This window comes from Rhodococcus sp. D-6 (assembly GCF_040256695.1).
GTDB lineage: Bacteria > Actinomycetota > Actinomycetes > Mycobacteriales > Mycobacteriaceae > Rhodococcus > Rhodococcus pyridinivorans.
This window is the reverse complement of sequence record NZ_CP132970.1, coordinates 1,319,442-1,376,557: the sequence shown is the minus strand read 5'-3', so window position 1 is coordinate 1,376,557 and position 57,116 is coordinate 1,319,442. Positions and strand designations below refer to the sequence as shown.

General features: G+C 68.9%; 56 protein-coding genes and 1 pseudogene (2 of these 57 cut by a window edge). 16 read left to right on the top strand and 41 right to left on the bottom strand.

Annotated features, from left to right (window positions below):
• The 15 genes from metK to RBB84_RS06485 form a co-directional block, all read right to left on the bottom strand.
• Window positions 1-901 carry the 5' portion of a methionine adenosyltransferase gene (metK, locus tag RBB84_RS06555; RefSeq protein WP_016691682.1) on the bottom strand. 314 nt of this gene lie to the left of the window's left edge, so 901 of the gene's 1,215 nt are visible here — the first part of the coding sequence; the start codon lies at window positions 899-901; its stop codon lies beyond the left edge, outside the window.
• A 134-nt stretch (window positions 902-1,035) separates the two neighbouring features.
• Window positions 1,036-2,319, bottom strand: coding sequence for a bifunctional phosphopantothenoylcysteine decarboxylase/phosphopantothenate--cysteine ligase CoaBC (gene coaBC, locus RBB84_RS06550; RefSeq protein WP_041803329.1), 1,284 nt, complete (start codon window positions 2,317-2,319; stop codon window positions 1,036-1,038).
• On the bottom strand, window positions 2,316-2,618 hold the full coding sequence (gene rpoZ / locus RBB84_RS06545; protein WP_006551452.1) for a DNA-directed RNA polymerase subunit omega: 303 nt from the start codon (window positions 2,616-2,618) through the stop codon (window positions 2,316-2,318). Before rpoZ ends, coaBC begins: the two co-directional genes overlap by 4 nt.
• 76 nt (window positions 2,619-2,694) lie before the next feature.
• Window positions 2,695-3,246: a guanylate kinase gene (gene gmk, locus RBB84_RS06540; protein ID WP_041803328.1), complete on the bottom strand. Its 552-nt coding sequence runs from the start codon at window positions 3,244-3,246 to the stop codon at window positions 2,695-2,697.
• Between the two features lie 64 nt (window positions 3,247-3,310).
• A complete protein-coding gene (gene mihF / locus RBB84_RS06535) occupies window positions 3,311-3,631 on the bottom strand; it encodes an integration host factor, actinobacterial type (protein WP_006551450.1) in 321 nt (106 codons plus the stop codon).
• 429 nt (window positions 3,632-4,060) lie between these two features.
• Entirely contained in the window at window positions 4,061-4,903 is an 843-nt protein-coding gene (gene pyrF / locus RBB84_RS06530; protein WP_064256308.1) for an orotidine-5'-phosphate decarboxylase, read from the bottom strand.
• Window positions 4,900-8,244 (bottom strand): carbamoyl-phosphate synthase large subunit, encoded by a 3,345-nt coding sequence (carB, locus tag RBB84_RS06525; protein WP_064256309.1) that lies wholly within the window; start codon window positions 8,242-8,244, stop codon window positions 4,900-4,902. The genes pyrF and carB overlap by 4 nt, the downstream gene beginning before the upstream one ends.
• Window positions 8,244-9,428: a glutamine-hydrolyzing carbamoyl-phosphate synthase small subunit gene (gene carA / locus RBB84_RS06520; RefSeq protein WP_064256310.1), complete on the bottom strand. Its 1,185-nt coding sequence runs from the start codon at window positions 9,426-9,428 to the stop codon at window positions 8,244-8,246. The genes carB and carA overlap by 1 nt, the downstream gene beginning before the upstream one ends.
• Before the next feature lie 117 nt (window positions 9,429-9,545).
• On the bottom strand, window positions 9,546-10,037 hold the full coding sequence (locus RBB84_RS06515) for a hypothetical protein (protein WP_006551446.1): 492 nt from the start codon (window positions 10,035-10,037) through the stop codon (window positions 9,546-9,548).
• Window positions 10,038-10,045: 8 nt separating this feature from the next.
• Window positions 10,046-11,359: a dihydroorotase gene (locus RBB84_RS06510; protein ID WP_006551445.1), complete on the bottom strand. Its 1,314-nt coding sequence runs from the start codon at window positions 11,357-11,359 to the stop codon at window positions 10,046-10,048.
• A 44-nt stretch (window positions 11,360-11,403) separates the two neighbouring features.
• The gene (locus tag RBB84_RS06505; RefSeq protein WP_006551444.1) at window positions 11,404-12,345 is read right to left on the bottom strand and encodes an aspartate carbamoyltransferase catalytic subunit; all 942 of its coding nucleotides are present in this window, start codon (window positions 12,343-12,345) and stop codon (window positions 11,404-11,406) included.
• Window positions 12,342-12,959: a bifunctional pyr operon transcriptional regulator/uracil phosphoribosyltransferase PyrR gene (pyrR, locus tag RBB84_RS06500; protein ID WP_024100783.1), complete on the bottom strand. Its 618-nt coding sequence runs from the start codon at window positions 12,957-12,959 to the stop codon at window positions 12,342-12,344. The genes RBB84_RS06505 and pyrR overlap by 4 nt, the downstream gene beginning before the upstream one ends.
• 208 nt (window positions 12,960-13,167) lie before the next feature.
• Window positions 13,168-13,677: a transcription antitermination factor NusB gene (gene nusB, locus RBB84_RS06495; RefSeq protein WP_033096596.1), complete on the bottom strand. Its 510-nt coding sequence runs from the start codon at window positions 13,675-13,677 to the stop codon at window positions 13,168-13,170.
• Window positions 13,678-14,241: an elongation factor P gene (gene efp, locus RBB84_RS06490; protein ID WP_006551441.1), complete on the bottom strand. Its 564-nt coding sequence runs from the start codon at window positions 14,239-14,241 to the stop codon at window positions 13,678-13,680.
• A 34-nt stretch (window positions 14,242-14,275) separates the two neighbouring features.
• A complete protein-coding gene (locus tag RBB84_RS06485) occupies window positions 14,276-15,373 on the bottom strand; it encodes an aminopeptidase P family protein (protein WP_006551440.1) in 1,098 nt (365 codons plus the stop codon).
• A 75-nt stretch (window positions 15,374-15,448) separates the two neighbouring features.
• On the opposite strand from RBB84_RS06485, the gene RBB84_RS06480 reads away from it, so the two are divergent.
• Together RBB84_RS06480 and RBB84_RS06475 are read left to right on the top strand one after the other, a co-directional pair.
• Window positions 15,449-16,045 carry a B-4DMT family transporter gene (locus RBB84_RS06480; protein ID WP_024100782.1) on the top strand — a complete coding sequence of 199 codons (597 nt, stop codon included), beginning with the start codon at window positions 15,449-15,451 and terminating at the stop codon, window positions 16,043-16,045.
• Between the two features lie 118 nt (window positions 16,046-16,163).
• Complete coding sequence (locus tag RBB84_RS06475) at window positions 16,164-16,772, top strand: TIGR03086 family metal-binding protein (RefSeq protein WP_082921022.1); 609 nt, start codon at window positions 16,164-16,166, stop codon at window positions 16,770-16,772.
• 4 nt (window positions 16,773-16,776) lie between these two features.
• On the opposite strand, the gene aroB is transcribed toward RBB84_RS06475, so the two are convergent.
• The 4 genes from aroB to RBB84_RS06455 are packed head-to-tail and all read right to left on the bottom strand — an operon-like array spanning window position 16,777 to window position 20,307.
• Window positions 16,777-17,886, bottom strand: coding sequence for a 3-dehydroquinate synthase (gene aroB / locus RBB84_RS06470; protein ID WP_064256311.1), 1,110 nt, complete (start codon window positions 17,884-17,886; stop codon window positions 16,777-16,779).
• Complete coding sequence (locus RBB84_RS06465) at window positions 17,883-18,449, bottom strand: shikimate kinase (RefSeq protein ID WP_006551436.1); 567 nt, start codon at window positions 18,447-18,449, stop codon at window positions 17,883-17,885. The genes aroB and RBB84_RS06465 overlap by 4 nt, the downstream gene beginning before the upstream one ends.
• Before the next feature lie 4 nt (window positions 18,450-18,453).
• Entirely contained in the window at window positions 18,454-19,641 is a 1,188-nt protein-coding gene (aroC, locus tag RBB84_RS06460; protein ID WP_064256312.1) for a chorismate synthase, read from the bottom strand.
• A gap of 48 nt (window positions 19,642-19,689) precedes the next feature.
• Entirely contained in the window at window positions 19,690-20,307 is a 618-nt protein-coding gene (locus RBB84_RS06455; protein ID WP_231912016.1) for an A24 family peptidase, read from the bottom strand.
• Window positions 20,308-20,471: 164 nt separating this feature from the next.
• On the opposite strand from RBB84_RS06455, the gene RBB84_RS06450 reads away from it, so the two are divergent.
• Entirely contained in the window at window positions 20,472-20,852 is a 381-nt protein-coding gene (locus tag RBB84_RS06450) for a DUF1622 domain-containing protein (protein ID WP_019289268.1), read from the top strand.
• Here RBB84_RS06450 and RBB84_RS06445 read toward each other — a convergent pair.
• From RBB84_RS06445 to RBB84_RS06410, 8 genes and pseudogenes are all read right to left on the bottom strand, one after another.
• A complete protein-coding gene (locus tag RBB84_RS06445) occupies window positions 20,845-22,092 on the bottom strand; it encodes a DUF6596 domain-containing protein (RefSeq protein ID WP_064256336.1) in 1,248 nt (415 codons plus the stop codon). The genes RBB84_RS06450 and RBB84_RS06445 overlap by 8 nt on opposite strands.
• Before the next feature lie 13 nt (window positions 22,093-22,105).
• Window positions 22,106-22,462: a YciI family protein gene (locus RBB84_RS06440; RefSeq protein ID WP_006551431.1), complete on the bottom strand. Its 357-nt coding sequence runs from the start codon at window positions 22,460-22,462 to the stop codon at window positions 22,106-22,108.
• Window positions 22,463-22,609: 147 nt separating this feature from the next.
• A pseudogene (locus RBB84_RS06435) lies at window positions 22,610-22,867 on the bottom strand (acetyl-CoA C-acetyltransferase); the annotation flags it as partial.
• A 35-nt stretch (window positions 22,868-22,902) separates the two neighbouring features.
• Complete coding sequence (locus tag RBB84_RS06430; protein WP_064256315.1) at window positions 22,903-23,757, bottom strand: shikimate dehydrogenase; 855 nt, start codon at window positions 23,755-23,757, stop codon at window positions 22,903-22,905.
• Window positions 23,747-25,591 (bottom strand): endolytic transglycosylase MltG, encoded by a 1,845-nt coding sequence (locus RBB84_RS06425; RefSeq protein ID WP_350247291.1) that lies wholly within the window; start codon window positions 25,589-25,591, stop codon window positions 23,747-23,749. Before RBB84_RS06425 ends, RBB84_RS06430 begins: the two co-directional genes overlap by 11 nt.
• A complete protein-coding gene (gene ruvX / locus RBB84_RS06420; protein ID WP_024100772.1) occupies window positions 25,588-26,106 on the bottom strand; it encodes a Holliday junction resolvase RuvX in 519 nt (172 codons plus the stop codon). The genes RBB84_RS06425 and ruvX overlap by 4 nt, the downstream gene beginning before the upstream one ends.
• Window positions 26,107-26,108: 2 nt before the next feature.
• Complete coding sequence (gene alaS / locus RBB84_RS06415; RefSeq protein WP_064256317.1) at window positions 26,109-28,775, bottom strand: alanine--tRNA ligase; 2,667 nt, start codon at window positions 28,773-28,775, stop codon at window positions 26,109-26,111.
• Window positions 28,776-28,913: 138 nt separating this feature from the next.
• A complete protein-coding gene (locus tag RBB84_RS06410; protein WP_024100770.1) occupies window positions 28,914-30,326 on the bottom strand; it encodes a replication-associated recombination protein A in 1,413 nt (470 codons plus the stop codon).
• 95 nt (window positions 30,327-30,421) lie between these two features.
• Between RBB84_RS06410 and RBB84_RS06405 the strand changes: the two genes are divergently transcribed.
• Window positions 30,422-32,059 carry an alkaline phosphatase D family protein gene (locus RBB84_RS06405; protein WP_064256337.1) on the top strand — a complete coding sequence of 546 codons (1,638 nt, stop codon included), beginning with the start codon at window positions 30,422-30,424 and terminating at the stop codon, window positions 32,057-32,059.
• Window positions 32,060-32,090: 31 nt separating this feature from the next.
• Here RBB84_RS06405 and RBB84_RS06400 read toward each other — a convergent pair whose 3' ends face one another.
• The 3 genes from RBB84_RS06400 to aspS form a co-directional block, all read right to left on the bottom strand.
• Window positions 32,091-33,254: a hypothetical protein gene (locus tag RBB84_RS06400; protein WP_064256318.1), complete on the bottom strand. Its 1,164-nt coding sequence runs from the start codon at window positions 33,252-33,254 to the stop codon at window positions 32,091-32,093.
• A gap of 204 nt (window positions 33,255-33,458) precedes the next feature.
• Entirely contained in the window at window positions 33,459-33,728 is a 270-nt protein-coding gene (locus RBB84_RS06395; protein WP_006551422.1) for a DUF4235 domain-containing protein, read from the bottom strand.
• 180 nt (window positions 33,729-33,908) lie between these two features.
• Window positions 33,909-35,696: an aspartate--tRNA ligase gene (aspS, locus tag RBB84_RS06390; RefSeq protein WP_064256319.1), complete on the bottom strand. Its 1,788-nt coding sequence runs from the start codon at window positions 35,694-35,696 to the stop codon at window positions 33,909-33,911.
• A 139-nt stretch (window positions 35,697-35,835) separates the two neighbouring features.
• On the opposite strand from aspS, the gene RBB84_RS06385 reads away from it, so the two are divergent.
• Window positions 35,836-36,753 carry a neutral zinc metallopeptidase gene (locus RBB84_RS06385; RefSeq protein ID WP_024100766.1) on the top strand — a complete coding sequence of 306 codons (918 nt, stop codon included), beginning with the start codon at window positions 35,836-35,838 and terminating at the stop codon, window positions 36,751-36,753.
• Window positions 36,754-36,796: 43 nt separating this feature from the next.
• Here the strand turns inward: RBB84_RS06385 and RBB84_RS06380 are convergent, their stop codons facing one another.
• Entirely contained in the window at window positions 36,797-37,096 is a 300-nt protein-coding gene (locus tag RBB84_RS06380; protein WP_064256320.1) for a protease inhibitor I42 family protein, read from the bottom strand.
• Between the two features lie 112 nt (window positions 37,097-37,208).
• On the opposite strand from RBB84_RS06380, the gene RBB84_RS06375 reads away from it, so the two are divergent.
• On the top strand, window positions 37,209-37,712 hold the full coding sequence (locus tag RBB84_RS06375) for a hypothetical protein (RefSeq protein WP_006551418.1): 504 nt from the start codon (window positions 37,209-37,211) through the stop codon (window positions 37,710-37,712).
• A gap of 33 nt (window positions 37,713-37,745) precedes the next feature.
• Window positions 37,746-38,402: a hypothetical protein gene (locus RBB84_RS06370; RefSeq protein ID WP_064256321.1), complete on the top strand. Its 657-nt coding sequence runs from the start codon at window positions 37,746-37,748 to the stop codon at window positions 38,400-38,402.
• 19 nt (window positions 38,403-38,421) lie between these two features.
• On the opposite strand, the gene RBB84_RS06365 is transcribed toward RBB84_RS06370, so the two are convergent.
• A complete protein-coding gene (locus RBB84_RS06365; RefSeq protein ID WP_033096580.1) occupies window positions 38,422-39,213 on the bottom strand; it encodes an SDR family NAD(P)-dependent oxidoreductase in 792 nt (263 codons plus the stop codon).
• Window positions 39,214-39,375: 162 nt separating this feature from the next.
• On the opposite strand from RBB84_RS06365, the gene RBB84_RS06360 reads away from it, so the two are divergent.
• Window positions 39,376-41,109 (top strand): RecQ family ATP-dependent DNA helicase, encoded by a 1,734-nt coding sequence (locus RBB84_RS06360; RefSeq protein WP_064256338.1) that lies wholly within the window; start codon window positions 39,376-39,378, stop codon window positions 41,107-41,109.
• 48 nt (window positions 41,110-41,157) lie between these two features.
• On the opposite strand, the gene RBB84_RS06355 is transcribed toward RBB84_RS06360, so the two are convergent.
• Both RBB84_RS06355 and RBB84_RS06350 read right to left on the bottom strand, forming a co-directional pair.
• A complete protein-coding gene (locus tag RBB84_RS06355; protein WP_060653197.1) occupies window positions 41,158-41,592 on the bottom strand; it encodes a DUF4383 domain-containing protein in 435 nt (144 codons plus the stop codon).
• Window positions 41,593-41,860: 268 nt separating this feature from the next.
• A complete protein-coding gene (locus RBB84_RS06350) occupies window positions 41,861-41,983 on the bottom strand; it encodes a hypothetical protein (RefSeq protein WP_016933989.1) in 123 nt (40 codons plus the stop codon).
• A gap of 423 nt (window positions 41,984-42,406) precedes the next feature.
• On the opposite strand from RBB84_RS06350, the gene RBB84_RS06345 reads away from it, so the two are divergent.
• Together RBB84_RS06345 and RBB84_RS06340 are read left to right on the top strand one after the other, a co-directional pair.
• On the top strand, window positions 42,407-43,774 hold the full coding sequence (locus RBB84_RS06345) for a hemolysin family protein (protein WP_006551412.1): 1,368 nt from the start codon (window positions 42,407-42,409) through the stop codon (window positions 43,772-43,774).
• Window positions 43,767-44,780: a hemolysin family protein gene (locus RBB84_RS06340; protein ID WP_197481840.1), complete on the top strand. Its 1,014-nt coding sequence runs from the start codon at window positions 43,767-43,769 to the stop codon at window positions 44,778-44,780. The genes RBB84_RS06345 and RBB84_RS06340 overlap by 8 nt, the downstream gene beginning before the upstream one ends.
• 72 nt (window positions 44,781-44,852) lie before the next feature.
• On the opposite strand, the gene RBB84_RS06335 is transcribed toward RBB84_RS06340, so the two are convergent.
• Both RBB84_RS06335 and RBB84_RS06330 read right to left on the bottom strand, forming a co-directional pair.
• Window positions 44,853-45,632 carry a pirin-like bicupin family protein gene (locus RBB84_RS06335; RefSeq protein ID WP_006551410.1) on the bottom strand — a complete coding sequence of 260 codons (780 nt, stop codon included), beginning with the start codon at window positions 45,630-45,632 and terminating at the stop codon, window positions 44,853-44,855.
• A complete protein-coding gene (locus RBB84_RS06330) occupies window positions 45,629-46,654 on the bottom strand; it encodes a pirin family protein (protein WP_064060274.1) in 1,026 nt (341 codons plus the stop codon). The genes RBB84_RS06335 and RBB84_RS06330 overlap by 4 nt, the downstream gene beginning before the upstream one ends.
• 93 nt (window positions 46,655-46,747) lie before the next feature.
• Here RBB84_RS06330 and RBB84_RS06325 point away from each other — a divergent pair, with 93 nt between their 5' ends.
• Window positions 46,748-47,212, top strand: a complete 465-nt coding sequence (locus tag RBB84_RS06325) for a MarR family transcriptional regulator (RefSeq protein ID WP_006551408.1) — start codon at window positions 46,748-46,750, stop codon at window positions 47,210-47,212.
• A gap of 108 nt (window positions 47,213-47,320) precedes the next feature.
• Window positions 47,321-47,764: an acyl-CoA thioesterase gene (locus RBB84_RS06320; RefSeq protein ID WP_006551407.1), complete on the top strand. Its 444-nt coding sequence runs from the start codon at window positions 47,321-47,323 to the stop codon at window positions 47,762-47,764.
• A 20-nt stretch (window positions 47,765-47,784) separates the two neighbouring features.
• Here the strand turns inward: RBB84_RS06320 and RBB84_RS06315 are convergent, their stop codons facing one another.
• Window positions 47,785-48,813 carry an Rv2578c family radical SAM protein gene (locus tag RBB84_RS06315; RefSeq protein ID WP_064256323.1) on the bottom strand — a complete coding sequence of 343 codons (1,029 nt, stop codon included), beginning with the start codon at window positions 48,811-48,813 and terminating at the stop codon, window positions 47,785-47,787.
• A gap of 197 nt (window positions 48,814-49,010) precedes the next feature.
• Between RBB84_RS06315 and RBB84_RS06310 the strand changes: the two genes are divergently transcribed.
• Both RBB84_RS06310 and RBB84_RS06305 read left to right on the top strand, forming a co-directional pair.
• Window positions 49,011-49,346 (top strand): type VII secretion target, encoded by a 336-nt coding sequence (locus RBB84_RS06310; protein WP_064256324.1) that lies wholly within the window; start codon window positions 49,011-49,013, stop codon window positions 49,344-49,346.
• Window positions 49,346-50,569: a hypothetical protein gene (locus RBB84_RS06305; protein ID WP_064256339.1), complete on the top strand. Its 1,224-nt coding sequence runs from the start codon at window positions 49,346-49,348 to the stop codon at window positions 50,567-50,569. Before RBB84_RS06310 ends, RBB84_RS06305 begins: the two co-directional genes overlap by 1 nt.
• A gap of 27 nt (window positions 50,570-50,596) precedes the next feature.
• Here the strand turns inward: RBB84_RS06305 and RBB84_RS06300 are convergent, their stop codons facing one another.
• The 3 genes from RBB84_RS06300 to RBB84_RS06290 form a co-directional block, all read right to left on the bottom strand.
• Window positions 50,597-51,241 carry a hypothetical protein gene (locus tag RBB84_RS06300; protein WP_170318498.1) on the bottom strand — a complete coding sequence of 215 codons (645 nt, stop codon included), beginning with the start codon at window positions 51,239-51,241 and terminating at the stop codon, window positions 50,597-50,599.
• Entirely contained in the window at window positions 51,228-52,502 is a 1,275-nt protein-coding gene (gene hisS / locus RBB84_RS06295; protein ID WP_024100753.1) for a histidine--tRNA ligase, read from the bottom strand. Before hisS ends, RBB84_RS06300 begins: the two co-directional genes overlap by 14 nt.
• 63 nt (window positions 52,503-52,565) lie before the next feature.
• The gene (locus RBB84_RS06290) at window positions 52,566-53,249 is read right to left on the bottom strand and encodes an MBL fold metallo-hydrolase (RefSeq protein WP_197481842.1); all 684 of its coding nucleotides are present in this window, start codon (window positions 53,247-53,249) and stop codon (window positions 52,566-52,568) included.
• 149 nt (window positions 53,250-53,398) lie between these two features.
• Between RBB84_RS06290 and RBB84_RS06285 the strand changes: the two genes are divergently transcribed.
• Together RBB84_RS06285 and RBB84_RS06280 are read left to right on the top strand one after the other, a co-directional pair.
• Window positions 53,399-54,274, top strand: a complete 876-nt coding sequence (locus tag RBB84_RS06285) for a peptidylprolyl isomerase (protein ID WP_064256326.1) — start codon at window positions 53,399-53,401, stop codon at window positions 54,272-54,274.
• On the top strand, window positions 54,274-55,056 hold the full coding sequence (locus tag RBB84_RS06280; RefSeq protein ID WP_006551398.1) for a peptidylprolyl isomerase: 783 nt from the start codon (window positions 54,274-54,276) through the stop codon (window positions 55,054-55,056). The genes RBB84_RS06285 and RBB84_RS06280 overlap by 1 nt, the downstream gene beginning before the upstream one ends.
• Window positions 55,057-55,147: 91 nt before the next feature.
• Here the strand turns inward: RBB84_RS06280 and RBB84_RS06275 are convergent, their stop codons facing one another.
• On the bottom strand, window positions 55,148-57,116 hold the 3' portion of the coding sequence (locus tag RBB84_RS06275) for a RelA/SpoT family protein (RefSeq protein ID WP_024100749.1). Its footprint extends 344 nt past the window's final position; only the last 1,969 of its 2,313 coding nucleotides appear in the window; its start codon lies off the right edge, out of view; it ends in the stop codon at window positions 55,148-55,150.

Sequence of the window (57,116 nt, the reverse complement as noted above, 5' to 3'; positions counted from 1 at the left end):
CCCAGCGCATCGCGTAGGCGGCCGAACGGTCGACCTTCGACGGATCCTTGCCGGAGAACGCGCCACCACCGTGGCGGGCCATGCCGCCGTAGGTGTCGACGATGATCTTGCGGCCGGTGAGGCCGGCGTCGCCCATCGGGCCGCCGAGGACGAACGATCCGGACGGGTTGACCAGCAGACGCACATCGGCCGTGTCGAGATCGGCCAGGTTCGGGTCGGCGAGCACCGCGTCGACGACGTGGGTGCGCAGATCCGGCGTGAGCAGGTTGTTCAGATCGATGTCGGCGGCGTGCTGCGTCGAGATGACGATCGTGTCGAGACGGACGGGTTTGTCGCCGTCGTACTCGATGGTGACCTGGGTCTTGCCGTCGGGACGCAGGTACGGCAGAACCCCCGACTTGCGGACCTCGGTGAGCCGGCGCGACAGGCGATGTGCGAGAGAGATCGGCAGCGGCATGAGTTCGGGCGTATCGGAGCAGGCGTAGCCGAACATCAGGCCCTGGTCGCCGGCGCCCTGGCGGGCGACCTCGTCGTCGGTGAGCACACCGCTGCGCGCCTCGTGCGAGACGTCGACGCCGCCGGCGATCTCGGGCGACTGCGCGCCGATCGCGATGTTGACACCGCAGGAGTTGCCGTCGAAGCCCTTCGACGACGAGTCGTAGCCGATCTCGAGCACCCGATCGCGGACGATCTTGGGGATGTCGGCGTATGCCGAGGTGGTGACCTCACCGACCACGTGCACCTGGCCCGTGGTGACGAGGGTTTCCACCGCTACCCGGGCACGAGGATCCTCGGTGAGGAGCGCGTCGAGAACCGAGTCGCTGATCGCGTCACAGATCTTGTCCGGATGCCCTTCGGTCACGGACTCACTGGTGAAAAGACGACCGCCGGTCTTGCTCACGAAACTCCCTCTCGACTGTGCGCCAGGCGCTGGACGGACAAACCGTATGGAGCATGCGCTCCCCGATCGGGTCGGCAGGACCCGATCGCAGTGCCGACGCTACTGCTCCGCAGGCGTCGGCGCGAGTATTGAAATCACCCGATTCTGCTGCGTTCCGCCAGCAGAGGTCCCAGCGCGTCGAGCACGCGGCTGGCCATGAGGGCCTTCGACCCGTGGGCGAGGGCGGTTTCCGAACCGTCCGCGGACAGCAACCAGCCGTTGTTGTCGTCGACCTCGAAGGCCTTACCTTCGCCGACGGCGTTGACGACGAGAAGATCGCATCCCTTGCGGGCGAGCTTCTCGCGGGCGTAGGTGAGCACGTCTCCGTGTTCGTCGCCGGTCTCCGCTGCGAACCCGACGATGACCGTCTCGGCGGACAGGCCGCCTTCGGCACGCGCTCGGACGAGACCGGCGAGGATGTCGTCGTTCTTCGTCAGCGCGATGGAATCGGGTTCGCCCTCACCTTTCTTGATCTTGCTGGTCGCGAAGGTGAAGGGCCGGAAATCGGCAACGGCCGCGGACATGATGACCGCGTCGGCACCCGAGGCGTGCTTGGCGACGGCGTCCTGCATCTGAGCGGCCGTCTGGACGCGCACGACGTCGACCGCGGCCGGGTCGTCGAGACCCGAGACGCTGCCGGCGACGAGCGTGACGTCGGCGCCGCGCTGAGCGGCGAGACGGGCGAGCGCGTAGCCCTGCTTGCCGGACGACCGGTTGCCGAGGAAGCGCACCGGGTCGAGGGGCTCACGGGTACCGCCGGCGGACACGACGATGCGGCGACCGGCGAGGTCGCGGGGCAGCGCGTCGGCCCGCTCGAGCAGCAGCGAGGCCAGATTGAAGATCTCGTCGGGTTCGGGCATGCGCCCGGCACCGGTGTCCTTGCCCGTCAGCCGACCCGAGGCCGGTTCGACGACCACGGCACCGCGGCGACGCAGCGTCGCGACGTTGTCGACGGTCGCGGGATGCTCCCACATCTCGGTGTGCATCGCGGGCACGAACATCACGGGGCACCGCGCGGTGAGCAGGGTGGCCGTGAGGAGGTCGTCGGCGCGACCCGCGACCGCCCGCGCCATGAGGTCGGCGGTGGCCGGAGCGACGACGACGAGGTCGGCCTCCTGGCCGAGCCGGACGTGCTGCACCTGCGGCACCTCGGCGAACACACCGGTCTGCACGGGATTGCCGGAGAGCGCCTCGAAGGTGGCGCGCCCGACGAATTCGAGGGCGGACTCCGTCGGGACGACCCGCACGTGGTGTCCGCTCTCGGTGAAGGCCCGGATCAGTGCGCAGGACTTGTAGGCGGCGATGCCACCGGCGACACCGACGACGATGCGGCGGCGCTGCACGGATCCGGCCTCGCCGCTCGAAGCGGGGTTGCTCACTCGCCTTCGGTGTGCTCGAGCAGATCCGAGTGGATCTCGCGCAGGGCGATCGACAGCGGCTTCTCCTGCAGACCCGGCTCCACGAGGGGGCCGACGTACTCGAGGATGCCGTCGCCGAGTTGGTTGTAGTAGTCGTTGATCTGGCGTGCCCGCTTGGCGGCGTAGATCACCAGCGCGTACTTCGAGGAGGCGCGCTCGAGCAGCTCGTCGATAGGCGGGTTGGTGATACCCGTGGGGGTGTCGTAGACCGGAAGGGTGTTGCCCTCGAGGTCGGTCGCGGCTGCCTGGATGCTGCTCACTCGGTGTTCTCCTGAGAGGTCGCGGGATGGGAGGGCGCCGGAACCGGCAGCCGGATGCGCTCGAGGCGCGGACGGATCAGTCGGCTCCGGGTCCAACCAACAAGGATACCAATTCATCGCAGGCCCGGTCGACATCGTCGTTGACGATCACGACGTCGAACTCGTCCTGCGCGGCCAGTTCGCTGCGGGCGGTATCGAGCCTGCGAGCGACGACCTCGTCGGTTTCGGTGCCTCGGCCGGTGAGGCGCTCGACGAGCACCTCCCAACTGGGCGGGGCGAGAAAGACGAGGACCGCGTCCTGCATCGCCGCACGGACGGCCCGCGCTCCCGCGAGGTCGACCTCCACGAGCACCGGATGCCCCTCGGCGAGTGCGTCGAGCACCGGTTTGGCCGGAGTACCCGATCGCTGCAGGCCGCCATGGATGTCGGCCCATTCGAGCAGTTCACCGGCTTCGATCATCCGGTCGAACTCGGCGCGGCCGACGAAGTGGTAGTCCACCCCGTCCACCTCACCCGGTCGCGGGTCCCGGGTGGTGGCCGAGACACTGAAGTGCAGATCCGGGATCCGGCTCCGCAGAAGGCGTACGACGGTCGACTTACCCACCGCGGAGGGTCCGGCCAGTACCACCAGCCGGCCCCTCCGCGTTGCGGGTGCGCTGTCCGTCACGGGTCGTGCGTCAGCTACCACGTGCTCAGGCGTCGAAATCGAACCTGGCGAGCAGGGCCTTGCGCTGACGGTCGCCGAGGCCGCGCAGACGGCGGGTCGGGGCGATCTCCAGCTCGGTCATGATTTCCTGCGCCTTGACCTTGCCGACCTTCGGCAGGGCCTCGAGCAGCGCCGACACCTTCATCTTGCCGAGGATCTCGTCGTTCTCGGCGTCCTTGAGCACCTGCTTGAGGTCGGTGCCGCCGCGCTTGAGGCGCTCCTTGAGCTCAGCCCGGGCACGACGGGCAGCAGCCGCCTTCTCCAGAGCAGCGGCGCGCTGCTCATCGGTCAGCTGGGGAAGGGCCACGGTTCCTCCGTCTCATCGTTGGCTTTCGAGTCTTCACCGCTGTAACCAGCGGCGATAGCGACCGTACTCACGACCACCGACGAATGCGAACCCACCCCCCGGCGATCCGCTCGAAAATCCGTGCGGTAGTGCACGCCGTTCCGGCAGTGGATCCCGCACCCCCCGATCGGCGTCCAGGCATCGCCACGAACTGCCCCAACAGAGAATAACCCCAGGTCACCGGTAATCTGCTGCGACGGAGGGGGACGCATCGGGTCGGGCGGCTCCCCTACTCACCGGCCCACTGTTCCGGCGCCTCGGCGGGCCGAGAAATTTTTTTCCCATTCCGCGTGTCGCGCCACTCCGAGCGCAGGTCAGAGTGCATACGAGCGGTATGTACGACTCGTGCCCGGACCGCGCGTGGCGATCCGGGCACGAGAGTCGAACGTCTCAGTCCGTCAGGAAGGCGAAGCCGTCCAGCGTGCGGGTGACGGCGGCCCGCAGGTCGGCGACGGACGGGCCGGCCCGCAGCACGTCGCGTGAGACGTTGGGCACGACCGCGCGCAGGTGGTCGCCTGCGAGTCGTCGCACGTCGTCGGCGGTGCCGCCCTGGGCCCCCACTCCGGGCATCAGGATAGGCCCGTGAAGGTCGGACAGGTCCGGCGCCTCGGTAAGGGTCGCACCGACCACCACACCCACGGAGCCGAGCCCTGCGGCCCCGTCCGTGCGGGCAGCGCTGTTGCGGTCAGCGCACTCGTCCACCACGGCCTGCGCGACGGTGCGCCCGTCGTCGAGCCGCGCGCGCTGGAACTGGGCACCCTCGGGATTGGAGGTCGCCGCGAGCACGAACACCCCGCGGCCCGTTCCGGCGGCCAGATCGAGCGCCGGAGCGAGCGAGCCGAATCCCAGGTACGGGGAGACGGTCACCGCGTCCGAGCACAGCGGAGAGCCGTCCGACAGCCAGGTGCGCGCATAGGCGTCCATCGTGGAGCCGATGTCGCCGCGCTTGGCGTCCGCGAGGACGAGCACCCCCGCATCCCCCAGGTCGGCGATGGTGCGTTCGAGCACCGCGAGACCGGCGGAGCCGTAGGCCTCGAAGAACGCCACCTGCGGCTTGACGACCGCGACGGTGTCGCCGAAGGCCTCGACGCACAGTTCGCTGAACCGGGCCAGGCCGTCGACGTCGTCGCCGAGCCCCCACGCGGTGAGGAGCCCCGGGTGCGGGTCGATGCCCACGCACAGCGGCCCGCGGCGCCCGAGAGCGTCCGCGAGTCGCTGCCCGAAGGGTGTCACGCCCGTTCGGCGGGTACGCCGCGCAGCCGCGCGTGCATCCGCTGGATCGAGCTGACTCCGATCTCACCGCGCAGTGCCGCCTCGATACCCTGCACGGCCGCGGAGGCACCCTGCACCGTGGTGACGCACGGGATGTTCGCGGCGACCGCCGCACTGCGGATCTCGTAGCCGTCCACACGCGGACCGGCGTTGCCCCAGGGGGTGTTGATGACCATGTCCACGTCTCCGGCGCGGATGCGGTCGACGACGTCGAGTGCGCCTTCCGGCTTGTCCTCGCCGGAGACCTTGTGGACCTGCTCGCAGGGAACACCGTTGCGGCGCAGCACTTCTGCCGTTCCCACGGTAGCCATGATGTGGAAGCCCAGGTCGGCGAGGTGCTTGACCGGGAAGATCATCGACCGCTTGTCCTTGTTCGCGAGCGAGACGAAGACCGTGCCCGAGGTCGGCAGGGAGCCGTAGGCGGCGGTCTGGCTCTTCGCGAACGCGGTTCCGAAGTCGTCGTCGAGGCCCATGACCTCACCGGTGGACTTCATCTCCGGGCTGAGCAGGGTGTCGATGCCCGTGCCGTCGGCACGCCGGAACCGGTTGAAGGGCAGCACCGCTTCCTTCACCGCGACCGGTGCGTCGAGCGGGATGTCGCTGCCGTCGCCCTCGGCCGGGAGGATGCCCGCGGCACGCAGCTCGGCGATGGACTCGCCGAGCATCACCCGGGCGCAGGCCTTGGCGAGCTGCACCGCGGTGGCCTTGGAGACGAACGGCACCGTGCGGGAGGCCCGGGGGTTCGCCTCGAGGACGTAGAGGATGTCGTCCTTGAGCGCGTACTGGACGTTGAGCAGGCCCTTGACGCCGATGCCCTTCGCGAGCGCGGCCGTCGAGCGGCGGACGTTCTCGATGTCGGCGCGGCCCAGAGTGATCGGCGGCAGCGCACAGGCCGAGTCGCCGGAGTGGATGCCGGCCTCCTCGATGTGCTCCATGATTCCGCCGATGTACACGTCGGTGCCGTCGCACAGCGCGTCGACATCGATCTCGACGGCGTCGTCGAGGAAGCGGTCGACGAGCACGGGGCGGTCGTCGGAGATCTCGGTGGCGTTGGAGATGTAGGTCTCGAGCGCCTTCTCGTCGTAGACGATCTCCATGCCGCGACCACCGAGCACGTAGGACGGGCGCACCAGCACCGGGTATCCGATGCCGGCGGCGATCTCGCGCGCACCCTCGAAGGTGGTGGCCGTGCCGTACTTCGCGGCCGGCAGGTCGGCCTCGTCGAGCACGCGACCGAACTCGCCGCGGTCCTCCGCGAGGTCGATGGCCTCGGGCGAGGTACCGACGATCGGCACCCCGGCGGCCTTCAGTCGACGCGCCAGGCCGAGCGGGGTCTGGCCGCCCAGCTGGACGATGACGCCGGCGACGGTGCCGGACTCGCACTCGGCGCGGTAGACCTCGAGGACGTCCTCGAAGGTCAGCGGCTCGAAGTACAGGCGATCGGCGGTGTCGTAGTCGGTCGAGACCGTCTCGGGGTTGCAGTTGACCATCACGGTCTCGTAACCGGCCTCCGACAGCGTCAGCGCGGCGTGGACGCACGAGTAGTCGAACTCGATGCCCTGGCCGATGCGGTTCGGGCCGGAACCGAGGATGAGCACCTTGGGCTTGTCGCGCTGCTCGACGACCTCGGTCTCGGCCGCGGGGTCGAGCTCGTAGGTCGAGTAGTGGTACGGCGTCTTCGCCTCGAACTCGGCCGCGCAGGTGTCCACGGTCTTGTAGACCGGGTGGACGCCCAGCTCCTGACGGAGGGCACGGACATCGTCCTCGGAGGCGAACTGTGCCGGGCGCAGCGCCGCGATCTGCCGGTCGGAGAAACCGTGGTGCTTCGCATAGCGCAGCTCGGTGGCACCGAACTGCTCGGCCGTGCGGACGTCCTCGCCCAGCTCGACGATGTACGCGAACTGCTCGAGGAACCACGGGTCGATCTTCGTGGCGTCGAAGAGCTGCTCGACGGTCGCACCGAGCTCGAGCGCCCGGGCGATCCGGTAGAACCGGCCGTCCGTGGGAGTGCGGATCTCTTCGAGGATCTCCTCGAGGGTGCCCTCGACCTCGGGGCCGGTCCAGAAACCGGCGGACTTGGTCTCGAGCGAGCGCAGCACCTTGCCGAAGGCCTCGGTGAAGTTGCGGCCGATCGACATGGCCTCACCGACCGACTTCATGGTGGTGGTGAGAGTGCCGTCGGCACCGGGGAACTTCTCGAACGCGAACCGCGGGGCCTTGACCACGACGTAGTCGAGGCTCGGTTCGAAGCAGGCCGGCGTTTCCTTGGTGATGTCGTTGACGATCTCGTCGAGGGTGTAGCCGATGGCGAGCTTGGCGGCCATCTTCGCGATCGGGTAGCCGGTGGCCTTCGACGCGAGCGCCGACGACCGCGACACGCGCGGGTTCATCTCGATGACGACGAGCCGGCCGTCGCGCGGATCCATCGCGAACTGGATGTTGCAGCCGCCGGTGTCGACACCGACCTCGCGCAGGATGGCGATCGAGAGGTCGCGCATCTTCTGGTACTCGCGGTCGGTGAGCGTCATCGCGGGGGCGACGGTCACCGAGTCGCCGGTGTGCACACCGACCGGGTCGACGTTCTCGATCGAGCAGACGATGACGACGTTGTCGGCACCGTCGCGCATGAGTTCGAGCTCGTATTCCTTCCAGCCGAGGATGGATTCCTCGATGAGCACGTTCGCGGTGGGCGAGGCCGCGAGACCACCGCCGGCGATGCGCTCGAGGTCGGCGTCGTCGTAGGCCATGCCGGAGCCGAGGCCGCCCATAGTGAAGGACGGTCGCACCACGACGGGGAAGCCGAGTTCGGCGACGGTCGCACGGACCTCGTCCATCGTGTAGCAGACGGCCGAGCGAGCGGATTCGCCGCCGCACTTGGTGACGATGTCCTTGAACTTCTGCCGGTCCTCGCCGCGCTGGATGGCGTCGAAGTCGGCGCCGATGAGTTCGACGCCGTACTTGTCGAGGATGCCGCGCTCGGACAGCGCGACGGCGGTGTTGAGGGCGGTCTGGCCGCCGAGGGTCGCGAGCACCGCGTCGATCGGGGTGCCGTTGGCTTGCTCGGTCGCGATGACCTTCTCGACGTAGTCGGCGGTGATCGGCTCGATGTAGGTCGCATCGGCGAACTCGGGGTCGGTCATGATCGTGGCCGGGTTCGAGTTCACGAGGGAGACCCGCAGGCCCTCCTCGCGGAGCACCCGGCACGCCTGGGTGCCCGAGTAGTCGAACTCGCAGGCCTGCCCGATGACGATCGGGCCGGACCCGATGACCAGGACGTGGGAGAGGTCGGTACGGCGTGGCATCAGTTGTTCTCTCCCTCGAGCATGCGGGTGAAACGATCGAACAGGTAGGCGGCGTCGTGCGGTCCGGCCGCCGCTTCGGGGTGGTACTGCACGGAGAAGGCACGGCCGTCGAGGAGCTTGACGCCCTCGACCGCACCGTCGTTGGCGCAGGTGTGGCTGACGACCGCGCGACCGAACGGTGTGTCGAACTCCTGGCCGGCCTCACCTTCGAGCGCGAACCCGTGGTTCTGCGCGGTGATCGCGATGCGGCCGGTCTCGTGCTCGACCACCGGGATGTTGATACCGCGGTGACCGAACTTCATCTTGTAGGTGCCCAGGCCGAGTGCGCGGCCGAGGATCTGGTTGCCGAAGCAGATGCCGAACAGGGGCAGACCCTGGCCGAGCACCTCCTTGGTCAGGTGCACCGCGCCGTCGGCGGTCGCCGGGTCGCCCGGCCCGTTGGACAGGAAGACGCCGTCGGCCTTCAGGTCGAGGATGTCGTGCAGCGTCGCGGTGGACGGCAGCACGTGCACACGGATGCCGCGCTGGGCGAACATGCGCGGGGTGTTGGTCTTGATGCCGAGGTCGATGGCCGCGACGGTGAAGCGGGCCTCGCCGTCGGTCGGTTCGACGACGTAGCCGGAGGTGGTGCTCACCTCGCCGGCGAGGTCGGCGCCGAGCATCGAGGGCTGGCTCTTCACCCGGTCGAGCAGGACGTCGATGTCGAGGTCGTCACCCTTCCAGGCGAGGGCGTCGCCGGAGAAGATGCCGGCGCGCATCGAACCGCGGGTGCGCAGGTGCCGCACGAGTGCGCGGGTGTCGATGCCCGCGAGACCCACGATGTTCTGCCGCTCGAGTTCGTCTTGCAGCGAGCCGGTGGCACGCCAGCTCGACACGCGACGCGAGGGGTCGCGGACGATGAAGCCGGCCACCCAGATCTTGGACTCGGCGTGATCGCCGGTGGGGCCGACGGACTCGTTGTCCTCGTGGTTCCAGCCGGTGTTGCCGATCTGCGGTGCCGTGGCCACCACGATCTGCCGGTGGTAGCTGGGGTCGGTGAGGGTCTCCTGGTAGCCGGTCATGCCCGTGCTGAAGACGGCCTCGCCGAGGGTCTGTCCGACCGCACCGAAGGGGATGCCGCGGAAGACCCGTCCGTCCTCGAGGACCAGCACAGCCGTGCCGCCGCCGAATGTTCTGCCGCTCATGCGTTGTCTCCGTTCTTATCGACCGCACCAGAGCCGGCCGCACGGGCTGAGATCTCGCGTGTCGTGATCGTCGTGTTGTTCGTCGTGATCGTCATCGTCGTTGTGATCGTCACCGTCTCAAGATTTTTCGTCCGACCCGCTCGTCCAGAGCGGGTAGATCGACTTGTCGTCCCCGCGGAAGCCGGTGTCGACCTCCGTTCCCGAGGGCAGCTGCCAGCGGATGACCAGCACCCCGTCCTGGGACATGACCTTGCCCGCCAGACCGCGTTCGGTGCGGATCGCGCGGATCGAGTCCTGCGGGATCCAGATCGGGGATGCGCCGTCGCGTTCGAGCAGGGCACCGGATCGGTATCGGGTCAGTTCCGCGTTGGCGCGGTGGCCGAGATCACCGACCGCGATGCGGTCCTGCCAGCTCGGCGCGAGCGTGCTGCCGACGTACAGACCGGTGGTCGGCTCGACGAGCCGCTCCCCCAGCTCCGCCGGCACGGTCGGCAGTTCGCCGACCGCGTCCTGCTGGCGTCGGGCGCGTCCCTTCCAGCCCTTCCACATCAGCAGGACGAGCACGACCCAGAGCGCGAGGAAACCGACGGTGATGAGAAAGCGATCCATGTCGGTTCCTACCTTTCGGTCGAGCGCGGGAACACCGCACCGTCGCGGGCGGTGATCCGTCCGCGCAACACGGTGGTGGTGACCCGGCCCGGCAGGGTCATGTCCTCGTAGGGCGTGTTGTGGGAGATGCTCGCGAGGTCGGGACCGTGCACCGTCCACTCGGTATCCGGGTCGACGAGCACGATGTTCGCGGGTTCGCCCACCTCGAGGGGCCGGCCCTGATCGTCGAGGCCCACGATCTCCGCGGGACGCTCGCTCATGACCTTCGCGACGCCGCGCCAGTCCAGCAGGCCCGGCCGGACCATCGTCTCGATCACGACGGACAACGCCGTCTCGAGCCCGAGCATTCCCGGACGTGCCTGTGAGAACTCGCAGCACTTGTCCTGTTCGGCGTGCGGGGCGTGGTCGGTGGCCACGCAGTCGATGGTCCCGTCCGCGAGGCCGCGGCGCAGTGCTTCGACGTCGGATCTCTCGCGCAGCGGCGGATTGACCCGGTTGATGCCGTCGTAGCTCTCGAGACGCGAGTCGTCGAGGAGCAGGTGGTGCGGCGTGACTTCGGCGCTGATCGAGATGCCCTGCGAGCGCGCCCACCGGACGAGCTCGACGGTGCCGGCCGTCGACGCGTGGCAGATGTGCACGCGGGCTCCGGCGTCGCGGGCGAGCAGCGCGTCGCGGGCGACGATGGACTCCTCGGCGGCGCGGGGCCAGCCGGTGAGGCCGAGACGCGCCGCGGTCGGTCCTTCGTGCGCGACGGCACCGACGGTCAGCCGCGGCTCCTCGGCGTGCTGGGCGATGAGGACACCGAGCGAGGCCGAGTACTCGAGCGCGCGACGCATGAGCAGCGGGTCGTAGACGCACTTGCCGTCGTCGGAGAACATCCGCACGCCACCGACACCGGCGGCCATCGTGCCCATCTCGGCGAGCTGCTTGCCCTCGAGTCCGACGGTGACCGCACCCACGGGGTGGACGTCGACGAGCCCGACCTCGCGGCCGCGGCGCCACACGTGGTCGGTGACGACCACCGAGTCGGCGACCGGATCGGTGTTGGCCATCGCGAACACCGCGGTGTACCCGCCGCGCGCCGCGGCGGCCGAGCCCGAATCGACGGTCTCGGTGTCCTCGCGGCCCGGTTCGCGCAGGTGCGTGTGCAGGTCCACGAAGCCCGGGAGCACGATCTGCCCGGTACCGTCGACGATCTCCGCGTCGGCGTCGGCCTCGAGATCGGTACCGATCGCGAGGATCTGCTCGTCGCCGAGCAGCACGTCGACCGGGTCGCCCTCGCCGTAGAGGCGGACGTTGCGGATGAGCACCTGCGGCGTCACCTGTGTCACTCCTGTTCCTGTGTCTCCCGGATGGGAAGTGTGGGTCACGACAGGCTCCCTTCCGTGCCCACGAGCAGACGGAAGAGCACCGCCATCCGCACGTGGACACCGTTGCTCACCTGCTGCAGCACAGCGCTCTGCGGGGCGTCGGCGACGGGGAAGCCGATCTCCATGCCGCGGAGCATCGGGCCGGGATGCAGGATCACGGCGTGCTCCGGCAGCAATGCCGCGCGCTTGGCGTTGAGTCCGTATCGAATCGAGTACTCGCGGGCGGACGGGAAGAACCCGCCGTTCATGCGCTCGGCCTGCACCCGCAGCATCATGACCGCGTCGAGGGTGGGAAGTTCGGCTTCGAGCGAATCGGCGACCGTCACCGGCCAGGTCTCCACCCCCACCGGCAGCAGGGTGCGGGGAGCGACGAGCACGACCTCGGCGCCGAGCATGCTCAGCAGCAGCGCGTTCGACCGGGCGACACGGCTGTGCAGCACGTCGCCGACGATGCCGATCCGGCGGCCTTCGATCGAGCCGAGACGCTGGCGCAGGGTGAGCGCGTCGAGCAACGCCTGAGTGGGATGTTCGTGGGTACCGTCGCCGGCGTTGACCACGGCCGGTCCGGAGCCGGATTCGTTGGTCCACTGCGCGATCCGGTGCGCGGCACCGGAGGCGGAGTGACGGACCACCAGCGCGTCGGCGCCGGCGGCGTGCAGGGTCAGCGCGGTGTCGCGCAGCGATTCGCCCTTCTTCACCGACGAACTGGACGCCGAGACGTTGATGACGTCGGCGCTCATCCACTTGCCGGCGACCTCGAAGGACACGCGGGTGCGGGTGGAGTTCTCGTAGAAGACGGTCATGATGGTGCGGCCGCGCAGCGTGGGGAGCTTGCGCACCTCACGCCCGAGCAGTGCTTGCTCGAACCGCTCGGCCTCGTCGAGAAGCCCCGTCGCGGAGTCCTTCGTCAGATCCGCGATGGTGAGCAGGTGTTTCACTGGGACTTGCCTCCGGAGATCTCGACGGCGTCGCGCCCGTCGTGTTCGGTCAGCAGCACGCGGACGTCCTCGCTGCGCGCGGTGGGGACGTTCTTGCCGACGTAGTCGGCCCGCAGCGGCAGTTCGCGGTGGCCGCGGTCGACGAGGACCGCGAGTTGCACCGCGCGGGGTCGTCCGAGATCGCGCAGGGCGTCGAGCGCGGCGCGGACGGAGCGTCCCGAGAACAGGACGTCGTCGACGAGGACGACGAGGGTGTTGTCGACGCCGCCCTCGGGCACCGAGGTGCGCTCCAGCGGGCGGTGCGGCTTCGTGCGGAGGTCGTCGCGGTAGAGCGTGATGTCGAGCGAGCCGACCGGGACACGGACGCCGGCGAATTCCTCGATGCGGTCGGCGAGGCGTTGGGCGAGGGTGATCCCGCGGGTGGGGATGCCCAGGAGCACGACGCGCGGTGCGTCCTCGGGGGTGTCGAGAGCGGTCTTCTCGATGATCTGGTGTGCGATGCGGGAGATCGTCCGGTGGACGTCGGCAGCGGAGAGCAGCTCACGCGCCGGCACGCCGGTACCGGAAGACGTAGTGGGGGTAGAAGCTGTGGACCCGTCCTCGGACACGGCCATGCAGCGACCTCCTTCTCCGCCTCACTGGACGGATCGTTAAAGGATGCCTGACAGTTGTCGAGCCTATCAGCGTCGACGTCCGCCCCGGCACGGATGACGGGTGAAGCGCAACACAGGCCCGGATGCGCGAGCGGGCCCGGCGGGAAGACTCCCACCGGGCCCACTCACGGTGCCTCGTGTCGTCGCTCACCCGAGAAGGGTGACGAACTCAGGACTCGTCCGAGCCCTGATCCTGCGACTCCTGCGCCGGCCGGACGAGGGTGGCAGCGGCTGCTGCACGCACCTGGTCGGCGACAGTGACGATCTGACCGAGCACCCCGTTGACGAAGGCCGGCGAATCGTCGGTGGACAGCTGCTTCGCCAGCTCGACCGCCTCGTCGACGGCCACCACGGGCGGCACGTCGGTCGCGTGGAAGAGCTCCCACACCGCGATGCGCAGGATCGCGCGGTCGACGGCGGGAAGGCGGTCCAGCGTCCATTCGTGCAGGTGATCGGCGATCACTCGGTCGGTCTCGTCGAGGTTGTCGGCGACACCGCGGATGATGGTCTGCGCGTATGCCGGCACCGGCGCGACCTGGTCGTCGTCGATCGCGAGTTCGACGCGATCGGCCGCGAGGTCGACGGGGTGCACGTCGCGGGCCTCGGCCTCGAAGAGCAGGTCCACGGCGCGCTTGCGGGCCTTGTGGCGGGCCCCGAGCTTCTTCTGGTTACCGGACACTCAGGAATTCACTCGCCCGAGGTAGCTGCCGTCGCGGGAATCGACCTTGAGCTTGTCGCCGGTGTTGATGAACAGCGGGACCTGGATCTCGGCGCCGGTCTCGAGGGTCGCGGGCTTGGTGCCGCCGGTGGAGCGGTCGCCCTGCAGGCCCGGATCGGTGTGCTGGACGACGAGCTCGACCGTGACCGGGAGCTCGACGAACAGCGGGACGTCCTCGTGCGTGGCGACCTGCACGGGCATGTTCTCGAGCAGGAAGTTGGCGCTGTCGCCGAGCAGTTCGGGCGAGATGGTGATCTGGTCGTAGGTCTCGCCGTCCATGAAGACGTAGTCGGTGCCGTCGTTGTAGAGGTAGGTCATGTCGCGGCGATCGACGGTGGCGGTCTCGACCTTGACACCGGCATTCCAGGTCTTGTCGACGGTCTTGCCCGACGTCACATTCTTGAGCTTCGTGCGCACGAAAGCAGGACCCTTGCCCGGCTTGACGTGCTGGAACTCGATGATCTGCCAGAGCTGTCCGTCGATTTTCAGAACGAGGCCGTTCTTGAAGTCACTGGTATCAGCCACTTGGTTCGTGTCTCCTAGGGTCGAGGAACCGCCCTCAAATGACGGTCAATGTCTTGTCGGTGAGCGTGAGCAACTCCGGAGTATGCTCCCGCACCACGAGCGTGTCTTCGATCCGCACGCCTCCGCGCCCCGAGAAGTACACGCCCGGCTCGACGGTCACCGCCGCACCGGCGACAAGTGTACCGGTCGCCGCGGCGCCGATTCCGGGCGCTTCGTGGATCTCGAGGCCGACTCCGTGGCCCAGCCCGTGCAGGAACAGGTCGGCGTAGCCGGCCTCGGCGATCACGGTGCGCGCGGCGGCGTCCACCGCGGCGCAGTCGACACCGGGCGCGAGCGCCTCGCGTCCGGCCTGCTGCGCGCGCAGGACCAGCTCGTACAGGTCGCGCTGCCAGTCCGCGACGCGGCTCAGCACGTAGGTGCGCGTCATGTCGGAGTGGTAACCGCCGATCTGCGCCCCGAAGTCGAGTTTCACGAAGTCGCCCTCCGCGAGGACCGCGCCGGTCGGGCGATGGTGCGGGATCGCCGAATTGGCACCGGCGGCGACGATCGTCTCGAAGGAGATGCCGTCGGCACCGTGCTCGAACATGCGCCATTCGAGATCGCGGGCGACCTCCTTCTCGGTTCGACCCGGACGCAGACCGCCCGCCGCGATGAGGTCCGCCAGTGCGCGATCGGCCGCACCGCATGCCTCGCGCAACAGACCGATCTCGTGTTCGTCCTTCACCGCCCGCAGGTGTTCGACGAGCCCGGGAGCGGGAACGAAGCGGACGGACACGCCGAGCTCGCCCCACCGCGACCGTTCGTCGACCGTGACGACGTGACTCTCGAATCCCCAACGCGCAGAACCTGTTCCGAACTCGGTGACGAGGTGAGCGGCCGACGACCGGGCGATCACGGCCCGCAGGTCGGGGACCTGCTCCCCCACCTGCGTGACGTAGCGGCCGTCGGTGCAGATGACGGTGCGCGTCTCGTTCTCGTCGTCCTCGGTGGAGACGATCAGCGCCGCGTTGGATCCCGTGAAGCCCGTGAGGTAGCGGATACCGGTCAGATCGGTCACCAGCAGCGCATCGAGTTCGCGTTCGGCGAGCAGCGCACGCAGCGCTCGACGGCGGGAGGCGTGGTCGGCAGACATATCGCTCAACCTACCGCGATCACGGCTGTGGGACGGGACACACTGTCGGCTTCGCCACCCGTTACGCTGAGGTACATGAAACCCTGGTTGCTCCGCGGACTCGGGCTCGCCCTGGTCCACGTGGTCGTGCGCGTCCTGCTCGGTGCCGCTCTCATCCAGTGGCCGTTGCAGGGATCGGTACTGCGCTGGCTGGGCTTCGCCGTGGTGGTCGTCGCAGCGTTCGTCTGGGCCGGTCTCGACGGCATCCGCGACCACCGCGCCCATCCCGACGCCGACGAGGGCGACGACCTGACGATGCGCTGGCTCGCCGCCGGTGCGGTCACCGGCCTGGTGGGCGGGGTCCTCACCTGGCTCGTCGACACCGTCACCCCGATGCCGGTGGGTGTGACGTCCCTGTTCTTCGAGATCACCTCCGGTGCCGCGTTCACCGTGCTTCTGGTATTCCTGCCGGCGATGGCGGCGGTGACGCTGGGCCGGTTCTTCGCGCGCCGGAACGAGCGCAAGGCCGCCCGCGACGACGACTGGTCGGTCCACCGCGATCACCACGCGCCCGCAGGCGTCGGAGCGGCCGCGGGTTCCGCTCCCGCGAACTCCGCGCAGCAGACCGATCCCGCCTGGCGCAGCGACGACTCGCCCACCGAGGTGTTCCCGAGGGTCGATCCGAAACAGTGAGACCCGAGTAGTGAGACCCACAGCAGTGAGACCACCCGCCCCCGCACATCCGGGGGCGGGTGCTCAGTTTTCCGAGTTGTGACGGTCAGTAGAGGTAGCCGACCCCGAGGAGCCGACCATGACCGACATCACCGAGACGCTCGACCTGACTCCCGCGACCCGCCGGATGGAGCGCATCCTGGCGGGGATCGACGACGCCCAGTTGCCGGGGCCCACACCGTGTTCCGAGACCTCCGTCGGTGCGCTCGTCGACCACGTGCTGGGCCTGTCCCTTGCGTTCACGGCCGCGGCGCGCAAGGACATCGGCCCGCACACCGACACTCCCCCGCAGCTCACGAGCGAACTGCCGCCGGACTGGCGACATCTCGTTCCCGACCGACTCGGCGACCTCCGCGGAGCGTGGAGCGATCCCGCAGCCTGGGAGGGCATGACGCGCGCGGGCGGCCTCGACCTGCCCGCGCCGGTCGCCGGACTCGTTACGCTCGACGAACTCGTCGTCCACGGCTGGGACCTCGCCGTGGCCACGGGACAGCAGTACTCCTGCGAGCCCGACGAGCTCGCGGCGTGTACTGCTTTCGCGGAGAGCATCACCGACGAGGAACGCGTCGCCGACGGGGGCGGTCTGTTCGGTCCGGCCGTCCGGGTGGGCGACGACGCTCCGCCGCTGGAGCGCCTGATCGGACTCACCGGGCGCGACCCGTCGTGGCGACCGTCCGCGTCGAACTAGACGGTCAGAGCAGCACGGTTCCCGCATCGGCCTTGCCCTGGCGCGCGACCTCGGAGTAGGCCGCCGCGAGCAGGGTCGGGTCGGGTCCCTCGAGCCTGCCGGGCTTCGCGAGCCCGTCGAGGACGACGAACCGGAGCATGCCGGCACGGTTCTTCTTGTCGGTCTGCATGCCCTTGAGCAGATCGGCGAAGGCGTCGGGATCGTAGGTGGTGGGCAGGCCGACGGATTCGAGGATCGCGCGGTGCCGGTCGGCGGTGGCGTCGTCGAGACGCCCGACGAGCCGGCCGAGTTCGGCCGCGAAGACCAGGCCCACCGACACGGCGGCGCCGTGGCGCCAGCGGTACCGCTCGCGACGCTCGATGGCGTGGCCGAGGGTGTGGCCGTAGTTGAGGATCTCGCGCAGGCTCGACTCCTTGAGGTCGGCCGCGACCACCTTCGCCTTGACCTCGACCGATCGCCGGATCAGCTCGGGCAGCACCGTCCCGGCGGGATCGAGCGCGGCCTCAGGGTTCTCCTCGATCAGGTCGAGGATCACCGGGTCGGCGATGAAGCCGGTCTTGATCACCTCGGCGAGTCCGGCCACGATCTCGTTGCGCGGCACCGTCTCGAGGGTCGCGAGGTCGACGAAGACCGCCGAGGGCTCATGGAACGAACCGACGAGGTTCTTGCCCGCCTCGGTGTTGATGCCGGTCTTGCCGCCCACCGCGGCGTCGACCATCGCCAGCAGCGTGGTGGGGATGTGGTAGACCCGCACGCCGCGCATCCACGTCGCGGCCACGAAACCCGCGAGGTCGGTGGCGGCACCGCCGCCGAGGCTGATGACGGCGTCCGAACGGGTCAAGCCGATGCGGCCGAGCACTTCCCAGCAGAATCCGGCGACGGCCAGCTCCTTGCCGTCCTCGGCGTCGGGGATCTCGATGCGGTGGGCGTCGATGCCGGTCTCGGCGAGCGCCTCCCGCACGGCCTCGGCCGTCGCGGTGAGCGTCGGCTGGTGGAAGATCGCGACGGTCCGCGTGCCGGACAGTTCTTCGACGACGTCACCGAGCAGTCCCCGGCCGATGATCACCGGATAGGGCTGGGCGGTCTCGACGTCGATGCGTACCGGTTCGGTCACGGTGTGGGGCTCCGATCCTCGCTGATGGTCTGGCTGGTCGCGGCATCCGCCGCTTCGAGTTTGGCGAGCACCTGCTGGACGACCCGCCCGGGGCTGCGGCCGTCGGTGCGCACCCGGATGGTCGCCGCCTGCCGGTACAGTGGGCGGCGGCGACGCATGAGGTCGCGGTATTTCTGGGCCGGATCACCACCGGCCAGCAACGGCCTGGTTCCGGCGGCGCCGACCGCGCCGGTGCGACGCAGTCCTTCCGCCACGCTGATCTCGAGATAGACGACGGTGTGTCCGGCCAGTCGCGCGCGGGTGCGCTCCGAAAGGATCGCTCCCCCGCCCAGGGACACCACACCGTCGTGGGTGTCGAGGGCGCGCGCGACCACCTCTTCCTCGGTCTCCCGGAAGGCCGGTTCGCCGTCCTGGGAGAAGATGTCGGGGATGGTCCGGCCGGTCACACGCTCGATCTCGGCGTCGGTGTCGAGCAACGGCAGCTCGAGCGCGTTCGCGACCCGACGACCGATCGTCGACTTGCCCGCTCCCGGCGGGCCGATGAGTACCAGGCGAGGCGACATGCGATCACCGCGGCGGCCGCGCCGCGATGCCCTTCAGGTAGTGGTCGATGTTGCTCACGGTCTCGGCGAGCGAGTCGCCGCCGAACTTCTCGAGGGCGGCCTGCGCGACGACGAGGGCGACCATCGCCTCGGCGACGACACCCGCCGCGGGCACCGCGCACACGTCGGAACGCTGGTGGATCGCGACGGCCTCGTCGCCGGTGGTCATGTCGACCGTCGACAGGGCGCGCGGCACGGTCGAGATCGGCTTCATCGCCGCCCGCACGCGCAGGGCCTCACCGTTGGTCATGCCACCTTCGATGCCGCCGGCGCGGTTGCTCGAGCGGAGCACACCGTCGAGGCCGGGCTTCATCTCGTCGTGGGCAGCGCTGCCGCGGCGACGCGCGGTCTCGAAGCCGTCGCCGACCTCGACACCCTTGATGGCCTGGATCCCCATGAGGGCCGCGGCCAGTCGCGCGTCGAGGCGATCGGCACCGCTGACGAACGAACCGAGGCCCACGGGCAGCCCGTGCACCACGACCTCGACGATTCCGCCGAGGGTGTCGCCGTCGCGCTTGGCGGCCTCGATCTCGGCGATCATGGATTCCTCGGCGGCCTTGTCGTAGGCACGCACTGGGCTCGCGTCGATCGCGGCGAGATCGTCGGCACCGGGTTCGGAGCCGACATAGGGATCGGATGCGCCGATGGAGATGACATGCGAGACGACCTCGGCGCCGAACGCCTGGCGCAGGAAGTTCCGGGCGACCGTGCCGGCCGCCACGCGTGCTGCGGTCTCCCGGGCGCTGGCGCGCTCGAGGACGGGACGCGCGTCGTCGAAGCCGTACTTGAGCATGCCCGCGAAGTCGGCGTGGCCGGGGCGGGGACGGGTCAGCGGCGCGTTGCGCGCCTGACCTTCGAGCAGTTCGGCATCGACCGGGTCGGCGGCCATGATGGTTTCCCACTTGGGCCATTCGGTGTTGGCGATCTCGATCGCGATCGGGCCGCCCAGGGTGCGTCCGTGCCGGACGCCACCGATCACGGTGACCTTATCGGCCTCGAACTTCATGCGTGCGCCGCGGCCGTAGCCCAGTCGCCGTCGCGCGAGTTGCTCCGAGATGTCGTTCGACGTCACCTCGACTCCGGCGACCATCCCCTCGAGCATCGCGACGAGAGCGGGACCATGGGATTCTCCAGCAGTTATCCAACGCAGCACAGGTCCATCCTTCCATGTTCGTCCGCCGACTCGACATGCCGCCCCTGGTCAACCCGTCGAGATCACCGCCAGCGCCGCGGCGGCGCACATCGACGGTCCGTGCGGAAGCACGCGCGGAGCGGCACGCACACCCCCGCGGCGGGTCTCCCGGAGCCGCAGAAACAGGGCCGCACCTGCGGTGAGGACGGGTGGGAGCAATGCACCGAGGAGCACCGCCGAGGGGCCGGCGAGTCCGGTGACGGCACCGAGCCCGAGGGCGAGTTTGACGTCGCCCGCACCCACCGACCGCGGCACCGCGAGGTGGGTGATCAACAACGGTGCCGCGAGCAGAAGTGCACCGGCGAACGCCGCCCGGCCGTGCCCCGTCGCCGCGGCCACGCCGAGGATCGTGCCCGCTCCCCCGAGCGTCAGCACGTTCGGCAGACGCCGCACGAGCAGGTCCACGGTGCTCAGGCACACGCACCACCATCCGAACATCGCTGCTCCGACGACCGCCGCGCCCGTGGTGATCGAGACCGCGACGAGTGCGGCTGCCGCGCATGCCGCCTCGCACGAACCCGGCAGCGGCCGACGACCGGCCGTTCTTCCCGCCACCACGCGCACGATCGCTCCCACGCCCACGCCGAGAACCACCATCGCGAGCTCACCCACCGTCTCCCCTGCCACGACCCGGAGCATCCCCCATCCACACTCGCCGGCAGGGCGTTCGCGCGGTGTCCGGCCCGGTCCTGTGGACAGGCACGTCTCCTGTGGACAAAGCCGCACAGTGCGGCGATCGTCCTGCGAGGATTGCCGGAGTCTGTCGGTTCCGGTCGGAAGGTTCTGGTCGAATGGAGATTTCGTCGCTGCTCGAACACGTGGGCACGGCCATCGACGTCGTCGGAGTCGGCGTCATGGTGATCGGCGCATTGGCGGCGACGTGGATCGCGGCGACCGCGCGGCGGCGCGGACCGGGTTCGGAGATCTACGAGCCGTACCGGCGCAATCTCGGCCGGTCGATCCTGCTCGGCCTCGAATTCCTGGTCGCCGCCGACATCATCAAGACCGTCGCCGTCACGCCGACCTTCACATCGGTGGGTGTGCTGGCGGTCATCGTGCTCATCCGCACCTTCCTGAGCTGGTCGCTGCAGCTGGAGATCGACGGCCGGTGGCCGTGGCAGCGTTCGGTTCCCGACGCCGAGACGACGACCGGCACGACGCCGGCTACCTGAGCGCGTCCCGGACCTCGTCCCGCCGGCGCAGCAGATGCGCGCGCTCGATGGCGTTCTCCGTCCGCGCCGCGGCGGTGGCGTATGTCTCACTCGCCTCGGTGAGCCGGCCGAGGCGGGCGAGCAGGTCGGCCCGGACTACGTGGAAGACGTGATACCGCTCGAGGTCGAGGTGGTCGACGATCCCGAGAGCCGCTGCGGGGCCCTCCACTTCGGCGAGTGCGACGGCCCGGTGCAACGCGACGACCGGTGTGGGGTCCGCGGCGAACAGCAGGTCGTAGAGCGCGACGATCTGCGCCCAATCGGTGTCCTCGAAGGTGGGCGCGTCCGCGTGCACTGCGGCGATCGCGGCCTGGATCTGATAGGGCCCCGGCCTGTTCCAGCGCAGGGTGCGCCGCACGAGTGCCTGCCCTTCGGCGATCAGCGCGCGGTCCCACCGCGAGCGGTCCTGGTCTGCGAGCAGGACGAGTTCGCCGCCGGGTCCCGTACGCGCCGAGCGCCGGGATTCACCGAGGAGCATCAGGGCGAGAAGTCCCGTGGTCTCGGGATCGTCGGGAACGAGCCCGGCCAGCACACGCGCCAGCCGCACCGCCTCCGAACACAGGTCCGTGTCGACGAGTTCGGGTCCGGCGCTCGTCGTGTGGCCCTCCGTGTACACGAGATAAAGCACGGAACGCACCGCGTCGAGACGTTCGGGAAACTCGTCCGGGGACGGGATGCGGAACGGGATGCGCGCGTCGCGGACCTTCCCCTTGGCTCGGGAGATCCGTTGCCCCATAGTCGTTTCCGGCACGAGGAAGGCTCGGGCGATCTGCGCGGTGGTCAGCCCGCCGAGCAGCCGCAGTGTCAGCGCGACCCGCGACGCAGGCGCGAGCGCCGGGTGACAACAGGTGAAGATCAGACGGAGGCGATCGTCGGGGATCTCGGGCGGGACGACCGCTCCGGAGTCGAACGCGTCGCCGGATGTCGGGTAGAGCAGGTCCGCCTCGGCGTGCTTGACCGGACGTGCGGCCTCCCGCCGTGCCCTGTCGATCGCCCGGCGACGGGCGGTGGTGATGATCCACCCGGCCGGGCTCGGCGGGATCCCTTCCCCGGGCCACCGTTCGACGGCGATCGAGAAGGCGTCCTGCACCGCGTCCTCGGCGGCGTCGAGGTCGCCGAGGACGCGGGTGAGCACGGCGATCGCCCTGCCGTATTCCTCACGGAAGGCACGTGCGATGTCGGCGGTGGACGGCCCGGTCATCGAGCTTCGCACGTCATCCGGCGCAGGAGCCGAACGCCAGGGGCCGCACCTCGATGGGCAGTGTGGTGGCGTCGGCAAGACCGCGCGCCCACCTCAGCGCCTCGTCGAGGTCGGGCACGTCGATGACGTCGAAGCCACCGAGATGCTCCTTGCCCTCGATGTACGGACCGTCGGTCGTCGCCGTGCGCCCCTCGTCCGTGCGCACGACCGTCGCCGTGTCCGGAGGGTGAAGGCCGCCGGAGAACACCCAGACCCCTGCCTCCCGGATCTCGTTCTGCCACGCCGCGACCTTCTTCATGATCGGTTCGAGGAACTCCGGTGACGGCGGTTCACCGTCGGGCTGGTAGATGCTCAGCAGGTACTGCGCCATGGCGGGGTCCTTCCCTCGGCGGCCGGCGGCTCCGGCCTCTCACCCTCTATACGAACGGTAGGGCGCCGATTCGACACCTGCGCGGAGAAATCCGCTGCCCACCCGCTCAGGCATCGCAGGTGGACAGCGGACGGTGTCGGGTGCGGCCTACTGCGCGACGAGTTCGACGATGGTGGCGTTGGCCTGGCCACCGCCCTCGCACATCGTCTGCAGGCCGTACCGGAGGTTAGTGCGGCGCATGTGGAAGATCATGTCGGTGAGGATGCGGGCACCGGAACCCCCGATCGGGTGACCGAGGGCGATCGCACCACCGTTGGGGTTGAGCTTGTCCTCGGGTGCGCCGATCTCCTTCTGCCACGCCATGGGCACCGGAGCGAACGCCTCGTCGACCTCGAAGACGCCGATGTCCTGGTGGGGCCGCGCCCCGTCGTACCGGGTTCTCAGGCCGGGTGCGGAGAGTTCAGGTCGAGCCCGACGGCGCGCGCCATCTCCGCGCGCGGCGCGGGCAGCCCCGTGAACTGCTCGACCTGCCCGAAGGCCTGGTTCAGGAGCATGTGCAGACCGCTGACGACGCGGACACCGCGTGCCTCGGCCGCTGTCGCCAGCGGCGTGGGCCAAGGGTCGTAGATTGCATCGAGGATGCACGGCGCCTGCGCGAGAGCTTCTGTGTACGGCGCTGCCGCGGGTGCGGGCACGGTGCTCACGAGCGCACCGGCCTCGGCGCAGACCCGGGCCAGTTCGGGTGCGTCGAACGACAACCACCGAGCCTCGATGTCGTCGCCGAGACAATCGAACGTCGCGCGGGCCTTCTGCTCGGACCGCGCGACCACAGTCACCGAGCGCACACCGAGGTCGGTGAGACCGACGAGCGCCGGCCGCGCGGTACCACCCGAGCCGACGACGACCGCCGACGCGCCGGACAGATCACCGACGCCGGCCGAGCGCAGTGCTCCGGACACGCCGTCGACGTCGGTGCAGTCGGCACGCCACCCGTTCTCGATGCGCACGAGGGTGTTCGCCGAGCCGATCCTCACGGCCCGCTCGGTGCGTTCGGTGGCGAACTCGAGAGCCGCGAACTTACCGGGCATCGTGACGGACAGACCCACCCATTCCTCACCGAGCGAGGACACGAGGCCCGGCAGCTGCTCACCGGTGCATTCGATGCGTTCGTAGGTCCACTCGGTCAGCCCGAGTGCCCGGTACGCCGCGAGATGCAACAAGGGCGACTTCGAGTGCGCGATGGGTTTCCCGAGGACCGCGGCCCTCCGGACACCTCCGTTCGGATCAGCGGCCACTGTCGAGGATCCCGCTCGCGAGTGCCAGTTCGGTGTTCTGCAGGTGCTCCTCGTAGGAATTCGCGAAGAGCGTGGTGCCCTTGTCGTCGATCGTCACGAAGTAGATCCATTCCCCCGGTTCCGGGTTCTCCATCGCCTGCAGCGCACCGATGCTCGGTGACGAGATGGGTGTCGCCGGAAGACCGACCATGGCGTAGGTGTTCCAGGGGGTCACCCGCGCGCGGTCGGCGTCGGTGGTCGCGAGTTCGGTCTCGTCGAGTTCGTAGTTGACGGTCGAATCGAACTGGAGCATCTGGTCGATGTCGAGGCGGTTGAGGATCACGCGCGCGACCTTCGCGAAATCCTGTGGCAGAGCCTCGCGTTCGACGAGCGATGCGGAGATGAGCATCTCGTACGGGGTCAGCCCCACCCGTGCGGCCGCGTCGGTGATCCCCGTCGCGTCGTAGCTGGCAGCACTTTCCGACACGAGGCGAGCCAGGATCTCGACGGGTTCGGCCGTCGGATCGAAATCCCAGCTGCCCGCGGCGATGAGGCCTTCGAGCTGCCGCCTGCGGTCGGGCACGTTCGCGACCGCGTCGCGTGCCCATTCCGGAACTCCGAGTGCCTGCAGGTCCGGGGTGGCCCCGGCCGCGTCGAGTTCCTCGTAGGTGACGCAGTTCTCGGCGGCCGGATCGCCGTGGCAGCTCGCCTCGGCGATGAGCGTGTAGATGCCCTTGCGGACGGCACCGGTGTTGACGTCGCGGATGTCGTGGAGCTGACGTCCCTCGGAGATCACGAGCGCACCGACCCGGCTGGCCGGGTCGACGAGGGCCGCGACGGCGTCGACAGCCGGGATGTTGGTGGCCACCTGGTAGAAGCCGGGTTGCAGCGAATTCATCCCCGAGTTCTGCACGGCCGCTTCGTAGAAGGCGGCGGAACTCGCGACGACACCCTTGTCGACGAACTCGCTGCCGATCTCCCCGGCGGTCTCGCCCGGGTTGACCTGGACGACGACGGCCGGTCCGGGAGGTCCGGTGAAGTCCGGCGGAAGATCGGTGCCGAGGAACCGGTCGTAGGCGAGATAGCCGCCACCCGCGACGACGAGCAGGAGCACCGCGGCGGCGAGCGCGCCTACGACACGTCCGCGCTTCTTACGCCCGCTCGCCTTCGGATCACGGCGTGCGGCGCGTTCCGAACCACCGACCGCGAGGGGGACCGCACGCTGCTCGGCGGTGATCTCCTCCGCTGCGACCGCGTCGTCGGCGGGGTCGTCGTCACGGCTCGCGTCGCGTGCGGCGTAGGAGTATCCGCCCGGGTACTCTTCGTCGAGATGTCCCCCGTCGGGGTGATCGGCCGGAGCGTGTCCGCGATCGGCGCCGATGGACCCCTCGTGCTCGTACCCGGATCCTGCGTAGCCCCCGTCGCCGTAGCCCTGCTCGGCATAGCCCTGCTCGCCGTAACCCTGTTCGGCGTGACCGGGCGGCGGGCCATCGAATACACCCGGCTCGAAGTTCAGGACCGTGGTCTCGTGATCGTCGGGATCGGGTCGACGGGCCTCCGGGTGCCCACTCGGGACGCCCTCGTATCCACCACCGCCGTACGGATCACAGCCGTGGGAGTCGTTGCCGTACGGGTCGTGCCCGTATGCATCGTGACCTCGAGGGTCGGATGCGTACGGATCGTCGTACCGGTAACGCGGGTCTGATCGATACGGATCCTCGGATCCGTATCGATACGGATCCCCGGATCCGGTGCGATCCACTGGAGGTTCCGTGTACCCATCGGCGTAGGGATCCGCGAACAGATCCTGCCGTGCGTTCTCCGAATGGTCGTCGTGTCGTCCGTGCCGGCTCACCGGCTGTCCCCCGCGTCACGCCCCGACTCGTTCACTACCGAACTCCGCTCGTCCAACCAACCCTGCAAGATGGCCACGGCGGCGGCCTGGTCGATGACCGGCCGCGCACCTCGCGCACTCACCCCGCTCTCGCGGAGGGCGCGCGCCGCAGTGACCGTCGTGAAACGTTCGTCGGCCAGGCGCACGGGAACGTCGGGTAAGGCACGGCGAAGTCGACGCGCGAAGTCGCTCGCCAGTTTCGCAGCCTTGCCGGGCTCACCGCGCAGTGTCTGCGGCAGCCCGACGATAACCTCAACAGCCTCGTATTCCCTAACGATCTCGACGATGCGCCGGATATCGGGTGCGTCGGGTCCGCGTTCCTTGGACCGCGGCACCGTCTCGACCGGGGTGGCGAGGATCCCGTCGGGGTCGCTGGAGGCGACCCCGATCCGGACGCTCCCGACGTCGACTGCGATGCGGCGACCACGGCCGGGATCGTCCACTCCGGGACGATCGGGGCGCGGCGGTTCGGCCACGCTCAGCCGGCCAGCTCGCTCAGACGGGCACGGAAAGCATCGAGTGCGGCCGGGATACCGGCCGGATCCGACCCTGCGCCCTGAGCCATGTCGGGCTTGCCGCCCCCGCGACCACCGATCGCGGGACCGAAGCTCGCGACGAGGTCGCCTGCCTTGATGCCCTTCTCCTGCGCAGCCTTGGTGGTGGCCACGACGAAGGGCACCTTGCCACCGGCGTTGCCGAGCAGCAGCACCACGGCGGGCTCGGTGCCGAGCCGGCCACGGACGTCGGATGCGAGCGTGCGCAGGTCGTTGCCGGCGACACCCTCCGGGGCGGCCTCGGCCACGACGAGCACGTCACCGACGCGCTGCGCCTTGCCCGCGTACGTTCCGGCTGCGGCGGCGACGTTCGCGGCGCGGGTCTTCTCGAGTTCCTTCTCGGCGGCCTTGAGCCGATCGAGCAGGGCCTCGACACGTCCGGGCACCTCCTCGGAGGGAACCCTCAGGGTCGAGGACAGGCCCGCGAGCAGCGCGCGTTCCTTCGCCAGGTGGCGGTACGAGTCGAGACCGACGTACGCCTCGACCCGGCGGATGCCGGAACCGACGGACTGCTCACCGAGGAGCGTGACGGTGCCGACGTGCGAGGAGTGCTGCACATGCGTGCCGCCGCACAGCTCCATCGAGAACGGGCCGCCGATCTCGACGACGCGGACCTCGTCGCCGTAGTTCTCGCCGAACAGGGCCATCGCGCCCATCTTCTTTGCCTTGTCGAGGTCGGTGACGAAGGTGTTGACGGGATAGTTCGCCGCGACGGCCTCGTTGGTGACGGCCTCGATGTCCTGCTTCTGCTGCTCGGACAGGGCGCCGGGCCACGAGAAGTCGAAGCGCAGGTAGCCGGGCTTGTTGAGCGAACCGGCCTGCACGGCGTTGGGGCCGAGCACCTCGCGCAGCGCGGCGTGGACCAGGTGGGTGCCGGAGTGGCCCTGGGTGGCGCCCTTGCGCCACTCGGGATCGACCTGCACGAGGACGGCGTCGCCTTCGACGACCTGGCCCTCGAGCACCGTGACCTTGTGGGTCCACAGTTGCTTGGCGATCTTCTGGACGTCGTCGACCTTGATCTTCAGGCCCGGGCCGGTGATGCTGCCGATGTCGGCGATCTGGCCGCCGGACTCCGCGTAGAGGGGGCTGCGATCGAGGATCAGCTCGACCTGCTGGCCCGCGCTCGCCGCGTGCAGGCGCTCGCCACCGGTGATGACGGCGAGCACGTGCGCCTCGGTCACCAGCTCGCTGAAACCGGTGAACTCGGTGGGACCGCGGTCGAGGAGTTCCTTGTAGACGGTCAGGTCGGCGTGGGCGTGCTTGCGGGCCCGGGCGTCGTCCTTGGCGCGCTGGCGCTGCTCGGCCATGAGCGATCGGAAGCCCTCCTCGTCGACGGTCAGGCCCGCCTCGGCCGCCATCTCGAGGGTGAGGTCGATCGGGAACCCGTAGGTGTCGTGGAGGGTGAACGCCTCCGTGCCACCGAGCACATTCCTACCCTGCGACTTCACGGTCTCTACAGCGCCTTCGAACAGCTTGCTGCCGGTACCGAGGGTCTTGAGGAAGGCCGTCTCCTCGCCCACCGCGACGGTCTCGATGCGCGAGAAGTCGGTGTCGAGTTCGGGATAGGACGGGGCCATGGTGTCGCGCACGACCGCCATGAACTCGCGCATGGTGGGCTTGTCGGCGCCGAGCAGACGCGCCGAGCGCACGATGCGGCGGAGCAGGCGGCGCAGCACGTAGCCGCGGCCGTCGTTGCCGGGGTTGACGCCGTCGACGATGAGCATCGCCGCGGTGCGGGCGTGGTCGGCGATCACGCGGAAGCGCACGTCGTCGTCGTGCTTCGCGCCGTAGACGGCGCCGGTGAGTTCGGCGGCCTTGTCGATCACCGGGCGCAGCAGGTCGGTCTCGTAGACGTTCTCGACGCCCTGGAGCAGGAAGGCGACGCGTTCGACACCCATGCCGGTGTCGATGTTCTTCTTCGGCAGCGGGCCGAGGATCGGGTAGTCGTCCTTGGCACCACCCTCACCGCGCTCGTTCTGCATGAACACGAGATTCCAGATCTCGATGTAGCGGTCCTCGTCGGCCTCGGGGCCGCCTTCGACGCCGTAGGCGGGGCCGCGGTCGTAGAAGATCTCGGAGCACGGGCCGCACGGTCCGGGGATGCCCATCGACCAGTAGTTGTCCTTCATGCCGCGACGCTGGATGCGTTCCTCGGGCATGCCGACCTTGTCGCGCCAGATCGAGAACGCTTCGTCGTCGTCGAGATAGACCGTCGCCCACAGCTTCTCGGGATCGATGCCGTAGCCACCGTCCTCGACGGAGCCGGTGAGCAGCGACCACGCGAAGGTGATGGCCTCTTCCTTGAAGTAGTCGCCGAACGAGAAGTTGCCGGCCATCTGGAAGAAGGTGTTGTGGCGCGTGGTCTTGCCGACCTCCTCGATGTCGAGAGTGCGCACACACTTCTGCACCGACGTGGCGCGGGTGTAGGGCGGGGTCTGCTGCCCGAGGAAGTAGGGCACGAACGGGACCATGCCGGCGTTGACGAACAGCAGGTTGGGATCGGCGAGGATCAGCGACGCGCTGGGCACCTCGGTGTGTCCCGCCTTCACGAAGTGATCGAGAAAGCGCCTGCGGATCTCGTGGGTCTGCACGTCGATGGTCCTTTGTGGTCTGGCGATGGTGTGAACTTCCCGGGACGGGCGGTCGACCCTGTCGATCGGCCGTTCTTCAGCTTATCGCGCCGCCGAAAGCGGCCGCGGTACGGCGCCGTGAGTACTCGGCGGAGGGCGTCACCGCTCACCGCGCACGATGCGGCGCAGCTTGGGCAGGCGGGCCGACAGCTCCCGTTCCACACCGCGACCGGTCGGCTCGTAATAGTCGACGCCGACCAGCTCGTCCGGGGCGTACTGCTGCGCGAGCACGCCGTCCGGGTGCGCGTGCGGGAACTTGTAGCCGATCGCGTTGCCGAGCTTCTGCGCGCCCTGATAATGACCGTCGCGCAGATGGGCGGGCACCGGACCGGCCCTGCCCGCCTTCACGTCGGCGATCGCGGCGCCGAGCGCGGCGGTCACCGAGCCCGACTTGGGTGCGGTGGCGATATGGATGGTGGCCTGGGCGAGCGCGAGCTGGGCTTCGGGCATCCCGACCTGCTGCACGACCTGCGCTGCGGCGACCGCCGTCTGCAGGGCGGTGGGATCGGCCATGCCCACCTCCTCGCTGGCCTGGATCATCAGGCGGCGGGCGATGAAGCGCGGGTCCTCTCCCGCGACGATCATCCGGGCCAGATAGTGCAGGGCCGCGTCGACGTCGGAGCCGCGCAGCGACTTGATGAAGGCGCTTGCGACGTCGAAGTGCTGATCGCCGTCGCGGTCGTAGCGCACGGCGGCCTCGTCGATGCTCGACTCCACGGTCGCGAGGTCGATGACGGCCGCGTCGCCACCGGATACGGCGAGCGCCGTGTCGGCGGAGGCCTCGAGCGCCGTCAGGGCACGGCGGGCGTCGCCCCCGGCGAGCCGGACGAGGTGGTCGAGGGCGTCGTCGTCGATCTCGACCGCACCGGCGAGTCCACGGGCGTCGGTGCGCGCACGTTCGAGCAGTGCCCGGATGTCGTCGGGCCCGAGCGGCTGCAGTTGCAGCACCAGCGAGCGCGACAGCAGCGGGGCGACCACGGAGAACGACGGGTTCTCGGTCGTCGCGGCGACGAGCAGCACGATGCGGTTCTCGACGGCGGCGAGCAGCGCGTCCTGCTGGGTCTTGGAGAAGCGGTGGACCTCGTCGATGAACAGCACGGTCTGTTCGCCGTGGGTGAGGCGCCGACGTGCCAGGTCGATGACGGCACGCACGTCCTTGACGCCCGCGGACAGGGCGGACAGCGCTTCGAACCGGCGTCCGGTGGCTCCGGAGATCAGTGAGGCCAGGGTCGTCTTCCCGGTGCCGGGCGGACCGTAGAGCACGACGGAGGCGGCTCCCGATCCCTCGACGAGCCGCCGCAGCGGTGCTCCCGGTTCGAGCAGGTGCTGTTGCCCGACCACCTCGTCGAGACTCGCCGGTCGCATGCGCGCAGCGAGCGGCGCGTTCGCGCCGCCGGCCGCGACGGGTTGCCGGCGGACCTGCGGTTCGTCCTCGGGTTCCGGTTCGCGTGGCGCCTCGAACAGGGCGTCCGGTTCGGCAGACGGGTCGTTCGCCCCGAAAAGATCACTCACGCATCCGACGCTACAAGCTCGCGCCGACGCCCGGTCGGCGGCGGTGTTCGTCGTTCGCATGGACGGATGACCGACCGTGTGGTCGGATCTTGATCGTGCCCACGACACCGACCGCCGAACATGTGTCCCGCCGCGCCGTGCTCCGGTCGTCGATTCTCGCTGCCGGTGCTGCGGCCTTCGCCTCGACCTCGCAGCACGCGCAGGCATCTCCCGCCGTCTTCGCGCACGGCGTGGCATCGGGAGATCCGTTGCCCGACGCGGTGATCCTATGGACGCGGGTCACACCCTCGCCACAGGCGGCACCCGGCTCGGGTGCGGGACCGGACGTCCCGGTCACCTGGGAACTCGCCCGCAGCAACAGCTTCGACACGCTGGTCGCGAGTGGGACGGTGACAGCGAGTTCCGTCTCCGACCACACGGTCAAGGTCGACGCCCGCGGGCTCGCACCGGGCACGACCTACTTCTATCGATTCCGCGCCGGCGGTGCCGTCTCCCCGACCGGCAGGACGTTCACCGCGCCCTCGCCCGACGCTGCGGTCGCACGCCTGCGCTTCGGGGTCGTGTCGTGCGCCGACTGGGAAGGCGGTTTCTTCTCCTCCTACCGCCACCTCGCCGCACGCGACGATCTCGACGCCGTGGTGCACCTCGGCGACTATCTGTACGAGTACGCGGCCGGGAAGTTCCCCGTCGCCGGTGACCGCGGAGTTCGGACGCACGAGCCCGCCCACGAGATCGTGAGTCTCGCCGACTACCGCATCCGGCACGCGCAGTACAAGACCGATCCGAACCTGCAGTCGCTGCACGCGAAGGTGCCGTGGATCGTGATCTGGGACGACCACGAGTCGGCGAACGACGCCTGGGCGGGCGGGGCGGAGAATCACGATCCCCTCGTCGAGGGCGACTGGGCCCCCCGCAAGGCCGCGTCGGTGCAGGCCTACGACGAGTGGATGCCGGTTCGCCCGAACGGCGGACGGCTCTACCGGCGCCTGCGGTACGGACGGCTCGCCGAACTGTCGATGCTGGATCTGCGGAGTTATCGCTCCGAGCAGGTCCTCGGAGCCGGACGGCAGGTCGACGATCCGAGTCGCACGATGACCGGACGGGACCAGATGGAGTGGCTCACCGCAGGCCTGGCGAGCTCCCCCACCCGGTGGCAGTTGATCGGCAATTCGGTGATGTTCTCGCCGATCGTGTTGCCGCCCCTCGATCCGCGGACTACCGGAGCACTGACCGAACTCGTCGGAGTGCCGGCTGGAGGTCTGCCCTTCAACACCGACCAGTGGGACGGTTACACCGCGGACCGTCGACGGTTGATCGACACCATCACGGCGGCGGGACTGCGCAACGTCGTCTTCCTCACGGGCGACATCCACACCTCGTGGGCGATGGACGTCCCGGTGGACGCCGCCGACTATCCGGGTGCCGGCACCGTCGCCACGGAGTTCGTGGTTCCGTCGGTGACGTCGGCGAACATCGACGAGTTGCTGGGTGTGCCCCCGCGGAGCCTGTCTCCCGCGCTGGAGGCGACGGCGACCGCGACGAATCGGCACGTGCAGTTCGTCGAACTCGATTCGCACGGTTACGGGGTACTCGACGTGACTCCCGATGCGACGCAGATGGAGTGGTTCTTCATCGGCGAGCGCACGGATCCGAACGCGGCCGCGCGCCGCGTCGCGGGATACCGGGTGGCCGACGGCGCGACGAGGATCGAGCCCGCCGCTCCGCTGGTGTAGACGCCGGTCGGCGCCCGCCCGATCGACCGCTCTACCCGGCGGTGCGGTCCTGGAGGTGGGCGAGCACGTCGCGGGCGTGTGCGGCGACGTCGTCGTGGGCTGTCGCGGTGGCGAACTCGGCGAGCAGCGACCAGCGGGCGCGGAGCGCCGGGATGCGCGGCACAGACAGTCCGTGTTCGCGTACCGAGGCGATCCGCGCATGGTCCTCGGGCAGGAACAGGTGCGTGCTCAGCCAGATGCACGCGAGCAGGGCGTCGAGCAGCCGCTCCTCGAGCACCTCGTCGTAGGCCAGCTGCGGCCACATGGCGACGACCTCGGCGCGCCACGCGTCGGCCATCGCACGGATGCGATCGACGGACAGCGGCACCGAGCACAGGCACAGCGGGAAGGAACTGAGGGCGTACGCGATGTCCAGGGTCGCGTCGCGGAAGCCGCCCCATTCGTAGTCGAGGAACTGCACACCCTCGTCGCCGACCACGATGTTGTCGGGGCACAGGTCGGACGGGCTGAAGGCCCGGAAACGCCCGCCGGTGAACAGCTTGGACGCCCGCTCGGCACGCTCGCGTACCGACTCGGGCACCGACAGGCCGAAGTCGGCCTCGAGGAGCTCGGGCACACCCCGCACGGCATCGAGGGCCTGCTGGGACACGGCGTCGGCGACCCGCGCGACGTCGGCGCGACGCAGCAGCGCCGCGAAGTCCTCCTCGCGGCCGACGGTCGCCGCATGCATGCGTCCGAGTGCCTGGGCCAGTGCCATCAGGGTGTTCCCGGCGGCCTCGGAACTGTTGCGGAGCACCTCCGACAGGGTGGTCGCGTCGCCGAGGTCGCTGAGGACCAGCAGGCGAGTGTCGAAGTCGTAGGCGAGCAGTTCGGCGCCCGGACGGTGATCCTTCGCGAGGGCCGTCGTGAACTGGTAGGAGACCGCCTCGCGGAGGAAGGCGATCTGCTCGTCCGTCTCGGAACCGCGGAAGTCGACGTGGCCGGTGCCACGCGAGGGTGGTACCTGTTTGAGGACGAGAGTGCGCGGGAGCGAGAACGGATTGGCGGCCACTCGTACCCGTACGACCACCGAGCGGCCACTGCCCCCGAGATCCACGGGATCGGTCAGGGTCACCGTGGCGCCGGTACGGCGGGTGAGCAGCGCTTCGGCGGCGTGAACCACCTCGGACACGGGGTCTGCCAATGTTGCGGTCATCACTGCCCAATCTACAGGTTCTCGGTCACGACGAGGTCCTCCACAATGCTCGGATCGAGCAGGACCTTCTTCACCCGCGCCCGGCCCACCAGGTCGCTTTTGTCTGCTTTGCGAGGGGAAATCGCTGTTCATCCGGGTGTGTCCCCGTCCGCGCCCCGGCCGCTCCGCTCCTCGGGCGCCGATCACGATCGGGACACGTCACGATCATTCCGGTGAAACGTGTGTCACCTTCTGAAAACCACGGGCGGTGCCACGATCCACCGCAGCCTTCACGACACCGAAGATCAGACCCTGGAGGGCGGCCGCGATCAGCACGTCCCGGGTGCGCTGCGACAGATCCTGAGGTTCGGGCCGTTCGTCACTGCCGCCGACCTTCTTCCACACTTGGTTGAAGACGGCTCCGGCGAGGATGCCTCCTCCCACACTGGCTGCGAGAGCGAGCGGCTTGTAGAAGATCACGCGTGCGTCGGCCATGGATACCTCCTCGATCCGTCGCCCCCGTTGGCGCCGGACCGACGGAGTACCCGGGCAGGATCCTCACAAACCTCATCGGGCCCACGAACCTCACTCGGGAGCACCACCGGACGGCACACACGACGGCGCGGTGCCCCGTCCGGAGACGGGCGCCACCGCGCCATCGACAGCTACGGGTGATCAGGCCTTGTCGGCGCCCTCGGTCTCGGGTTCGGGCACGAAGTCGATGCCCGTCTCCTTGCGCTGCTCCGGCGTGATCGGGCCGGGTGCATCGGTCAGCGGATCGACCCCGCCACCGGACTTGGGGAACGCGATGACCTCGCGGATCGAGTCCATCCCGGCGAGCAGCGCGGTGATGCGGTCCCAGCCGAAGGCGATGCCGCCGTGCGGGGGCGCGCCGTACTTGAACGCCTCGAGCAGGAAGCCGAACTTCTCGTTCGCCTCCTCCTCCGAGATGCCCATCACCTTGAACACCCGCTCCTGGATGTCGGGGCGGTGGATACGGATCGAGCCGCCACCGATCTCGTTGCCGTTGCAGACGATGTCGTAGGCGTACGCCAGCGCCGAACCCGGATCGGTATCGAAGGTGTCGATGTACTCGGGCTTGGGCGAGGTGAACGCGTGGTGCACCGCGGTCCACGCCGAATGACCGAGGGCCACATCACCGCTCGCGGTCGCGTCGGCCGCCGGCTCGAACAGCGGGGCGTCGACCACCCACACGAACGCCCATGCGTTCCGATCGATCAGGTCGAGCTTGCGGGCGATCTCGTCGCGGGCGGCGCCGAGCAGTGCACGCATCTGCTTGGTGGGACCGGCGGCGAAGAAGATGCAGTCGCCGGGGTTCGCGCCCACGTGCGCGGCGAGACCCTCGCGTTCGGCGTCGGTGAGGTTCTTGGCTACCGGACCGCTCAACGTGCCGTCCTCACCGACGAGCACGTAGGCGAGCCCCTTGGCACCGCGCTGCTTGGCCCACTCCTGCCATGCGTCGAGCTGACGACGCGGCTGGCTCGCGCCACCGGGCATGACGACGGCACCGACGTACTCGGCCTGGAAGACGCGGAAGGTGGTGTCCTTGAAGAACTCCTTGCACTCCACGAGTTCGATGCCGAAACGCAGATCCGGCTTGTCGGTGCCGAAACGGCGCATGGCCTCGGCGTAGGTCATCCGCGGGATCGGGGTCTCGAGTTCGTAGTCCACCAGGCGCCACAACGCGTGCAGCACCTCCTCGGCGAGGAGGATCACGTCGTCCTGATTGACGAACGCCATCTCGATGTCGAGCTGGGTGAACTCGGGCTGACGGTCGGCGCGGAAGTCCTCGTCGCGGTAGCAGCGGGCGATCTGGTAGTAGCGCTCGATGCCACCGACCATGAGCAGCTGCTTGAACAGCTGCGGGGACTGCGGCAGAGCGTAGAAGTTACCTGGCTGCAGGCGGGCCGGGACCAGGAAGTCGCGCGCACCCTCCGGCGTGGAGCGGGTGAGGGTCGGGGTCTCGACCTCCACGAACTCGTGGTGGGCGAGCACCGCGCGGGCAGCAGCGTTGACCTTGCTGCGCAGACGGATGGTCTTGCCCGGCTTCTCGCGACGCAGATCCAGGTAGCGGTACTTCAGGCGCGCTTCCTCGCCGACCTGATCGTCGAGCTGGAACGGCAGCGGGGCGGCCTCGTTGAGAACCACGAGCTCGGAGGCGTCGACCTCGATCGCACCGGTCGGGATCTCGAAGTTCTGGTTGCCCTCGGGGCGGACCTCCACCTTGCCGGTGATCCGGACGCAGTACTCCGCGCGGAGCCGGTGCGCCTGCTCGAGGACGCCGGCGCTGCGGAAGACCACCTGCGAGACACCCGAGGCGTCGCGCAGGTCGATGAAGATGACCCCGCCGTGATCGCGTCGCCGGGCAACCCAACCGGTGAGGGTGACTGTCTGCTCGGCGTGCTCGGCTCGCAACGAGCCGGCGAGATGGGTGCGCAGCACGGAATTCCTTTCGAAACGATCAGCGACGGGTTCGTCGGCTGTAATCCTACGAAAGACACGATCGGCCCGAGCGCACCCGTACCGAATAGTTCGTGCCAAGCTTGTCCGAATCCGACGAACACAGGAGAAAGCGGCGGCGATGACGTTCAGAGAAGGTGCACGCATGGATGCGGGCCGTGTCCGTACCGGCGGCGGTGGGCGTGGCGGAAAGCTCGCTCTCGGTGGCGGGGCCGGCGGCCTGATCGTCATCATCCTGGCGCTGCTGTTCGGCGGCGATCCGTCCTCGCTGCTCGGCTCGGGAATGCCCGACACCTCCGGCGATCCGCAAGCCGAGAGCGCACTCGAACAGTGCGAGGTCGGTGGCAGCGCCGCGAACGAGAACGTCGACTGCCGGGTGCTCTACACCGTCGGGTCGCTCGACTCGGTGTGGGAGCAGCAGTTCGCGACACAGACCGGCGTGGCCTATGTGCAGCCGGAGGTCGAGATCTTCACCTCGGCCACGTCCACCGGTTGCGGCAACGCCACCAGCGACATCGGGCCCTTCTACTGCCCGGCGGACCGGACCGCCTACTTCGACACCAGCTTCTTCGACGAACTCGAGACACGGTTCGGCGCCAGTGGAGGTCCGCTCGCGCAGGAATACGTCGTCGCCCACGAGTTCGGGCACCACCTGCAGAACCAGCTCGGCGATCTCGGTCGCGCACAGGCCGACCCGCGCGGCCCCGAATCCGGCGCTGTCCGTACGGAACTGCAGGCCGACTGCTACGCCGGGGTGTGGGCCTACCATGCCGACAAGCTGCCCGAGCCGACCACCGGAGAGCCCTTCCTCGTGCCGCTCACCGACACCGACATCCGCGACGCACTGTCGGCCGCGTCGGCCGTCGGCGACGACCGGATCCAGCGGGCCGCCACCGGCCGGGTGAACCCGGAGGGATGGACTCACGGGTCGTCCGAGCAGCGTCAGGCCTGGTTCCTGGCCGGATACCGCACCGGCCGGGTCGACGCGTGTGACACCTACTCGGCACGCGATCTCGACAACCCGCCGGCACTGCGCTGAGTTCCGCGGTGTCGTGAACCGCAGAGCGAGCGCCGGGACGCCGTCACGCGACGGTGACGGTCATGTTCGCGCGGTCGGCGACCAGGTCGGCATGCTTCCGCATACGCAGCGAGATGGGCCAGGTACCGGGGCGGCGCGCCTTGAAACAGAAGACCCGCTCGCCGGTCCCTCCCGGCAACGGGTTCTTCGACGGCAGGAATCGGATGTCGCGAAGGACGAGTCCCTCTCCGACCCTCGACGTCGACCAGCAGTAGTCCCGGGAGGTGTTCTCAGGGAGATGCAGTTCGATCGTGTCCCCGACACCGACCGTGACATCCTTCGGACCAGTGGCGATGTGCTTCATGACCTCAGGATAGCCCGCGAATGTGATTTTCCTCACTCTCGTGACCATGGCGCTAGCACACCCGTCGCGACCGCGATGTGTGATGGGACACAAAACGGGGCATTCGTTCTGCATGCACGAAGAACGAGCCGGAATCACACGCAGCGACGCGGTGATGGGAGGACGCCTTCTCGCTCTCGCACACGAGAACGGCTACAGCGAACTGACCGAAGAGGTCGCGGCGCTGGTGTCGAGCCCCGGTTCGGACCCGCCGTCACAGATCACTCCCCCGCTCTACGGGAACGTGCTGAGGTGGACGGTCTCGACGATCGCCGACGTCGTCGTCGACAAGATCGGCCCGCAGGTGCGTGGCGACGAGAGCTTCGAACTGACCATCCGGACCGAGAGCGGCCGTCACGTCCGGCCGGAGGAACTCCCGCAGCCGGAGAGCACCGTGATGAAAGCGGTCGTCGACGCGCTCGCCGGCGACTCGGTCGCGGCCCGCAGCGAACTCGACGAAGTGGTATTCGCCATGGACTGGGCGTCGCAGATGGAAGCGCTGGTCGAAGCGGTGCTCTGGCTCGACCGGCTTCTCGACACCCCGGTACCGGACGGGAACGACACACCGCCCTGGTGACCCCCATACGCGGATGGGCGTGAACGGCGAGCGATGCCCGCCTTCACTCCCCTGACCCCCGAGATACTCACGGCCTCCGTCGCCGATCGCGCCGAGGCGCTCACCGGAAGCGTGTGCATCGCCGTGAGCGCACCGGACGCGGCAGACCCGGTGGAATTCGCACAGCGTGTCGCGACGGAACTGAGAACTCGGGGCCGCGCAGCGGACGTCGTCGATCTCCACGATTTCGTCCGGCCCGCATCGCTCCGGCTCGAGCACGGACGGACCGATCCGTACAGCTACCGCCACGACTGGTTCGACTACGCCGCGGTCGACCGAGAGGTGCTGCACGCGGTACACGAACATCGACGATGGCTTCCGCGGCTGTGGGACGAACGCACCGACCGTTCGGCGCGCGAGCGCCCGCGGCGAGCGGCGGAGGACCAGATCCTCGTCGTCGCCGGCCCTATGCTTCTCGGCCGTGGTCTCGACTTCGATGTCACCGTCGTCCTGACGATGTCCCGGGGCGCGCTCGAAAGGCGCACGCGCCCCGAGGATCACTGGACGATCGACGCGGTGCTCGAACATGACGCGGTGCTCGAACATGCAGTGCTCGAACATGCAGTGCTCGAACATGCAGGAGCGGACGCGGACGTCCTGGTGCGCTACGACCACCCCACCCGCCCGGCAGTGCGGACGCGATCCGACTGAGCGGTCCTGTCGTCGCGGATCATCGCCCCGATCGAGGCTTGGCCAGGACCCGGTGAACCGCCGAGGTCACCGCGTCGGGCGCCACCGTGCCGAAGACCGCCATGGATTTCGCGAGCACGGAGCCGGGCACCACAGTCGCCTCGCCGCGCATCAGAGCGGCATAACCGTCGCGCGCGACGTGCGCAGGATCGTCCTTGGGCGCCTTCCCGAGGATCGTGTCGAGCATCCCGGCACGTGCGAAAAAGTGGGTGTCGGTGGCACCGGGGAGCATCGCGGTGAGCGTGACCCCGCTACCGTCGAGTTCCTTGCGGACGCCGTCGGTGAAGGACTGCACGAAGGCCTTGGACGCGTTGTACACAGCCTGGTAGGGGCCGGGCATCTTCGACACCACCGACGAGGTGACGAGCATCCGGCCCGAGCCCGCCCGCAGCATGTCGTTCAGTAGCAGGTGCGCCAGATGCACCGTCGAGCGCACGTTGACGTCGACGATCGAGAGGACGTCCCCGAGCTCTGCGTCGACGAACGCCCCGCCGATCCCGACACCGGCGTTGAGCGCAGCCGCCGCCGGGACGCGACCTCCGGCCGTCGCAGCCTCGTGGACCGCCCGGACCCCTTCCGGAGTCCTCAGATCCGCGTGGACCGACACCACCTCCGCGCCGGACGTCCGCAGGTCTGCGGCGACCTCGTCCAGAGTGTCCGATCTCGCCGCGAGCACGAGGTCGTATCCGTCGGCCGCGAACAGGGCCGCCAACTCCCGGCCTATGCCTCGCGATGCTCCGGTCACCAGAGCGAGAGGTCGAGCGTCGTTCATATCTCCTCCTCGGCACGTCTGGCTCGCGGGTACCCACACCCCGCCGGGTCGACACGGCGCCGGGATCTCGCAACCGTTTGGGGCGGGCACGTCCTCGGGTATGCGGAGGGCACCCTGCGCGCGCAGTCCCTTCCGAGTTCTGGAGTCCACTTGCAGCACAAGATGTATCGGTCGTCGTCCGACATAGCATCGGAGGATGCACGCGAGGAACTCTGCGCCGCCGCGCAGAAGGTGTTCGGCTGGGACACGCTGCGTCCCGAACAACTGGACGCGATGGTTCCGCTGCTGGGCGGACGCGACGTCCTCGCCGTGATGGCCACCGGCTCCGGGAAGTCCGCGATCTATCAGGTGCCCTCGCTGCTGCTACCGGGGGTGACGGTCGTCGTCTCGCCCTTGATCGCGCTCCAGAACGATCAGATCGCCGGTCTGGACCACTCGGAGGCACCCGAGGCGGTCGCGATCAATTCGCGCCAGCGCGAGTCGGAGAACGAGGCGAACTGGCGGGCCGTGCTCGAACACGATGCCGACTACGTCTTCCTCGCCCCCGAGCAGCTCGCCAAGGACGAGGTCCTGGAGCGTCTGAGAAGCGTGGAGGTCTCGCTCATCGTCGTCGACGAAGCGCACTGTGTCGCCATGTGGGGCCATGACTTCAGGCCGGAATATCTACGCCTGGGAGACGTGGCCGAGGCCCTGGGCCGGCCACCCGTCGTCGCGCTCACCGCCACCGCCTCACCCCCGGTCCGCGAGGACATCGTCGAGGCGTTGCGCATGCGGGATCCGCTCGTCGTCGCCGGTGGTTTCGACCGCCCGAATCTCGACATCGAGGTGCGCAGGCACACTGACGACGGCGAGAAGCGACGCGCCGTCGTCGAGGCCGTGGCGTCCCTGCCCGGTCCCGGCATTCTGTACGCCGCGACCCGCAAGGACACCGAGCGATACGCCGAGGCCCTGCGTGAACGCGGGATCGACGCGTGCCCGTATCACGCCGGGATGCGCGCGGCCGAGCGCGGGGACGTTCACCTCGGATTCCTCGACGGTCGCTGCGATGTCGTGGTGGCGACCTCCGCCTTCGGTATGGGCATCGACAAGCCGGACGTGCGTTTCGTCGTGCACGCCTCGATACCGGACTCGGTCGATTCCTACTACCAGCAGATCGGGCGCGCCGGACGCGACGGGGAGCCGGCCACCGTCCTGATGTTCTACCGTCCCGAGGATTTGTCGCTCGCGACCTTCTTCACCACCCACAACCCCGACGAGGAGCTGATCGGCCGGGTGTTCTCGGCGGTCCGCTCCGCGTCGCCGATGAGGCTCGGACGGCTGCGTACCGAGCTCGACGTGCGGGGGCGGAGACTGGCCAACGCGGTGAACCTGCTCGAACGGTGCGGAGCGCTCGTCTCCGGCCGGCGTGGACTCTCCGCCGCCGACATCCCCCGACGGAAGGCGGTCGAGCACGCACGCGAGACGGCCGCGTCGGGCGAACGACTGGACCGATCGCGGGTCGAGATGATGCGGGGCTACGCCGAGACTCGCGGTTGCCGCCGCCGGTTCCTGCTCGGGTACTTCGGCGAGACGCTGTCCGACCCCTGCGGCCGGTGCGACACCTGCCGGGACGGCGCGTCCGACGAGGTTGCGACGGTATCCGTGCTTCGGGGCGCCGATACTGCCCCGGCGTACTGCGAGACGTCCGTGTTCGCCCCGAACACGCATGTCGTGCATGCCGAGTGGGGACCGGGAGTGGTGATGACCTGCGAGCACGATCGCGTCACCGTCCTGTTCGACAGCGAGGGTTATCGGACACTGTCGCTCGATGCAGTCGCCGAGTCGGGGGTGCTGAAAGTCGACGACCCCGCACCGGCAGAGCCCGTACCTGCCCATGCCGAAGAACCCGTGGCGTGAGGGGCCACGGGTTCTCCGGATCCCGTCATCACGACGGGTGGGTACGGATCAGGGGCGAACCGTGCCCGGGGTGGTCCGCGTGCGTGTCAGGAGCACACCGAGCGCGATCATGCCCACACCCAGGACGAAGTGCAGCCAGTCGTCCGCGGAGTTCACCGGCACGAAATTGGCGCCGCTGTCCTTGTCGATGATCAGGCCGTAGATCCAAAGCACCAGGTAGATCGCACCGCCGATGATCAGGAAACTGCGGGCGGTTGCCACGGCCCGGGCCGCAGCGAGCCCCAGGACACCGAACAACAGGTGCACGATGTTGTGCAGGATGGAGACCTGGAAGATCCCCAGGAGCATGGCTTCGGAATGATGGCCTGCGCCCGAGAGTTGATCGTAGTCCGACGTGACCCCCGGGATGAAGCCGAGGATGCCCACCAGGAGGAAGACAGCGCCCACCACGAGCGCCGCAGTCTGCACCGGTGTTGCCGTCATCGAGCCACGGCCGGGGCTTGGGGTTCGAGATGTCATGTTCCGCGTCCTCTCACCGAACGTCCGTTCGGGTCGAGTGGTCCGAATTACATTCCCCGGTTAGCCGTGACCGAACGAACCCAAACGTCGGTTTCCGTGTTCGAGGATGGAGGTCGAGAACGGCGGCCGAGGGCGGGTGCGGCACTCCACCCTCTGGCCGGACGGACACGACCGTGTCCGGACACGACGAAGGCCCGCGGGATCAACCCGCGGGCCTTCGAGTCTGCGAGGCTCAGGCCTGGCTGCTGCCGAACGCATCGCCGGCCGCATCAGCAGAACCGGTGAAGAAGTTCAGCACGTCGAACAGGTCGGACAGGTTACCGAAGAGGTCGACAAGGAACTCGAGTGCAGGCACGGGCTTCTCCCATCAATGGAACGACATCGAAGTTGTGACGACTCGCGTCGACACGCGATCCAATTGTTACCTGCATTCGACAGCTGCGCAGCGCGAAGAATTGTAATCCGGAACACAAATCGGCCCTAACAGGGGAAATATGGAGAGTTCGGTGAAAATCGGCCCGATATGTCGTATTATTCGGGGAGTTTCCAGGCCGGACAATACGGCCTATTCGGGGAAGATTCCCATATTACAAGATCGCCTTGTGACCATATCTCCACCCCGCGGGGGGAACTTCCGCCGGTGCCCGTTCGTCCTATCCTGTAAGTACACCTGCCCGCCCGACCCCGAGGGAGTCATGAAACGCCCCAAGCGAAAACCTCGAAGACCCGTCCCGCCCAGATATGACGCTCTGCTCGTCACCCGAGCCCGGTCCCCGAAGTGCTGACCGCCCTCGGAATCGCGGCCGGCATTCTTGTCGTTCTCGCCATCACTGCACTGACCGGCTACTTCGTCGCGCAGGAATTCGCGTACATGGCCGTCGACCGCTCCCGCCTGAAGGCCCGCGCCGAAGGCGGTGACTCGGCTGCGGCCCGCGCACTGGCGGTCACCCGCCGCACCTCCTTCATGCTCTCGGGCGCTCAGCTCGGCATCACCGTCACCGGCCTGCTCGTCGGCTACGTCGCGGAACCGCTGATCGGTAGCGGTCTCGGCGAACTGCTCGGCGGGGTGGGTATCCCCACCGCGGTGGGTGTCGCCGTCGGCACCGTGCTGGCCGTGCTCTTCTCGACGGTGGTCCAGATGGTCTTCGGTGAACTGGTACCGAAGAACCTCGCCATTGCCCGTCCCGAACCGGTCGCACGCCGCCTCGCCCTGTCGACGAGCGCCTATCTCGCCGTCTTCGGATGGCTGATCAAACTCTTCGACGCGTCGTCGAATCTCCTGCTGCGCGCATTGCGCATCGAGCCGGTGCACGACGTCGAGCACTCCGCGACACCGCGCGACCTCGAACACATCGTGGCCGCGTCGCGCGAGACCGGCGAACTTCCGCCGGAATTGTCCACCCTCCTCGACCGGATCCTCGAGTTCCCGACCCGGACCGCCGAACACGCGATGATCCCGCGGTCGCGGGTCGACGTCGTCGAACTGGACGAGCCGGTCGCCACCATCCTCGACAAGATGAGCGAGGGGCACACCCGATACCCCGTGGTGGGCACCTCGTCCGACGATCTGCGCGGTGTCGTGCACCTGCACGACCTCCTCGGCCTCGACACCCCGACGGGCACGGCCGCGGGGGTCTGCCGCCCCCCCGTGATCGTGCCGGCCACGCTGGCACTGCCGGAGGTTCTCACCGAACTGGCCCGGGCCGAGGACGAGATGGCACTGGTGATCGACGAGTACGGCGGGTTCGCCGGCGTCGTCACCCTCGAGGACATCGCGGAGGAACTGGTCGGCGAGATCGCCGACGAGCACGATTCTGCGATGGCCGCCGAGGTCATCCGCCCCGAGGGCGACGGCTGGATCGTCCGCGGCGACGCACACATCGACGAGGTGGCCCGCACCCTCGACCACGAACTGCCCGAGGGCGACTACGAGACGCTCGCCGGCTTGGTCATCACCGAGTTCGGTGGCCTCCCCGAGGTGGGTGACACCGTCCGGATCACACTGGATCCGGATCCCGCCGAACTGCTGAACGGGGACGGCCCGATCCACAGGACCCTGGTGGCCGAGGTACGCGACATCGACAAGCACGTGCCGTCGTCCGTGCGCGTGACCGTTCTGACGGACGAGGTGACCGGCAATGAGTAATCCTGTGGTCGTCGCGGTGGTGACGATCGGCCTGATCGCCGCCAGCGCGTTCTTCGTCGCGGTCGAGTTCGCGCTCATCGCGGCGCGACGACACCGACTCGAGGACGCAGCGACGTCGAGCCGCTCGGCGCGGGCCGCCCTGCGCAGCGCGTCCGAACTGTCGGTGCTCCTCGCGGGATCCCAGCTCGGTATCACGGTGTGCACGCTCGCACTCGGTGCGACGACGAAACCCGCAGTGCACCACTGGCTCACGCCGTTGTTCGAGAACTGGGGCGCGCCGCTGTGGCTCGCGGACGTGGCCGGCTTCGTCCTTGCGCTGATCATCGTGACGTTCCTGCACCTCGTCGTCGGCGAGATGGCACCGAAGTCGTGGGCGATCGCCCACCCGGAGAAGTCCGCCACGATGCTGGCGCTGCCGATGCGCGCGTTCATGTGGGTGACCCGGCCGTTGATCGTCCGGTTGAATCATATGGCGAACTGGTGTCTGCGAAAGGTCGGTGTGGACCCGGTGGATCAGGTCGCCGAAGGTCAGGATCCCGATGCGCTGCGGCACCTGGTCGAGCACTCGGCCACCGTCGGCACGCTCGACGAGCGCTATCACGGGCACCTGAGCAGCGCGCTGGAGCTCGAGACGCTCACGCTCGGCGAGATCGTCACGCCGCAGGCCGAGCCGAGCAGCGTGAAGCCGACCGCGACGGCCGTCGAGATCCGTGAGACGGCCCATCGCACCGGGCACCTCCGGTTGCTCGTGCGCGACAACGGCCACGTGGACGGTGTCGTGCACGTGCGCGACAGTCTCCAGGCCGCACCCGGAACCACGGCGACCGAACTGATGCGCCCCGCGCTGACGATCGACGCCGCGACGCCGGTCTACGAGGCGCTGACGACGATGCGGGAGACCAGGAACCATCTGGTCACCGTCACCGAGAACGGACGGATCGTCGGATTGATCACCCTCTCGGACGTCCTGGCCCGGCTGCTGCCGATGAGCGGCGCCACGAGCTGACGTACCGACGTCAGGCCCGTCCCGGATCTCCGGGACGGGCCTGACGTCGTTTCCTGCCCCGGCCGGGACCGTTCAGGAGTGTCCGAGTGCGGCGTGCATCTCCCAGACGATGATCTCGGCGCCGGTGGCTGTGGTGAGCTGTCGGCCGCCACCTCCGGCGATCCGCGCTGCGTCTCCTTGGGCGAGAGGTCCGGCTCCCTCGAGTGCGGCTTCGCCCCGGGCGACGAAGAGGTGCACGAAGGGTGCGTCCGGCAGCGTCACGGGGCGATCCGGACGCATCCGCGCGACGTGCATGGCGGCATATCTGTTGCGGATGCGAATGGCGGAATGGTCGGCGTAGGCGTCCATTCCGGATGCGACCGGCACGAGTCCGCCGGAGAGCAGTTCGTCGTCGATCTCGAGTTGTTCGTAGCCCGGCTCGATCCCGGCTTCGTCCGGCAGCACCCACATCTGCACGAACCGCACCGGTTCGTCGTGCTCGGCGGCATACGACGCAGTGGCACCGGGATGACGCCACGAGTCGTTCTTCTCGGAGTGGAGGATCCCCGAGCCCGCGCTCATGCGCTGCGCGAGACCCGGGTAGATCACCCCGGAATGCCCCGTCGAGTCCTGATGCACGAGCGATCCGCGGAGCACCCAGGTGACGATCTCCATGTCGCGGTGCGGGTGAGTGTCGAAACCGCTTCCCGGACGGACGATGTCGTCGTTGTTGACCATCAGCATCCCGAAATGCGTGTTGTCGGGATCGTAGTGGTGGCCGAACGAGAAGGAGTGCCTCGAATCGAGCCAGTCGATCTTCGTGTGGAGGCGGTCGTCCGCGCGGCGGACGTCGAGAATCGGTGCGGTGCTCATGCGGGGTCCTGTGTCGGGCAGTTCGGATCTGCGGTGGGCGGATTGCGGCGGGGGCGGATACGCGCCTGGGGCAGGGGCGGCGCCGGGAGACGCTCGACCCTCCCGGTGTAGCCGGAGACGCGGCCGAACCGATCGCACCCGCGTTCCCAGGCGTCCCGGTAGGCGACGATCTCGTCGTGGTCGCGGCCGACGAAGTTCCACCACATCACGATCTCCTCGCCGAGGGGTGTTCCGCCGAGGAGGACGATACGTGCGGGTTCGTCGGTGGTGTTGGTCAGTTCGAGGGCCGGCACGCCGGTTCCGGTGTAGCCGAGGGCGGCTCGCGTGAGCACGGTGCCGAACAGCGCGACCGTACCGGTGTCGACGAGCACCCCGTGCTCGAACGACGGGTCGACGTCGAGGGTGATGCTCGCCGCGGGGTCCAGGACGATCTCTGCGCCGAGCAGCGGGGTGTACGTCGTCACGGGCGACTCCTCGCCGGCGAGCGAACCGAGGAAGACCTTGACCTCTGCACCGGGCACCCGAACGACCGGCGGCACGTGGTGCTGGAAGTCGCGGGGCGCATCGCGATGTGCGTCGGGCAGGGCCACCCACAACTGCACGCCGTGCAGTGTCGTGGTCGCGGAGGTGGAGACCTCGGAGTGACAGATTCCGTGGCCTCCGGTCATGAGGTTCAACTCCCCCGGCCGGACCATCGCGTGCACGCCGTGACTGTCGCGGTGTTCGATCTCGCCGGTGAACAGCCACGACACCGTCTGCAGACCGGTGTGGGGGTGCGGTGCGACGTCCATGCCGCCGGTGCGGGAGACGTCGTCGGGGCCGTAATGGTCGACGAAGCACCACGCGCCGATCAGCGAACGCTGCCGTTGCGGAAGCGTACGGCGCACGGGCATGGCCCGGGGGCCACCGAGCGGGACCTCACGCGAGGTGATGATCTCCACGCGGGGGCGGAGCGGGTCGCGGATGGGGAGGTCCTCCGTCCGGCAGCGGATCTCCTCGGGACGGGTGTCGGTGTTGCTCATGCCGCTCGACTCCTCTCGGTGGTCCGTCGGTCGACCCTATCCATTGTGTCACATTTGATTGCGCAGTCAACTAACGCGGGTACACTTGGGATCATGGGAGACGCGAAGTGGCTCAGCGACGACGAACAGCGCCTGTGGCGCGCCTATCTGGATGCGACGCGCCTGCTGTTCCAGAATCTCGACAAGCAGCTACTGCGGGACTCCGACATCTCCTTCACCGACTTCGAGATCCTGGTCCTGCTGTCCGAGGCACCCGACCGCCGGATGCGCATGCGCGACCTCGCGGACGCGAGCACCACGACCCGCAGCGGCATCACCCGCGCCGTCTCCCGCATGGAGAACGCGGGGTGGGTGCGGCGCGTGGAGTGCGAATCCGACCGACGCGGCGCGTGGGCCGAACTCACGGACGTCGGCTACGCGAGACTCGCCGAGGCGGGTCCCGGCCACGTCGGGGCGGTCCGCGAGAACATGTTCGACCTGCTCTCCCCCGCCGACATCGCCCCCATGACCGAGGTCTTCGCCCGCATGCGCGATCGCATGATCGACGGCAGACGGTAGGCCTCCGCCCCGAAGCGAACTCCGCCCGCACCTCCGGAGCGGGACGTCGATCGGATCACGGATATGTTGACCGGGTCACAGCCACGACCTCCGAAGGCGGTACCTCCCATGCGGCACGACCCGCGACGCACCTCGCTCGACCTGTATCCGTTGCAGCGCACGATCACGCCCCTGTTCGGCGACACCGACGCGCTCGGACACATCAACAACGTCTCGATCGCCCGCTACTTCGAGCAGGCCCGCGTCCTCGTCATGGAGGCCGTGTCGTCGACCTTGGGCGATACCTACCCCTTCGAGCGTGCGGTACTCGCGAAGATCGAGATCAACTTCCTGGCCGAGGTGTTCTATCCGCACGACATCGTCATCGCCACCGGTGTCCACCGCATCGGGACATCGTCGGTGGTGATCGGCTCGGCCCTGTTCCAGCACGGCCGGTGCGTCGCGCTCGCCGACTCGGTGGACGTCGGCACCGCCGCCGAAGGCGGCTCGCAACCGATCTCCGAAGCATCGCGCGTGGCGTTCGAGAAGGTCCGGCTCGCATACGACGACTGACGCGCCGCCCACGAACTGCCTCAGAACAGGGTGAGCGCCGCCTCGGGTTCGGGGACGCGTTCGTCGGCGCGCAGCGCACCCCTCTCCTCACGCCGAGCGGACGCCCGGACCCCGAGGCGGTGACGTTCGAGCAGGGGCGCGACCCGCTCGTCCAACCACTGCGAGTACTCCGGAGCAACGTACGCGCCCCGTCCGTAGAGGCGGCGATAGCGTCTCATGAGGGCAGGATGCTCCTGCGCGAGCCACGACAGGAACCACCCGCGGGTCGAGCCGCGCAGGTGCAGCGGTATTACGGTGACCCCCGACGCGCCGGCGGCGGCGAGGGAGCCGAACAGCGTGTCGAGGTGCTGTCGCGAGTCGGTGAGGAAGGGCAGCACCGGAGCGACCATGACGTGGCACGACAATCCGGCGTCGACGACCGCCTTCACGAGATCGAGACGGGCCTTCAGTGACGGCGTGCCCGGTTCGATGTGCGCGGCCAGTTCGGGATCGCCGATCGGGAGCGACACCGCGACCGACACATCGACCTGACCGGCCGCCAGCGACAGCAGCGGAAGATCGCGGCGCAGCAGCGTGCCCTTCGTGAGAATGGAGAAGGGGGTGCCGGATTCGGCGAACGCCCGGATGACTCCGGGCATCAGCCGGTAGCGCCCCTCTGCCCGTTGGTAGGGATCGGTGTTGGTACCGAGCGCCACGTGTTCCCGGGTCCAGGATCGTCGCGCGAGTTCGCGGCGCAGGACGGCGGCGACGTTGGTCTTGACGACCAGTTGCGAGTCGAAGTCGTGCCCGCCGTCGAGATCGAGGTACTCGTGCGTGGGCCGGGCGAAGCAGTACCGGCAGGCATGGGTGCAGCCCCGGAACGTGTTGACGGTGTACCGGAACGGCAACCGGGAGGCCTCCGGCGTCCTGTTCAGCGCGCTCTTGCACAGCACCTCATGGAAGGTGACTCCCTCGAACTCCGGCGTGCGGACACTACGGACGAGACCGGCCCGTTCGAGGCCCGGCAGAGCTCCGTCGTCCGCATCCACAGTCTGACCCGCCCACCTCATACCTCCAGTCGAACATGTGTGCTATTCGCTGTCAACAGATCGTTCGGCATCGTGGTCGATCGGACGGAGCGCACTCGCGGTGCAACGAATACATCGGCATTCCCATCCGTTCATCCACAGGCGGCCGAGGGTCCGGTGGCTCGCCCGGTGCGCTCGAGTTACAGTGCTCGCCACACTGATCTTCGATGGGGGGTTCGATGAGCGGTCTGTTTCCCGGTGCCGGAATCCGGGTGGTGCCCGATGGTATTCGAGCGTTCGGGGCCACGAATCTTCGTGCGGCCGAGCAGGTGGCGCAGGCGGGGACGTTCGATCTGCAGGCCAACATCTCCGCGTTGAGTCCGGCTCTGGGACTCATCGGCGGAGAGTTCCTCGCGGTGTTCGCCGCGGCCCAATCCGAGCACACCAGTGCCGTCGCGCAACTGTCGTGGGTCTACGCGTCCAACGGCATCGCAGCACACGAGGCGGCCACCGGTTACGAAACGACCGACACCGGAACGGCTTCGGCGCTGGCCGACGCTGCGGGAGGACTGTGATGCAGGGACCGGTCATCGACACCGCAACACCCGCAGCGTCACCGACCGTTCTCGACGCTCTCCGCGCGTCGCCGATCGGACCGGTCCTCGACGCACCGCTGCCGGTACTTCCGGAACCCGTTCTTCCCGAGCCGGGTCTGCCCGTCCTCGAGGCGAATTCGATCGTCGAGCTGCTCGAATCGATTCCGGTACCGGTGCTGCCCGATCTCGAGACGATCGTGCGGCCGCTCACCGAACTGTGCTCGATGTTCGGCACCGGTATCCTCGACTCGCTCGATCCGTCGGCGATCCTGCAGCAGGGGTCGCGTCTGCTCGAGACCGCCACGATGCTCGGACGCAGTGCGCTGCACGCACTTCCGGAGTCGTGGGAGGGAGCAACGGCCGACGAGGCCGCAGGTCACGGTGTGCGCGCGCAGCAGTCGGCCCTCGAACTGGCCGACCGCGGCGACCGGATCGGCGACGTCACCCGCGCCGCCACGGCGACCGTCGAACGCGGCAACATCGAATTGACCGGCATCGCACAGTCGTTCGTGACCACGGCGATGGCGGCCGCACCGGCTCTCGCGACGCCGCCGGGCCAGGCCGCCCTGTTGGCGTCCGCCGCGCAGCATCTCCAGGCTGCCCTGGCCGTCGTTGCGCGTACCCGGGGCGAGCTGACGGTCCACACCGCCGCGATGACGGCGCTGACCACGCCGATTCCCGTGCCCGCGCCGGTGGCCGTGGCCGGGGTGCAGGAGATGCGCACGGTCGCCACGGCCGCAACCGATGTCGCGTCGAGTGTCGCAGCGCCGTTCACGGCCGCCGCGCACGCCGCGACCACTCCCACCGCCTACGCGGCGACCGCGCCCACCGCACACGCGGCGGTTCCGACCGTCGGTGCGGCGGTCGCGGGATCGGCCGGAACGGTGTCGGCCGGAGTGGTCACCGGTCACGGCACCGCGGGGGCCGCGTTCGGAACTGCGGGTGTGCCTGCCGCCGCTCCGATTCCGACCGCCCCGGGCTCGGGCTCGGGCGGGAGTGCGCAGGCCACGACCGGCGCGAGCGCGATGGGAAGGGCACCCTCGACCGGTGGGATGGTCCCCGCGACGTCCGCTCGCCGGTCCGACGACGAGGAGCACCGCTCCCCCACCCGTCTGCTGAGTGCCGCCGCGGAGGGCACCGAGGTCGTCGGCGAACTGCCGTTGGTCGTTCCCGCCGTGATCGGTTCGCACGACGACCGCTGAGCATTAATCGTCGATCGGACGAGCCTGTCAGTCGACGAGGGAGGCGACCTCGTGGTCGGTCAGCGTCGTCTGCGGCACCCGGCCGGCGCCGCGCGCGAGTTCGATCGCCCGGTAGAGCGGGCGTTCGCCGAGCGCGGCGTCGCGGGCCTCGGCCCGCAACTGTTCGACGAGCACCGACGAGATCGCCGCCGCCGGAGCGATCTCGCTGGTGGCGAGCGCATCCGCGAGCTTTCGCAGGGCCAGCACGTCGAGTTCGCGACCGCCGCCGTTGGCGTACAGGGCGAGCGGGACCGACACGAGATTGTGCTCACCGTCGTTGACGCGCACGACGGCCTGCGATACCCCGCCCACCCGGACGATCAGTTCGACACCGGCGAGTCGCGCGAGATCGACACTGCGCGACCGGAACGCCCCCGACAGCGTGACGACGGTGCCGCGCAGCAGCAGGTGCCGACGCGTGGCCAGGAACGCACCGACGGCCGGCGGCACCGCGAAGACGGCCCCGACGAGCAGCGCGACCCATCCGGGCGCGACGATCCAGACCAGAACGCCGAGGACGACGCCGACGGCGAGCGCGAGCAGCGCGATCCTGCGGGCGCGTGGCCGGAGCAGCCGGGACGGGATCAGATCGAGCGGGACGGCGGCACCGTCCCGGTCGTCATGCGCCGGCAACGACCTCACCCACACGGGCGACGACGTCCGTGAGTGCAACGCTGTGCTGCTCGCCGTTGCGCAGATCCTTGACGACGATCTCACCTGCCTCGAGTTCGCGGTCACCGAGCACGAGCGCGACGACGGCACCGGACTTGTCGGCCGCCTTCATGGCGCCCTTGAGGCCGCGCCCACCGTATGCGAGGTCGACGCGGACACCCGCGGCGCGCAGTTTGTGCGCGATGGGCACGAGGGCGACCTTGGCGGCGTCGCCCATCGGCACCCCGTACACCTCGCACCGCGCGGGGCTGCCGGCGGTCTTGCCCTCGGCGGCGAGCGCGAGAACCGTGCGGTCGACGCCGATCCCGAAACCGATGCCCGAGAGCGGCTGGCCGCCGAGCTGTTCCATGAGCCCGTCGTAGCGGCCACCACCACCGATGCCGGACTGGGCGCCGAGCCCGTCGTGGACGAACTCGAAGGTGGTCTTCGTGTAGTAGTCGAGGCCGCGCACCATGCGCGGATTGACGACGTACGGGACGCCGATCGCGTCGAGGTGGGCGAGTACCTCGTCGAAGTGTGCGCGAGCGGTGTCCGAGAGATGGTCGAGCATCAGCGGCGCGTCGGCGGTCATCTCGCGGACCTCGGGGCGCTTGTCGTCGAGCACGCGCAGCGGGTTGATCTCGGCGCGGCGGCGCGTCTCCTCGTCGAGCGGGAGCGCGAACAGGAACTGCTGCAGCTTCTCCCGGTACTGCGGACGGCAGGTCTCGTCGCCGAGGGACGTGATCTCGAGGCGGAATCCGTCGAGTCCGAGCGACCGGAATCCTGCGTCGGCAACCGCGATGACCTCGGCGTCGAGCGCGGGATCGTCGATGCCGATCGCCTCGACGCCGACCTGCTGGAGCTGACGGTAGCGGCCCGCCTGGGGGCGCTCGTAGCGGAAGAACGGCCCGGAATAGGACAACTTCACGGGGAGCTGACCGCGGTCGAGACCGTGCTCGATCACCGCGCGCATCACGCCTGCGGTGCCCTCGGGACGCAGCGTGACCGAGCGCTCACCGCGATCGGCGAAAGTGTACATCTCCTTCGTGACGACGTCGGTGGACTCGCCGACGCCGCGAGCGAACAGGCCGGTGTCCTCGAAGATGGGCAGTTCGACGTGCCCGTACCCCGCCAGGCGTGCTGCACGGGTCAGACCGTCCCGCACCGCCACGAACTCCGCCGACTGCGGGGGAACGTAATCGGGCACACCCTTCGGCGCCGAAAACGTGGAGGCCTTGCTCACTGGTACTGCCTTCTCTCGGGATTCTCTCGGTTGGTCACCGGACGGATCGCGGTGTTCGTGCCGTCAGCGGGATTCTGCCAGGCCGGTGAGGAAGGGATTCGACACCCGCTCCTGCCCGATCGTGCTCGCTCCGCCGTGTCCGGGGAGGATGTTGGTGCCGTCGTCGAGCACGAGCAGCTTGCGCGCGATCGAGTCGAGCAGTTGCGCGTGGTCGCCGCCGGGCAGGTCGGTGCGGCCGATCGACCCCTGGAACAGGGTGTCGCCGGTGAGCGCGACGTTCAGGGCGGCCCCGTCCGGGGTGGTGGTGCGCGTGCGCAGGACGACCGAGCCGCGGGTGTGTCCGGGCGTGTGGTCGAGGACGAACTCGATTCCGGCGTGTTCGATCTCGTCTCCGTCGCCGAACTCCACGACCTGCTGCGGTTCGACGAACTCGACGCCGTCGAGGAAGGGGGCGAGGCTCGACCCCATGCCCTGCAGCGGATCGGTGAGCATCATCCGGTCGTCGGGGTGGATGTAGACGGGGATCCCGTACCGGTCGGCCACCGGCTGCGCCGACCACATGTGGTCGAGGTGACCGTGCGTGAGCAGCACCGCCCGGGGCGTGAGATCGGATCCGGTGAGGAACTCCACGAGCGGCTCGGCGGCGTCCTGGCCGGGATCGACGATGACGCACTCCTTCGCGTTGTCCTGCGCGAGGATGTAGCAGTTGGTCTGGAACATCCCGGCAGGGAATCCGGTCACGAGCACGAGCATCGCTCCTACGGGTGGAAGCCTTCGAGGTCTCCTACAGACTATGCGTTGCGCCCTGCCCGCGGGTTGCCGGTCCCGGGTGGCAGACTCGGGTCTGCTTCGAAGTCGGTTGGACCACATCGATCGTTCACGGGAGGACTACTGCAGTGCCGAGCAACGCACAACGGCGCCAGGCCGCGAAACGCAAACTCGAACGGCAGCTCGAGCGTCGAGCCGAACGCGAGCGCAAGCGGCGCCGCATGACGATCGCGCTGTCCGCGCTCGGAGTGATCGTGGTCGTCGGCGCCGGTGTTGCTCTGTGGGCGGTCGACCGGGGCGACGACACGGCCACCGAGGCGGCGTCGAACGACACCTCGGGTTCGGAAATGGAGTACGCCGCGCTCCCCGACGGCCGGTCCGAGCCGTTGCCCGAGACGGTGAGCTGCTCCTACACCGCGGACGGCCGCGAACTGTCGAAGCCGGCAGAGCCGCCGCGCACCGAGGGCATCCGCACCACCGGTGAGGGCAACACGGACATCAGCGTCAGCATGGAGACGAGCCAGGGGAACATCGGCCTGATCCTGCACAACGACGATTCGCCGTGCACCGTCAACAGCTTCCTGTCGCTGGCCTCGCAGAACTTTTTCGACGAGACGCCCTGCCATCGTCTGACTACCTCGCCGTCCCTGCAGGTCCTGCAGTGCGGCGACCCGTCGGGTAGCGGGTCGGGCGGTCCGGGATACCAGTTCGCCAACGAGTTCCCCACCGATCAGTTCGCCGCCGACGATCCCGCCGCGCAGGAACCGATGACCTATCCGCGTGGCACCCTCGCGATGGCCAACGCCGGCCCGGACACCAATGGCAGCCAGTTCTTCCTGGTGTACGGCGATTCGGTGCTGCCGCCGCAGTACACCGTCTTCGGCACGATCGACGAGACCGGTCTCGCGACCCTCGACAAGATCGCCGCGGCCGGCGTCGCAGGCGGAGCCGCCGACGGTGCCCCCGCGTTGGAGACCACCCTCACGTCGGTCAGGATGGACTGATGATCCGATTGCGCACCGCCCTCGCCGCCGGCGCCGGGTTGGCACTCCTGCTCACGGGGTGCTCCGACGATTCGTCCACCGATACCGCCGCGAGCTCGTCGGCACCGGCGTCCGCCGCCGACCGGCAGTCCCCCGCCTACACGGGCGAACTACCGGAGCGACCCAGCGGCACCGACTCCGTCTCGTGCACCTACGACGCCTCGGGTGACGCCGCACGCGACGTGACCGCCCCCGCCTCGGACGACGTCTCCGCCACCGGCGCTGCTGCCGCGCAGATCACCACCAGCGTCGGCGTGATCGGCGTCGAACTCGACCGTGCCGCGGCACCGTGCACGGTCAACAGCTTCGTGTCCCTCGCGGAGCAGGGCTACTTCGACGACACGCCCTGCCACCGGCTGGTGACCTCACCGGGTCTGCAGGTGCTGCAGTGCGGCGACCCGACGGGCACCGGCACGGGCGGGCCGGGTTACGGCTTCGACACCGAGTACCCGGAGAACGTGTACGCACCCGGCGACGCCCAGCTGCGCCAGCCGGTGATCTACCCGCGCGGCACGGTCGCGATGGCCAACACGGGCCGGCCCGGCAGCAACGGCAGCCAGTTCTTCCTGGTCTACGAGGATTCGCAGCTTCCCCCCACCTACACGGTCTTCGGGACGGTCGACGAGGCCGGACTCGCCGTGATCGAGGAGGTCGCGGCGGAGGGCGACGACGGATCGATGGCGGCCGGCGGCGGTGCCCCCAACCGCGCGGTGCAGATCGAGTCGGTGACCGTCGGGTCCTGACACCCCCGTTCGCACGGAACGTACGGACGTCCCGTCCCGGAGATTCCGGGGCGGGATGTCGTCGTCCGGCGCGAGACCGAGACGGATTCGGTCAGGCTGCCGAGGTCACCCGGTACACGTCGTAGACGCCCTCGACGTTGCGGACGACGTTGAGCACGTGCCCGAGATGTTTCGGGTCGCCCATCTCGAAGGTGAACCGGCTCACCGCGACCCGATCGCCCGTGGTCGTCACGGAGGCCGACAGGATGTTGACCTTCTCGTCGGCGAGTGCCTTCGTCACGTCGGACAGCAGACGGTGCCGGTCGAGAGCTTCGATCTGGATCGCGACGAGGAACACCGACGACGGCGAGGGCGCCCACTGCACCTCGATGATGCGCTCCGACTGCTCCCGCAGCGACCCGGCGTTGGTGCAGTCGGTGCGGTGCACGCTCACCGCTCCGGTGCGGGTCACGAAGCCCATGATCTCGTCGCCGGGGACGGGCGTGCAGCACTTGGCGAGCTTCGAGACCGTGCCCGGTGCGCCCGGCACGAGGACACCGGAGTCGCCGCTGTTCCGCGAGCGGGTGGGGATGGTCGACGGTGTGGACCGCTCGGCCAGTTCCTCTTCGACGCCACCGACCCCGCCGAGCAGCGCGACCAGCCGTTGCACGACGTGGTGCGCCGAGACATGGTGCTCACCGACCGCGGTGTACAGCGCCGAGACGTCGGCGTAGCGCAGTTCCTTGGCGACCGCGACCATCAGGTCGGCGTTCATCAGTCGCTGCAACGGCAGACCGACGCGACGGACCTCCTTCGCGATGGCGTCCTTGCCGGATTCGAGGGCCTCCTCGCGACGTTCCTTGGCGAACCACTGCCGGATCTTCGCCTTGGCGCGGGGTGAGACGACGAACGACTGCCAGTCGCGGCTCGGGCCGGCGTTGGGGTCCTTGGAGGTGAAGACCTCCACGACCTCGCCGTTCTCGAGCTTGCGTTCGAGGGCCACGAGGCGGCCGTTGACCCGGGCACCGATGCAGCGGTGCCCGACCTCGGTGTGCACGGCGTACGCGAAGTCCACGGGCGTCGAGCCGGAGGGCAGCGTGATCACGTCGCCCTTGGGCGTGAAGACGAAGATCTCCTTGACCGCCAGGTCGTAGCGGAGCGATTCGAGGAACTCCCCCGGGTCGGCCGCTTCCCGCTGCCAGTCGAGGAGCTGCCGCATCCAGGCCATGTCGTCGAGCTCGGCGACATCACCCGAGTGGCGTCCCTTGGTCTCCTTGTACCGCCAGTGCGCGGCGATGCCGAACTCGGCGGTGCGGTGCATCTCGTGCGTGCGGATCTGCACCTCGAGCGGCTTGCCCTCGGGACCGATGACGGTGGTGTGCAGCGACTGGTAGACGCCGTAGCGGGGCTGGGCGATGTAGTCCTTGAACCGTCCCGCCATGGGCTGCCACAGCGAGTGCACGACACCGACGGCCGCGTAGCAGTCGCGGATCTCGTTGCACAGGATGCGCACGCCGACCAGGTCGTGGATGTCGTCGAAGTCGCGGCCCTTGACGATCATCTTCTGGTAGATCGACCAGTAGTGCTTGGGTCGGCCCTCGACGACCGCGTCGATCCGCGACGCCGAGAGTGTCCGCCCGATCTCGTCGCGGACGGTGGCCAGGTAGGTATCGCGCGACGGCGCGCGGGTCGCGACGAGCCGGACGATCTCCTCGTACTTCTTCGGGTGGAGGATCGCGAAGGCGAGGTCCTCGAGCTCCCACTTGACCGTCGCCATCCCGAGGCGGTGGGCCAGCGGGGCGATGACCTCGAGGGTCTCCCGTGCCTTGCGGGCCTGCTTCTCGGGAGGCAGGAAGCGCATGGTCCGCATGTTGTGCAGGCGGTCGGCGACCTTGATGACGAGCACCCGGGGGTCGCGCGCCATCGCGATGATCATCTTGCGGATGGTCTCGCCCTCGGCGGCCGAGCCGAGCACGACCTTGTCGAGTTTGGTGACGCCGTCGACGAGATGCGCGACCTCTTCACCGAACTCGGCGGTGAGCTGCTCGAGCGTGTACCCGGTGTCCTCGACGGTGTCGTGG

Excerpts from the sequence above, each read along its gene's own strand:
- carB (WP_064256309.1), bottom strand. The coding sequence starts at position 8,244 with ATGCCACGCCGTACCGACCTCTCCCACGTCCTGGTCATCGGGTCCGGC.
- carA (WP_064256310.1), bottom strand. The coding sequence starts at position 9,428 with ATGAGCGGCAGAACATTCGGCGGCGGCACGGCTGTGCTGGTCCTCGAG.
- RBB84_RS06515 (WP_006551446.1), bottom strand. The coding sequence starts at position 10,037 with ATGGATCGCTTTCTCATCACCGTCGGTTTCCTCGCGCTCTGGGTCGTG.
- pyrR (WP_024100783.1), bottom strand. The coding sequence starts at position 12,959 with ATGGCCGTGTCCGAGGACGGGTCCACAGCTTCTACCCCCACTACGTCT.
- RBB84_RS06485 (WP_006551440.1), bottom strand. The coding sequence starts at position 15,373 with ATGTCTGCCGACCACGCCTCCCGCCGTCGAGCGCTGCGTGCGCTGCTC.
- RBB84_RS06480 (WP_024100782.1), top strand. The coding sequence starts at position 15,449 with ATGAAACCCTGGTTGCTCCGCGGACTCGGGCTCGCCCTGGTCCACGTG.
- RBB84_RS06475 (WP_082921022.1), top strand. The coding sequence starts at position 16,164 with ATGACCGACATCACCGAGACGCTCGACCTGACTCCCGCGACCCGCCGG.
- RBB84_RS06465 (WP_006551436.1), bottom strand. The coding sequence starts at position 18,449 with ATGTCGCCTCGCCTGGTACTCATCGGCCCGCCGGGAGCGGGCAAGTCG.
- RBB84_RS06450 (WP_019289268.1), top strand. The coding sequence starts at position 20,472 with ATGGAGATTTCGTCGCTGCTCGAACACGTGGGCACGGCCATCGACGTC.
- RBB84_RS06445 (WP_064256336.1), bottom strand. The coding sequence starts at position 22,092 with ATGACCGGGCCGTCCACCGCCGACATCGCACGTGCCTTCCGTGAGGAA.
- RBB84_RS06440 (WP_006551431.1), bottom strand. The coding sequence starts at position 22,462 with ATGGCGCAGTACCTGCTGAGCATCTACCAGCCCGACGGTGAACCGCCG.
- RBB84_RS06400 (WP_064256318.1), bottom strand. The coding sequence starts at position 33,254 with ATGACCGCAACATTGGCAGACCCCGTGTCCGAGGTGGTTCACGCCGCC.
- RBB84_RS06395 (WP_006551422.1), bottom strand. The coding sequence starts at position 33,728 with ATGGCCGACGCACGCGTGATCTTCTACAAGCCGCTCGCTCTCGCAGCC.
- RBB84_RS06385 (WP_024100766.1), top strand. The coding sequence starts at position 35,836 with ATGACGTTCAGAGAAGGTGCACGCATGGATGCGGGCCGTGTCCGTACC.
- RBB84_RS06380 (WP_064256320.1), bottom strand. The coding sequence starts at position 37,096 with ATGAAGCACATCGCCACTGGTCCGAAGGATGTCACGGTCGGTGTCGGG.
- RBB84_RS06375 (WP_006551418.1), top strand. The coding sequence starts at position 37,209 with ATGCACGAAGAACGAGCCGGAATCACACGCAGCGACGCGGTGATGGGA.
- RBB84_RS06370 (WP_064256321.1), top strand. The coding sequence starts at position 37,746 with ATGCCCGCCTTCACTCCCCTGACCCCCGAGATACTCACGGCCTCCGTC.
- RBB84_RS06365 (WP_033096580.1), bottom strand. The coding sequence starts at position 39,213 with ATGAACGACGCTCGACCTCTCGCTCTGGTGACCGGAGCATCGCGAGGC.
- RBB84_RS06360 (WP_064256338.1), top strand. The coding sequence starts at position 39,376 with ATGTATCGGTCGTCGTCCGACATAGCATCGGAGGATGCACGCGAGGAA.
- RBB84_RS06355 (WP_060653197.1), bottom strand. The coding sequence starts at position 41,592 with ATGACGGCAACACCGGTGCAGACTGCGGCGCTCGTGGTGGGCGCTGTC.
- RBB84_RS06340 (WP_197481840.1), top strand. The coding sequence starts at position 43,767 with ATGAGTAATCCTGTGGTCGTCGCGGTGGTGACGATCGGCCTGATCGCC.
- RBB84_RS06335 (WP_006551410.1), bottom strand. The coding sequence starts at position 45,632 with ATGAGCACCGCACCGATTCTCGACGTCCGCCGCGCGGACGACCGCCTC.
- RBB84_RS06330 (WP_064060274.1), bottom strand. The coding sequence starts at position 46,654 with ATGAGCAACACCGACACCCGTCCCGAGGAGATCCGCTGCCGGACGGAG.
- RBB84_RS06325 (WP_006551408.1), top strand. The coding sequence starts at position 46,748 with ATGGGAGACGCGAAGTGGCTCAGCGACGACGAACAGCGCCTGTGGCGC.
- RBB84_RS06320 (WP_006551407.1), top strand. The coding sequence starts at position 47,321 with ATGCGGCACGACCCGCGACGCACCTCGCTCGACCTGTATCCGTTGCAG.
- RBB84_RS06315 (WP_064256323.1), bottom strand. The coding sequence starts at position 48,813 with ATGAGGTGGGCGGGTCAGACTGTGGATGCGGACGACGGAGCTCTGCCG.
- RBB84_RS06310 (WP_064256324.1), top strand. The coding sequence starts at position 49,011 with ATGAGCGGTCTGTTTCCCGGTGCCGGAATCCGGGTGGTGCCCGATGGT.
- RBB84_RS06305 (WP_064256339.1), top strand. The coding sequence starts at position 49,346 with ATGCAGGGACCGGTCATCGACACCGCAACACCCGCAGCGTCACCGACC.
- RBB84_RS06280 (WP_006551398.1), top strand. The coding sequence starts at position 54,274 with ATGATCCGATTGCGCACCGCCCTCGCCGCCGGCGCCGGGTTGGCACTC.